This is a genomic window from Asanoa iriomotensis, assembly GCF_016862515.1.
Lineage (GTDB): Bacteria > Actinomycetota > Actinomycetes > Mycobacteriales > Micromonosporaceae > Asanoa > Asanoa iriomotensis.
Genome location: NZ_BONC01000051.1, coordinates 1 through 56,687, shown reverse-complemented (window position 1 = coordinate 56,687; position 56,687 = coordinate 1). Strand labels below are relative to the sequence as shown.

54 protein-coding genes and 1 pseudogene are annotated in these 56,687 nt (G+C 71.9%); 32 read left to right on the top strand and 23 right to left on the bottom strand.

The genetic code is table 11. The features are described from left to right. Positions 1–1,031: 1,031 nt before the first annotated feature. A pseudogene (locus Air01nite_RS28995) lies at positions 1,032–1,772 on the bottom strand (ABC transporter ATP-binding protein); the annotation flags it as partial. A 147-nt stretch (positions 1,773–1,919) separates the two neighbouring features. On the opposite strand from Air01nite_RS28995, the gene Air01nite_RS28990 reads away from it, so the two are divergent. Further along, positions 1,920–2,624, top strand: coding sequence for a response regulator (locus Air01nite_RS28990; protein ID WP_203706511.1), 705 nt, complete (start codon positions 1,920–1,922; stop codon positions 2,622–2,624). Between the two features lie 497 nt (positions 2,625–3,121). Here Air01nite_RS28990 and Air01nite_RS28985 read toward each other — a convergent pair whose 3' ends face one another. The 4 genes from Air01nite_RS28985 to Air01nite_RS28970 are packed head-to-tail and all read right to left on the bottom strand — an operon-like array spanning position 3,122 to position 6,230. Further along, positions 3,122–4,351, bottom strand: coding sequence for a hypothetical protein (locus Air01nite_RS28985; protein ID WP_203706506.1), 1,230 nt, complete (start codon positions 4,349–4,351; stop codon positions 3,122–3,124). A gap of 19 nt (positions 4,352–4,370) precedes the next feature. Continuing rightward, positions 4,371–4,694: a PadR family transcriptional regulator gene (locus Air01nite_RS28980; protein WP_203706505.1), complete on the bottom strand. Its 324-nt coding sequence runs from the start codon at positions 4,692–4,694 to the stop codon at positions 4,371–4,373. A gap of 25 nt (positions 4,695–4,719) precedes the next feature. Beyond that, on the bottom strand, positions 4,720–5,301 hold the full coding sequence (locus tag Air01nite_RS28975; RefSeq protein ID WP_203706504.1) for a helix-turn-helix domain-containing protein: 582 nt from the start codon (positions 5,299–5,301) through the stop codon (positions 4,720–4,722). Further along, positions 5,298–6,230: a RecB family exonuclease gene (locus Air01nite_RS28970; RefSeq protein ID WP_203706503.1), complete on the bottom strand. Its 933-nt coding sequence runs from the start codon at positions 6,228–6,230 to the stop codon at positions 5,298–5,300. The genes Air01nite_RS28975 and Air01nite_RS28970 overlap by 4 nt, the downstream gene beginning before the upstream one ends. Before the next feature lie 67 nt (positions 6,231–6,297). Here Air01nite_RS28970 and Air01nite_RS28965 point away from each other — a divergent pair, with 67 nt between their 5' ends. The 3 genes from Air01nite_RS28965 to Air01nite_RS28955 are packed head-to-tail and all read left to right on the top strand — an operon-like array spanning position 6,298 to position 9,028. Then, a complete protein-coding gene (locus Air01nite_RS28965; RefSeq protein WP_203706502.1) occupies positions 6,298–7,452 on the top strand; it encodes a M50 family metallopeptidase in 1,155 nt (384 codons plus the stop codon). Further along, positions 7,449–8,456: a tRNA (adenine-N1)-methyltransferase gene (locus Air01nite_RS28960; RefSeq protein ID WP_203706501.1), complete on the top strand. Its 1,008-nt coding sequence runs from the start codon at positions 7,449–7,451 to the stop codon at positions 8,454–8,456. Before Air01nite_RS28965 ends, Air01nite_RS28960 begins: the two co-directional genes overlap by 4 nt. Beyond that, complete coding sequence (locus tag Air01nite_RS28955) at positions 8,453–9,028, top strand: hypothetical protein (RefSeq protein ID WP_203706500.1); 576 nt, start codon at positions 8,453–8,455, stop codon at positions 9,026–9,028. Before Air01nite_RS28960 ends, Air01nite_RS28955 begins: the two co-directional genes overlap by 4 nt. Positions 9,029–9,053: 25 nt before the next feature. Here the strand turns inward: Air01nite_RS28955 and Air01nite_RS28950 are convergent, their stop codons facing one another. Further along, complete coding sequence (locus tag Air01nite_RS28950) at positions 9,054–9,353, bottom strand: ferredoxin (protein ID WP_203706499.1); 300 nt, start codon at positions 9,351–9,353, stop codon at positions 9,054–9,056. Positions 9,354–9,542: 189 nt separating this feature from the next. On the opposite strand from Air01nite_RS28950, the gene arc reads away from it, so the two are divergent. From arc to prcA, 5 genes are all read left to right on the top strand, one after another. Beyond that, the gene (arc, locus tag Air01nite_RS28945; protein WP_203706498.1) at positions 9,543–11,324 is read left to right on the top strand and encodes a proteasome ATPase; all 1,782 of its coding nucleotides are present in this window, start codon (positions 9,543–9,545) and stop codon (positions 11,322–11,324) included. A gap of 154 nt (positions 11,325–11,478) precedes the next feature. Further along, the gene (dop, locus tag Air01nite_RS28940; protein WP_344387928.1) at positions 11,479–12,996 is read left to right on the top strand and encodes a depupylase/deamidase Dop; all 1,518 of its coding nucleotides are present in this window, start codon (positions 11,479–11,481) and stop codon (positions 12,994–12,996) included. 153 nt (positions 12,997–13,149) lie between these two features. Beyond that, the gene (locus Air01nite_RS28935) at positions 13,150–13,365 is read left to right on the top strand and encodes a ubiquitin-like protein Pup (protein WP_203706497.1); all 216 of its coding nucleotides are present in this window, start codon (positions 13,150–13,152) and stop codon (positions 13,363–13,365) included. 157 nt (positions 13,366–13,522) lie between these two features. Beyond that, complete coding sequence (gene prcB, locus Air01nite_RS28930) at positions 13,523–14,365, top strand: proteasome subunit beta (protein WP_203706496.1); 843 nt, start codon at positions 13,523–13,525, stop codon at positions 14,363–14,365. Between the two features lie 43 nt (positions 14,366–14,408). Further along, on the top strand, positions 14,409–15,254 hold the full coding sequence (gene prcA / locus Air01nite_RS28925; RefSeq protein WP_203706495.1) for a proteasome subunit alpha: 846 nt from the start codon (positions 14,409–14,411) through the stop codon (positions 15,252–15,254). A 784-nt stretch (positions 15,255–16,038) separates the two neighbouring features. Here prcA and Air01nite_RS28920 read toward each other — a convergent pair. Next, positions 16,039–16,227 (bottom strand): bleomycin resistance protein, encoded by a 189-nt coding sequence (locus tag Air01nite_RS28920; protein ID WP_203706494.1) that lies wholly within the window; start codon positions 16,225–16,227, stop codon positions 16,039–16,041. A 150-nt stretch (positions 16,228–16,377) separates the two neighbouring features. Here Air01nite_RS28920 and Air01nite_RS28915 point away from each other — a divergent pair, with 150 nt between their 5' ends. Then, on the top strand, positions 16,378–16,971 hold the full coding sequence (locus tag Air01nite_RS28915) for a redoxin domain-containing protein (RefSeq protein WP_203706493.1): 594 nt from the start codon (positions 16,378–16,380) through the stop codon (positions 16,969–16,971). A 19-nt stretch (positions 16,972–16,990) separates the two neighbouring features. After that, a complete protein-coding gene (locus tag Air01nite_RS28910; RefSeq protein ID WP_203706492.1) occupies positions 16,991–17,617 on the top strand; it encodes a hypothetical protein in 627 nt (208 codons plus the stop codon). A 1-nt stretch (position 17,618) separates the two neighbouring features. On the opposite strand, the gene Air01nite_RS28905 is transcribed toward Air01nite_RS28910, so the two are convergent. The 3 genes from Air01nite_RS28905 to rfbB are packed head-to-tail and all read right to left on the bottom strand — an operon-like array spanning position 17,619 to position 20,090. Then, on the bottom strand, positions 17,619–18,263 hold the full coding sequence (locus Air01nite_RS28905) for a GNAT family N-acetyltransferase (protein WP_239091038.1): 645 nt from the start codon (positions 18,261–18,263) through the stop codon (positions 17,619–17,621). Continuing rightward, positions 18,253–19,107: a dTDP-4-dehydrorhamnose reductase gene (rfbD, locus tag Air01nite_RS28900; protein ID WP_203706490.1), complete on the bottom strand. Its 855-nt coding sequence runs from the start codon at positions 19,105–19,107 to the stop codon at positions 18,253–18,255. Before rfbD ends, Air01nite_RS28905 begins: the two co-directional genes overlap by 11 nt. Further along, positions 19,104–20,090: a dTDP-glucose 4,6-dehydratase gene (rfbB, locus tag Air01nite_RS28895; RefSeq protein ID WP_203706489.1), complete on the bottom strand. Its 987-nt coding sequence runs from the start codon at positions 20,088–20,090 to the stop codon at positions 19,104–19,106. The genes rfbD and rfbB overlap by 4 nt, the downstream gene beginning before the upstream one ends. A gap of 90 nt (positions 20,091–20,180) precedes the next feature. On the opposite strand from rfbB, the gene rfbA reads away from it, so the two are divergent. From rfbA to Air01nite_RS28875, 4 genes are all read left to right on the top strand, one after another. After that, on the top strand, positions 20,181–21,062 hold the full coding sequence (gene rfbA / locus Air01nite_RS28890) for a glucose-1-phosphate thymidylyltransferase RfbA (protein WP_203706488.1): 882 nt from the start codon (positions 20,181–20,183) through the stop codon (positions 21,060–21,062). Beyond that, complete coding sequence (gene rfbC, locus Air01nite_RS28885) at positions 21,059–21,682, top strand: dTDP-4-dehydrorhamnose 3,5-epimerase (protein ID WP_203706487.1); 624 nt, start codon at positions 21,059–21,061, stop codon at positions 21,680–21,682. The genes rfbA and rfbC overlap by 4 nt, the downstream gene beginning before the upstream one ends. Before the next feature lie 56 nt (positions 21,683–21,738). Beyond that, entirely contained in the window at positions 21,739–23,097 is a 1,359-nt protein-coding gene (gene pafA / locus Air01nite_RS28880; RefSeq protein WP_203706486.1) for a Pup--protein ligase, read from the top strand. 101 nt (positions 23,098–23,198) lie between these two features. Beyond that, entirely contained in the window at positions 23,199–23,378 is a 180-nt protein-coding gene (locus Air01nite_RS28875) for a hypothetical protein (RefSeq protein WP_203706509.1), read from the top strand. On the opposite strand, the gene Air01nite_RS28870 is transcribed toward Air01nite_RS28875, so the two are convergent. Both Air01nite_RS28870 and Air01nite_RS28865 read right to left on the bottom strand, forming a co-directional pair. Continuing rightward, positions 23,325–24,449, bottom strand: coding sequence for a DUF3866 family protein (locus Air01nite_RS28870; protein WP_203706485.1), 1,125 nt, complete (start codon positions 24,447–24,449; stop codon positions 23,325–23,327). The two genes, Air01nite_RS28875 and Air01nite_RS28870, sit on opposite strands and share 54 nt — an antisense overlap. 11 nt (positions 24,450–24,460) lie before the next feature. Next, positions 24,461–25,504 carry a cation diffusion facilitator family transporter gene (locus Air01nite_RS28865; RefSeq protein WP_239091037.1) on the bottom strand — a complete coding sequence of 348 codons (1,044 nt, stop codon included), beginning with the start codon at positions 25,502–25,504 and terminating at the stop codon, positions 24,461–24,463. A 65-nt stretch (positions 25,505–25,569) separates the two neighbouring features. On the opposite strand from Air01nite_RS28865, the gene Air01nite_RS28860 reads away from it, so the two are divergent. The 6 genes from Air01nite_RS28860 to Air01nite_RS28835 all read left to right on the top strand — a co-directional run bounded on the left by Air01nite_RS28860 (position 25,570) and on the right by Air01nite_RS28835 (position 30,126). Then, complete coding sequence (locus Air01nite_RS28860; RefSeq protein WP_203706484.1) at positions 25,570–26,559, top strand: helix-turn-helix transcriptional regulator; 990 nt, start codon at positions 25,570–25,572, stop codon at positions 26,557–26,559. Continuing rightward, on the top strand, positions 26,556–27,539 hold the full coding sequence (locus Air01nite_RS28855) for a helix-turn-helix transcriptional regulator (protein WP_203706483.1): 984 nt from the start codon (positions 26,556–26,558) through the stop codon (positions 27,537–27,539). Before Air01nite_RS28860 ends, Air01nite_RS28855 begins: the two co-directional genes overlap by 4 nt. A 10-nt stretch (positions 27,540–27,549) precedes the next feature. Then, on the top strand, positions 27,550–27,801 hold the full coding sequence (locus Air01nite_RS28850; protein ID WP_203706482.1) for a hypothetical protein: 252 nt from the start codon (positions 27,550–27,552) through the stop codon (positions 27,799–27,801). A 135-nt stretch (positions 27,802–27,936) separates the two neighbouring features. Beyond that, positions 27,937–28,221: a Sec-independent protein translocase subunit TatA gene (gene tatA / locus Air01nite_RS28845; RefSeq protein WP_203706481.1), complete on the top strand. Its 285-nt coding sequence runs from the start codon at positions 27,937–27,939 to the stop codon at positions 28,219–28,221. Between the two features lie 21 nt (positions 28,222–28,242). Continuing rightward, complete coding sequence (tatC, locus tag Air01nite_RS28840; protein WP_203706480.1) at positions 28,243–29,175, top strand: twin-arginine translocase subunit TatC; 933 nt, start codon at positions 28,243–28,245, stop codon at positions 29,173–29,175. A 39-nt stretch (positions 29,176–29,214) separates the two neighbouring features. Continuing rightward, entirely contained in the window at positions 29,215–30,126 is a 912-nt protein-coding gene (locus Air01nite_RS28835; RefSeq protein WP_203706479.1) for a diacylglycerol kinase, read from the top strand. Here the strand turns inward: Air01nite_RS28835 and Air01nite_RS28830 are convergent. Then, positions 30,113–30,853, bottom strand: a complete 741-nt coding sequence (locus Air01nite_RS28830) for an HAD family hydrolase (protein WP_239091039.1) — start codon at positions 30,851–30,853, stop codon at positions 30,113–30,115. The two genes, Air01nite_RS28835 and Air01nite_RS28830, sit on opposite strands and share 14 nt — an antisense overlap. 103 nt (positions 30,854–30,956) lie before the next feature. On the opposite strand from Air01nite_RS28830, the gene Air01nite_RS28825 reads away from it, so the two are divergent. After that, on the top strand, positions 30,957–33,728 hold the full coding sequence (locus Air01nite_RS28825) for a DEAD/DEAH box helicase (protein WP_203706477.1): 2,772 nt from the start codon (positions 30,957–30,959) through the stop codon (positions 33,726–33,728). Here Air01nite_RS28825 and Air01nite_RS28820 read toward each other — a convergent pair. Beyond that, positions 33,718–34,059: a hypothetical protein gene (locus Air01nite_RS28820; protein ID WP_203706476.1), complete on the bottom strand. Its 342-nt coding sequence runs from the start codon at positions 34,057–34,059 to the stop codon at positions 33,718–33,720. The genes Air01nite_RS28825 and Air01nite_RS28820 overlap by 11 nt on opposite strands. Positions 34,060–34,199: 140 nt before the next feature. On the opposite strand from Air01nite_RS28820, the gene Air01nite_RS28815 reads away from it, so the two are divergent. Next, complete coding sequence (locus Air01nite_RS28815) at positions 34,200–35,450, top strand: hypothetical protein (protein ID WP_203706475.1); 1,251 nt, start codon at positions 34,200–34,202, stop codon at positions 35,448–35,450. A gap of 239 nt (positions 35,451–35,689) precedes the next feature. Here the strand turns inward: Air01nite_RS28815 and Air01nite_RS28810 are convergent, their stop codons facing one another. Genes Air01nite_RS28810 through Air01nite_RS28790 form a run of 5 tightly spaced genes read right to left on the bottom strand, consistent with a single transcriptional unit; the run spans position 35,690 to position 40,778 of the window. Beyond that, positions 35,690–36,613, bottom strand: a complete 924-nt coding sequence (locus Air01nite_RS28810; RefSeq protein ID WP_203706474.1) for a 5'-3' exonuclease — start codon at positions 36,611–36,613, stop codon at positions 35,690–35,692. Between the two features lie 2 nt (positions 36,614–36,615). Continuing rightward, positions 36,616–37,842 (bottom strand): MFS transporter, encoded by a 1,227-nt coding sequence (locus tag Air01nite_RS28805; protein WP_203706473.1) that lies wholly within the window; start codon positions 37,840–37,842, stop codon positions 36,616–36,618. Positions 37,843–37,861: 19 nt separating this feature from the next. Continuing rightward, complete coding sequence (locus Air01nite_RS28800) at positions 37,862–38,548, bottom strand: phosphatase PAP2 family protein (protein ID WP_203706472.1); 687 nt, start codon at positions 38,546–38,548, stop codon at positions 37,862–37,864. Between the two features lie 11 nt (positions 38,549–38,559). Next, complete coding sequence (locus Air01nite_RS28795; protein WP_239091036.1) at positions 38,560–39,546, bottom strand: TolB family protein; 987 nt, start codon at positions 39,544–39,546, stop codon at positions 38,560–38,562. Beyond that, positions 39,543–40,778 carry an MFS transporter gene (locus tag Air01nite_RS28790; RefSeq protein WP_203706471.1) on the bottom strand — a complete coding sequence of 412 codons (1,236 nt, stop codon included), beginning with the start codon at positions 40,776–40,778 and terminating at the stop codon, positions 39,543–39,545. Before Air01nite_RS28790 ends, Air01nite_RS28795 begins: the two co-directional genes overlap by 4 nt. A gap of 119 nt (positions 40,779–40,897) precedes the next feature. Here Air01nite_RS28790 and Air01nite_RS28785 point away from each other — a divergent pair, with 119 nt between their 5' ends. The 5 genes from Air01nite_RS28785 to Air01nite_RS28765 all read left to right on the top strand — a co-directional run bounded on the left by Air01nite_RS28785 (position 40,898) and on the right by Air01nite_RS28765 (position 47,877). Continuing rightward, a complete protein-coding gene (locus Air01nite_RS28785; RefSeq protein ID WP_203706470.1) occupies positions 40,898–42,268 on the top strand; it encodes a CBM96 family carbohydrate-binding protein in 1,371 nt (456 codons plus the stop codon). A 56-nt stretch (positions 42,269–42,324) separates the two neighbouring features. Then, positions 42,325–42,843, top strand: a complete 519-nt coding sequence (locus Air01nite_RS28780; protein ID WP_203706469.1) for a 2Fe-2S iron-sulfur cluster-binding protein — start codon at positions 42,325–42,327, stop codon at positions 42,841–42,843. Positions 42,844–42,845: 2 nt separating this feature from the next. Then, the gene (locus Air01nite_RS28775; RefSeq protein WP_203706468.1) at positions 42,846–43,829 is read left to right on the top strand and encodes an FAD binding domain-containing protein; all 984 of its coding nucleotides are present in this window, start codon (positions 42,846–42,848) and stop codon (positions 43,827–43,829) included. After that, positions 43,826–45,922: a xanthine dehydrogenase family protein molybdopterin-binding subunit gene (locus Air01nite_RS28770; protein ID WP_203706467.1), complete on the top strand. Its 2,097-nt coding sequence runs from the start codon at positions 43,826–43,828 to the stop codon at positions 45,920–45,922. Before Air01nite_RS28775 ends, Air01nite_RS28770 begins: the two co-directional genes overlap by 4 nt. Positions 45,923–45,987: 65 nt before the next feature. Then, a complete protein-coding gene (locus Air01nite_RS28765) occupies positions 45,988–47,877 on the top strand; it encodes a primary-amine oxidase (protein WP_203706466.1) in 1,890 nt (629 codons plus the stop codon). Positions 47,878–47,931: 54 nt separating this feature from the next. Here the strand turns inward: Air01nite_RS28765 and Air01nite_RS28760 are convergent, their stop codons facing one another. Further along, positions 47,932–48,672: a GOLPH3/VPS74 family protein gene (locus Air01nite_RS28760; protein WP_239091035.1), complete on the bottom strand. Its 741-nt coding sequence runs from the start codon at positions 48,670–48,672 to the stop codon at positions 47,932–47,934. A gap of 116 nt (positions 48,673–48,788) precedes the next feature. Between Air01nite_RS28760 and Air01nite_RS28755 the strand changes: the two genes are divergently transcribed. Both Air01nite_RS28755 and Air01nite_RS28750 read left to right on the top strand, forming a co-directional pair. Further along, complete coding sequence (locus tag Air01nite_RS28755; RefSeq protein ID WP_239091034.1) at positions 48,789–50,279, top strand: APC family permease; 1,491 nt, start codon at positions 48,789–48,791, stop codon at positions 50,277–50,279. A 103-nt stretch (positions 50,280–50,382) separates the two neighbouring features. Further along, the gene (locus Air01nite_RS28750; RefSeq protein WP_203706463.1) at positions 50,383–51,360 is read left to right on the top strand and encodes an aldo/keto reductase; all 978 of its coding nucleotides are present in this window, start codon (positions 50,383–50,385) and stop codon (positions 51,358–51,360) included. On the opposite strand, the gene Air01nite_RS28745 is transcribed toward Air01nite_RS28750, so the two are convergent. Both Air01nite_RS28745 and Air01nite_RS28740 read right to left on the bottom strand, forming a co-directional pair. Beyond that, positions 51,357–52,562, bottom strand: coding sequence for an MFS transporter (locus Air01nite_RS28745; RefSeq protein ID WP_203706462.1), 1,206 nt, complete (start codon positions 52,560–52,562; stop codon positions 51,357–51,359). The genes Air01nite_RS28750 and Air01nite_RS28745 overlap by 4 nt on opposite strands. A 32-nt stretch (positions 52,563–52,594) precedes the next feature. Further along, positions 52,595–53,812, bottom strand: a complete 1,218-nt coding sequence (locus tag Air01nite_RS28740; protein ID WP_203706461.1) for an MFS transporter — start codon at positions 53,810–53,812, stop codon at positions 52,595–52,597. Positions 53,813–53,880: 68 nt separating this feature from the next. Here Air01nite_RS28740 and Air01nite_RS28735 point away from each other — a divergent pair, with 68 nt between their 5' ends. Together Air01nite_RS28735 and nhaA are read left to right on the top strand one after the other, a co-directional pair. Next, complete coding sequence (locus tag Air01nite_RS28735; protein ID WP_203706460.1) at positions 53,881–54,387, top strand: DsbA family protein; 507 nt, start codon at positions 53,881–53,883, stop codon at positions 54,385–54,387. 7 nt (positions 54,388–54,394) lie between these two features. After that, on the top strand, positions 54,395–55,786 hold the full coding sequence (gene nhaA, locus Air01nite_RS28730) for a Na+/H+ antiporter NhaA (protein WP_203706459.1): 1,392 nt from the start codon (positions 54,395–54,397) through the stop codon (positions 55,784–55,786). Here the strand turns inward: nhaA and Air01nite_RS28725 are convergent. Continuing rightward, a partial coding sequence (locus Air01nite_RS28725; RefSeq protein WP_203706458.1) for a PAS domain-containing protein occupies positions 55,783–56,687 on the bottom strand: 905 nt, incomplete at its 5' end. The genes nhaA and Air01nite_RS28725 overlap by 4 nt on opposite strands.

The window sequence follows — 56,687 nt, the reverse complement described above, 5'->3', positions numbered from 1 at the left end:
TGCGGCGTGGTCGGCTCGGTGGTGGTGGTGGTGGTGGTGTTCGTGTCAGTCCGGGCCGCGTCCGGTCGCACGGTCGGCTCGGCCGTGCCGGCGCTGGTCTCGTCAATCTGCGCCGCGTGCACCGGCATGGTCGCCTTGTGGGTGCTGCCGCCGTTCGCGTCGATTTGCGCCGCGTCCGTGGTGGAGGCCGCCGGCCCCCGGTCCGTTTGGGCGATGTTCGCGCTTGATTCGGCCGCGGTCGGCCGGGGTCGCACCGTGCCGGCGGTCCTGCCAGCCTTGCGTGGATCGGCGGCACTCGCCGAGGAGGTCGCGGCCTTGGGACGCGATCTGCCCGTGCCCTTAACCGGTTTCGCGGAACGCGATGCGGTGGAAGCGGTTCCCTCGTCCGTGCCGGGCCGCGCCGCGTTCGCGGCCGTCACGTCGCGCTGTGTCGCAGACGTGGCCGCACCGGTCGAGGTTGGCTCGGTCGGGGTCGTGCGGTTCGTCTCGGTCGTGCCTGGCGGCGTGGTGGGGGTGTCGTCACCGGCGGCGGTGCGGCCCGACTTCCTCCTCTTCACCGCCGCGTCAAGGGCCTCCGCCTTCCGGCGTTTCTGATCCGGGGTCGCCTTGGCGGCCTTTCGCACCGGGCGCGCGGTGTCGACGGATGCCTTGCGCGGCCGCGAACGCTGCGTCACCGTGCCCCTGACCGCGGCCGGGCCGGCAGGGGAGACCGACGTCGGCTCGGCGGCCGTCAGCGTCGCTGTGGTCGTCTGGGTCGCGCTGGCGGTTGGGGCTCTTTCAACCTTCGCCGCCCGCGACGCGTCGGTGGTCGGCGCGCCGGCGCGGGCCGTCGGGTCGTCCGGCTCGCGCGGTCCCGCCGACCCGCCGCCGGTGCCGGTGTCGGTGCCGGTCCGATGTGGACCACCAGGTGCGTCGCCGACGTCGGCGGCGCCCGGGTGTGGGGTGCGGCCCGTCGGGTCCGTCGTACCGCGGCTTTCCGGTGCCGGGCCCGTGACCGGCACCGTCGTCGGGCCCGGCACAGATTCGTCCAGGGCGTCGATGGTGCGCATGCGGTCCAGGACCGCGTCGGCGGTCGGGTCGAGGATCTCGTCGACCACCGCGCCGTCGGCCAGGAACAGGACCCGGTCCGCGTACGAGGCCGCCACCGGGTCGTGGGTGACCATCACGATGGTCTGGCCGTGGGTCTGCACCGAGTCACGCAGGAACGTCAGCACGTCCGCGCCCGAGCGGGAGTCCAGGTTGCCCGTCGGCTCGTCGGCGAAGATGACGTCCGGTCGGCCGACCAGGGCGCGGGCGCAGGCCACCCGTTGCTGCTGTCCGCCCGAGAGCTCGGTCGGGCGGTGGCCCAGGCGGTCGCCGAGGCGGACGGTCTCGATGACCGTGCGGTACCACTCCGGGTCCGGCTTGCGGCCCGCGATCGACAGCGGCAGCAGGATGTTCTCCTCGGCCGTCAGCGTCGGGAGCAGGTTGAACTGCTGGAAGACGAACCCGATCTTGTCTCGCCGCAGGCGGGTCAGGCCCGCGTCGCCCAGGCCCGTGACCTGGGTGTCGCCGACGTAGACCTCGCCCCGGCTCACCGAGTCGAGTCCGGCCAGGCAGTGCATCAGCGTCGACTTGCCCGACCCGGACGGGCCCATGATCGCGGTGAACTTCCCCCGTTCCAGGTCGACGCTCACGTCGCGGAGGGCGACGACCTCGGTCTCGCCGGCCCCGTACACCTTCCACACGTGGACGGCCCGCGCGGCCGGCCCCGTCACGGCAGTCGTGGTCATGTTGTCCGATCATTCCCCAGCAGCCCCAAATAACTGGACATTTGATGGCGAAACGCCCGGCCTCATTCGGGCCGGCCCGGCCGGGGACACGCGCCGCAACACAGGTGCGGAAAGATGACGCGGGTACGCGACGATTGTGGGGTGGCGATGACGGCGGAGGCCGCGGCCGACGGGACCAACGCACCCGGGCGGCCGGTCCGGGTGCTGCTCGCCGACGACCAGCCCCTGCTGCGCACCGGATTCCGCTTGGTCCTCGGCGCCCAGGGCGACCTCGACGTGGTCGGCGAGGCCGGCGACGGCGTCGAGGCGGTCGACCTGGCCAGGCGCCTGCTCCCCGACGTGGTGCTGATGGACGTCCGCATGCCCCGGATGGACGGCGTGGCCGCCACCCGCGCGATCGTCGAAACCCGCCTGCCCGTCCGGGTCCTGGTCCTGACAACCTTCGACCTCGACGAGTACGTGGTGGGCGCGCTCCGCGCGGGCGCCAGCGGCTTCCTGGCGAAGGACGTCCCCGCCGACGACCTGGTGACCGCGATCCGCACCGTAGCCGCCGGCGAGGCGGTGGTCGCCCCCCGAATCCTGAAGCGCCTGCTGGACCGCTTCGCCGCGTCGCTGCCGGACCCCCGCGAGACGACACCGCCGGCCCTGGCGACCCTGACCGAACGGGAGCGCGAGGTCCTGGTCCAGGTAGCCCGCGGCCTGTCCAACGCGGAGATCGCCCGCAAGCTCTCGGTCAGCGAAACCACGATCAAAACCCACGTGGGCCACGTCCTCACGAAACTCGGCCTCCGCGACCGCGTCCAGGCGGTAGTCCTGGCGTACGAGTCGGGCCTGGTCCGCCCAGGCGCCTAACCGCCAACGCCCACCACCGGCGGCGGTGGCGGATGGCGACCATCGGTTTCATCCGCGAATTGAACGCCCGGGCGAGCCTCCGCGAGGCGCTCCCGGCGCTGGACGGCCTTCGCACATCGTCTGGGCCACGCTCGCGGTCGCTCCGCCGCGACCTGGACCCGAGCAGGAGCCGCGCGGCGCCGGCTCGCGACTGAACCAATGTCCCTGAGCGGGTCCCCGCTCCTCAGCAGGTCGATCGGCCAGCCCCAGCCCGAGTCGGCCCCGGCCGTGATCGTGTGAACCTCATCGGATCGGGACAACCGCGCCTACCTGATCGGGTGTGCGGGATCAGCTGATCCGGCGGCGTGTCGCACAGACCAACCACACCGGATCGTTCGGTGCGCACCATCACCGGGCTGACCAGCCACACATGATCAGCTCAGGACAACCCCGGAAGCGGAACGGCCCGAGGCGCGGACGGTCAACCGGCCGCCGCGCCAGCGGCCCGGTGCGTCGAGTCAGTGAATGACCCTGGCGGCGGTGACCTCGTCGCTGGTGCGGGTGTGTAGTCGGGCCAGAGCCGCGCCGAGGGCCGCGCCGCCGGCGGTGGCGGTGGTCCAGAACAGGGCCATTCCGATCAGGAACTCCGGGCGCAGTGTGTCGCGGACCGCGGTCTGCCAGTCCGGTGGGACCGCGTCGCCGGTGCTCAGGAAGCCCGCTCGTTCGTTGGTCCACAGAATCGCCTCCGGAATGCCGACCGCGACCACCGCGACCAGCGCCCCCAAACCGGCCACGATCCCGCCGCGCAGGCCCGCACCGAATGAGCGTGACCGCCAGGCCGCCAGCAGGGCCACCACGAACAGCACGACGGTCGGTGCCTCCGCCCAGAAGCCGAGCACGCCGCCCCCGCCATGGGCCAGCGACCAGCGGGACGCAGCCAACGTACCCAACGCCACCACAACCGCGACCCCCGCTCCGACCAACCACGCGCCCCGCGGTGGACCGGTCCGCAGCGCCGCCCAGGCGCCGCCCCGGGCGAACCGTCGGCGCTCGGCCGGCGGGTCGATCGCCGCCAGTTCCGCCCGCAGCGCGGCACCCCACGCCGCACGGTTCGCCGGCAGGTCCGAGGTGGCCAGGTCGAGCACGAGCTGCGGCAGGTCGCGGACCGGGCGACGACGGCCGCGAGTGGCGAGCGCCGCGCCGATCACCGGCCACGGCAGGGCCCAGGCCAGCGTGATCAGGAAGGCGTCGAACGGGACCAGCAGGCCGCCCTCGCCGAGGTTCAGCGGGGGCGGGAAGCTACTCGGGTTCGCCAGGTAATAAGCCCGCAGCGGCAGGTGCGCGGCCGCCGCACCGGCGCCGACGGCGACCAGCGTGAGCACCCCCGCGACGGCCCCCGCGCCGAAACCGCGGGCACGGGCCACGGCGGCGGCGGCCACGGCGGCCAGCGCGGCGGACAGCACGACCGCGAACTGTCCGATGACGAGGGCCAACAGCCCGGTGTCGAAGCCCCGTTCGGGCCGGTTGGGCATGGCGGCGAGGTAGGCCTGTTCCAGGCCGGCGGTCAACGCTCCCGCAAAGACGACCGTCGCGACCAGGCCGATCCACACCGGCCGGGCGACGCCGCCCCGCAACCCAGGCCAGAGACGGGCGAGGGCGCCGCCGCGCCGCAGCCGGGCGACGAGCACCCCGAGCGCGAGCGCCGGCGCGGGCGCGACCACCACGAAAACGAGGAGGAACTCGAACATCGATGGCCTCCGAAACAGGTCAGGTGGTCCGCGGCGCGAGCCGGGTCGCGCCGGGAGCGGGTGCGCGGTCGGCGGCCTGCGCCGCGAGTGAGCGGGCCAGTTCCGCGCCCGCGGTGCTGAGCCGGTAGAGGTGTCGCGCCGGGCGCCCGCGCGGCGGGTCGGTCTCCCAGGTGGTCTCCACCTGCCCGCGCTCGGTGAGCCGGATGAGGATCGGATAGACCGTGCCCGCCTTCAGATCCAGGGCGCGGCACAGGTCGTAGCCGTGGCTCCACTCCGGACCCGCCTCCGCGAGGGCGGCGAGCACGGCCGAGGTCTGCGGCGAAGGGCGTCGTACGCGTGCCATGCCACTAATATCTACCTAGATAGAGTTAGCGCGCAACCCCTTCGAGCCCAGCAATCGCGAGCAGGTCCGCCGGCGTCACCTCCAGGGCCGCCGCAAGCCGCGCCACGATGACCGGATCGGGCGCCCAGCCACGGCGCAACGCGCGAACCGTCGCCCGCGAGATGCCGGCCCGCAGAGCCACCTCCCGATCAGGCAGACCACGCGCGTCGATGAGCTTCCCGATCACCACCCCGAACGGATCCGGCTCCGGCTCACCCGCGCCCGCAGCCGCCGGACCGATCACCACGTCGCCGACCTTCGCCTGGAACCGCACCAGCCGGTCGCCCTCGAAGCGAACCCGCGCCGAGAACGGCAGCGGAGACGCGCCGCCGACCTGACCCGGCACCGACACCTCGACGACCCGGGTGGAACCAACCGCGGTGAAGCACGGCCAAGCGTGCCGCACCTCGACCACCCGCCAGGCCGGATTCCACCACGGCAGCTCACCCAACAGCCCGTCGAAGAACGGCGGCAACACCGAGATGTCCACGCGCTGCCGAGGCACCGGCACGTAATCGGGCCAGTAGCTCAACGCCGCCACCACCGCGGCGCTCAGCACCCGGGTCACTCGTCGGCCCCCGGCGTCACCACCTCCACGGGAAGCTCGGCCCGCGGCCGAGGAGCCGGGAACGGCGGCGGCGTCCCGCCGAACGCCGGGCACACCGCCTGGTGCGCGCACCACCCGCATAGTCGGCTCGGCTGCGGCCGGAACTCCTTGGCCTCGGTGGCCCGCTCGATGGCCTTCCAGAGCGCCACCAGCGTGCGCTCGAACCGGGCCAGCTCCTCGGCGTCGGGGGAGTAGTCGCAGACCTCCTGGTCCTTGAGATAGAGCAGCCGCAGCACCCGCGGCACCACGCCCCGCGTGCGCCACAGCACCAGCGCGTAGAACTTGAGCTGGAACAACGCCCGCGCCTCGAACGCCTCGCGCGGCGCGCCGCCGGTCTTGTAGTCGACCACCCGCAGCGCCCCGTCGGGCGACACGTCGAGCCGGTCGATGTAGCCCCGGATCAGCAGCTGCTCGTCGACCACCGCGCTGATCAGGCTCTCCCGCTCGGCGGGCTCCAACCGACTCGGGTCCTCCACGGAGAAGTAACCGGACAGCAACGAGCGCGCCGAGGAGAGGAAGTCGTCGGTGGTCCACGGGCGCCGAACGTCGACCGCCGGGTCGTCCACCACAAGCAATGGCGCCGAGTCGGAGGCGAAGAGCTCAGCCAGCGAAGGCGCCTCCGAGACCATCCGCTCCCACTCGGGGGCAACGAGGTCAGCGGCCGCCGACGACGTGCGGGCGGCGGCCGGCAGGTCGAACAACCGCTCCAGCACCGCGTGCACCAGCGTGCCCCGGGCCTGGTCGGGGGTCGGCGTCTCGGGTAGCCGGTCGATCGTGCGGAACCGGTAGAGCAGCGGGCAGGTCTTGAAGTCGGCCGCGCGGGAGGGGGACAGCGAGGGATAAACCGGCGCCTCGTCACCCGGCTCGAGGGACACAGCCTGCGTCGTCATGCCCCAGACGCTAAACGAGGGGTACGACGAAACCGCGCGGGTGGGTCGTGTCGATAGCATCGATACGATGGCAGACAACGCGAGCGGTAAAGATCAGCCCGAGCGACGACCCGGGTTGGTGGTCGGCCGTGTCTGGGGTGTCCCGCTCTACCTCAATCCCTCGGTCCTCCTGCTCGCCGCCCTGATCACGCTGCTCTACGGCAACTTCGTCCGGCAGCAGCTCGACCTGCACGCCGCCGCCGGCTACCTGGTCGGCTTCGGCTTCGTGGTCTGCCTGCTCGTCTCCGTGCTCCTGCACGAGCTCGGCCACGCGATAACCGCGCGCCGGTTCGGCATCGGGGTGAAGGGCATCACCCTGGAGCTGCTCGGCGGCTACACCGAGATGGACCGCGACGCGCCCAACCCCAAGGTCGACCTGCTGGTCTCGCTGGCCGGCCCGGCGGTCTCCCTGGTGCTCGGCGGAGCCGCCGTCGGTGTGACGCTGGCGCTGCCCGACGGCACCCTCTGGAACGAGTTGAGCTTCCAGGTGGCGTTCAGCAACGTGGTCGTCGCGATCTTCAACGTGCTGCCCGGCCTGCCGCTCGACGGCGGGCGGGCGCTGCGCGCGGTCGTCTGGTGGGTCTCCAAGGACCGCCACATCGGCACCGAGGTGGCCGGCTGGGTCGGCCGGGTCCTCGCGGTCGCGGTGGCGATCGCCGTCGCCGCCCTGGCGTACTTCGACATCCTGTCGCTGTTCGGTCTGGTGTTCATGCTGCTGATCGCGCTGACCCTGTGGCAGGGCGCGGGCCAGAGCATCCGGTTCGCCCGCATCAGCAGGCGTTTCCCGCTGATCGACCTGGCCCGGCTCGCCAGGCCGGTATTCATGGTGCACAGCGGCACCCCGCTGGCCGAGGCGCAGCGGCTGGCCCTGGCCGCCGGCCGCCAGGACGCGGCGCTGGCCACGGTCGACTCGGCGGGCCGCCTGGTCGGCCTGGTCGAGAAGGCGGCGGTCGAGGCGGTCCCGCTGGAGCGCCGGCCCTGGGTCTCGGTCGACACGGTCGCCCGGGGCATCGACGGCGTGCCCACGATCCCGGTCGGCACCAGCGGCGATCAGGTGATCAGCACGGTGCAGCGCAACCCGGGTTCGCAATACCTCGTGACCTCGGGCCAAGATGTGGTCGGTGTGCTGCGCCTCTCAGACCTGGCGCAGCTGCTGGAGCCCAACGGAAAGACGAGGACGTGAACCCGACCACCACCACGCAGTCCGAGCCCGACACGACCCCGGCCAACCGGGGCCCGTTCCGCGTCGGCGACCGGGTCCAGCTCACCGACCCCAAGGGTCGCATGCACACCGTCGTCCTCGAGCCAGGCCGCGAGTTCCACACGCACCGCGGCGCGCTCGCCCACGACGCGATCATCGGCCTGCCCGACGGCTCGGTGGTCCGCTCCACCGGCGGCACGGAATATTTGGCCCTTAGGCCCCTTTTGTCCGACTACGTGCTGTCCATGCCCCGCGGCGCCCAGGTCATCTACCCCAAGGACGCCGCCCAGATCGTCGCGATGGGCGACATCTTCCCCGGCGCTCGCGTCCTGGAGGCCGGTGCCGGCTCCGGCGCCCTGGCCTGCTCGCTGCTCCGCGCGGTCGGCCCGTCCGGCGACCTGGTCAGCTACGAGCTGCGCGAGGACTTCGCCGCCATCGCCCGCAAGAACGTCGAGGCCTTCTTCGGCGGCCCGCACCCGGCCTGGACCCTGCGCACCGGCGACGTACTCGAAACAACAGAAAAAGGCTTCGACCGGATCATCCTCGACCTGCTCGCCCCGTGGGACGCGGTCGACCTGATCTCCGACGCGCTGGTGCCGGGCGGCGTCTTCATCGGCTACGTCGCCACCACCACGCAGCTCTCCGACCTGGTCGAGGCGCTGCGCGAGAAGGGCGGCTTCACCGAGCCCCGCGCCTGGGAGTCGCTGGTCCGCGACTGGCACGCCGAGGGCCTGGCCGTGCGCCCCGACCACCGCATGATCGCCCACACCGCCTTCCTGGTCTCCGCCCGCAAGCTCGCACCGGGCGTGATCGCCCCGCCGCGGCGGCGGAAACCTTCAAAGGGCGCAGAAGCCTATGCGATACGCAAGGCGGCGAACCGGGCGCCGGTGGACCCGCCGGTCAACGGGGCTGGGCCGACGCTGGACCAGGCCGCGCCGGACCCGGCCGGCGGTCACCCGGCGACAGGGGAGGGCGAGGCGAGATGAGCCGGCCCTCGTTCGGTGGCGGCAACGATCTGCCCGCCGTGTTCCCGGACTGGTCGCCCTACCCCGACCTGGACTCCGCCGCCCGGGCCTACCTGCGCGACCCCGACGTCGCGCTGGAGGCCCTCGGCGGCGTGCTCAACGGCGCCACGGTCGTCTGCTTCACGCTGGAGCGCTTCGTCAACGAGGTCAACGGCGTCTGGCAGGAGGTCGTGGTCTGCGACGGCAGCCGCCTCGTGCTCTGGCACGGCGAGGACGTGCCGCCCACCGACGGCCCGGCCGGCTCGATGACGTCCTCGTTGCGGGTGGTGCCGTTGTCAACGGTCACCGAGGTCGGCTGCCGGCGGCGGCTGTCGCGGTCGCCGAGCGGCCAGGCGCGCACCGACTCGATCGACGTCTACCTGCTGCTCAGCTCGATGGACGAGGCCGGCGGCGGCGAGGAGGGCACCCACCTGCCCCGGCACGACGCGCTGCGGTTCGGCAAGACGCTCGACGACGGGGGAGCGGGACAGATCGCCCGCCTGGAGGACTTCGCCCGGTTGGTCGCCTCGCTGGTCGGCCGTCCCACCCTCTGAGACGGTCCACCCATTCCGGGACGGATTATTCGACGGGCGCGTTGGGGCCGGCGACCTCTTCGTCGGAGTCGCCGCGCATCACGTGAATGCACTCGCCGGGGCAGTCCTTGGCCGAGTCCAGGACGTCCAACCGCAGGTGAGCGGGCACGTCAACCCGGACACCAGGTGACACCTGGAGCGATCCTGCCGCGTCCTTGACGTACGCCAGCCCGTCGATGTCGAACTCGAAGACGTCCGGCGCGTACTGGACGCAGAGCCCGTCACCCGTACACAGGTCCTGGTCGACCCAGACACGCAACTGATCAGTCTCGGTCTGAGTCGTCACTTCGCCTCCTGCGAGCTACGTTCGTACGTCCCGACCGTACCCGACGATGTTTTTGGCGCCGGTCGACAGTGACGAACGCCAACCGGACGAGATCAAGAGTCGGTGACGAGGGTGTTGCCTGGGTCTAAAACGTCGTCGGAGCGGTTAGTGTTATGACAGAACGTTTTTAGCCCCCCGGGGAGGTGGGACGTGGCACGCAGCGACGACGCGGATGCGCGCGCCGCACGGTGGGAGAAGGAGACCCACGATCTCTCCACCCAGGTCGCGTTCCTTCAAGAGGAACTCGCTCTGGTGCGGCGCAGGCTCACAGAGAGCCCCCGACACGTCCGTCAGCTCGAGGAGCGGCTCGCGGCAACGCAGGCGCAGCTGGCCCGAGTGTCCGAAAACAACGAGCGGCTCGTCACGACCCTCAAAGAGGCTCGGGCCCAGATCGTCACCCTCAAGGAAGAGATCGACCGCCTGGCGCAGCCGCCGAGCGGTTACGGCGTCTTCCTGACCCGCCACGACGACGGCACGGTGGACGTGTTCACCGGCGGTCGCAAGCTGCGCGTGGCCGTGTCTCCCTCGATCAACACCGAGGAGCTCAAGCGCGGCCAGGAGGTCCTGCTCAACGACGCGCTCAACGTGGTCGACGCGTTCGGCTACGAGCGGGTCGGCGAGGTCGTGATGCTCAAGGAGGTGCTCGACAACCCGTCCGGTGGGGCAGGTGACCGTGCCCTCGTCATCTCGCACGCCGACGAGGAGCGCATCGTCCACCTGGCCGAGTCGCTGATCGGAAGCGCCCTGCGCAGTGGCGACTCGCTCATGATCGAGCCCCGTTCGTCGTACGCCTACGAGCGGATCCCGAAGAGCGAGGTCGAGGAGCTCGTCCTCGAGGAGGTCCCCGACGTCGGCTACGAGGACATCGGTGGTCTGCACACCCAGATCGAGGCGATCCGGGACGCGGTGGAGCTGCCGTTCCTGCACGCCGACCTGTTCCGCGAGCACCAGCTGCGGCCGCCGAAGGGCATCCTGCTCTACGGTCCGCCCGGCTGCGGCAAGACCCTGATCGCCAAGGCGGTCGCCAACTCGCTGGCGAAGAAGATCGCCGAGCGGCGCGGTGAGGAGAAGCACACCAGCTACTTCCTCAACATCAAGGGTCCCGAGCTGCTCAACAAATACGTCGGCGAGACCGAGCGGCACATCCGCCTGGTGTTCCAGCGGGCCCGTGAGAAGGCCAGCGAGGGCACGCCGGTCATCGTGTTCTTCGACGAGATGGACTCCGTGTTCCGCACCCGCGGCTCCGGTGTCTCCTCCGATGTGGAGAACACGATCGTCCCGCAGCTGCTGTCGGAGATCGACGGCGTCGAGGGGCTCGAGAACGTCATCGTGATCGGCGCGTCCAACCGCGAGGACATGATCGACCCCGCGATCCTGCGGCCGGGCCGGCTCGACGTGAAGATCAAGATCGAGCGTCCGGACGCCGAGGCGGCGAAGGACATCTTCAGCAAGTACATCCTGGCCGGCCTGCCGTTGCACCAGGACGACCTGGCCGAGCACGGCAGCGACACCCAGGCCACGGTCGAAGCGATGATCGAGGCCGTCGTGCTCCGGATGTACTCCGAGTCCGAAGAGAACAGGTTCCTCGAGGTCACCTACGCCAACGGTGACAAGGAGGTCCTCTACTTCAAGGACTTCAACTCCGGCGCGATGATCCAGAACATCGTCGACCGGGGCAAGAAGATGGCGATCAAGGAGTTCCTCGCCTCGGGCCGCAAGGGCATGCGCCTGCAGCACCTGCTCGACGCCTGCGTCGACGAGTTCCGGGAGAACGAGGACCTGCCCAACACCACCAACCCCGACGACTGGGCCCGCATCTCCGGCAAGAAGGGCGAGCGGATCGTCTACATCCGCACGCTCGTCTCCGGCGGCAAGGGCACGGAGGCCGGCCGCTCCATCGAGACGGCCAGCAACACCGGTCAGTACCTGTAAGAACAGGCTCAACGGCGGGGCGGCACCTTCGGGCGCCGCCCCGTTGGCCTGTTCCGGGCCGACCGCACCGGAGATTCGCAGGCGGCCCGGGGGCGGTGGAGGGTCCGGTCGGACTACGCTTTGACGTCATGGGGCAGCGGAACGAGGTGGCGACGTGACGGTACGGCGAATCATGGGCACCGAAGTCGAATACGGGATCTCGGTGCCGGGCCAGGCCGGAGCCAACCCGATGGTGACATCGTCGCAGGTCGTCAATGCCTACGGCGCCCGACCCGAGTTGACCCGGGGCGGTCGCGCGCGCTGGGACTACGAGGAGGAGTCTCCCCTGCGGGACGCGCGGGGCTTCACCTACTCGGGTGCCGCTTACGACCCGGCCGAGGCGCTCGCCGACGAGGATCTGGGGCTCGCCAACGTCATCCTTACGAATGGCGCACGGTTGTACGTCGACCACGCCCACCCCGAATACTCGACGCCCGAGGTGACCAACCCGATGGACGTCGTCCGTTGGGACAAGGCCGGCGAGCGGGTGATGGCGGAGGCGTCCCGGCGGGCGGCCACGATTCCCGGCACGCACCCCATCCACCTCTACAAGCACAACACCGACAACAAGGGTGCCAGCTACGGCGCGCACGAGAACTACCTGATGCGCCGGCAGACCCCGTTCGCCGACATCGTCGCCTACCTGACCCCGTTCTTCGTGACCCGCCAGGTGTTCACCGGCGCCGGCCGCGTCGGCATCGGGCAGGACGGTTCGCAGCCCGGCTACCAGCTCACCCAGCGCGCCGACTTCTTCGAGGTCGAGGTCGGGCTGGAGACCACGCTGAAGCGGCCGATCATCAACACGCGTGACGAGCCGCACTCCGACGCCGACAAATACCGCCGGCTGCACGTCATCATCGGCGACGCCAACCTGTCGGAGATCTCGACCTTCCTCAAGGTGGGCACGACGTCGCTCGTACTCACGATGATCGAGGAAAAGGTCCTCACGCCCGATCTCGGCATCGCGGACCCGGTGGCCGAGCTCAAGGCGGTCAGCCACGACACCACGCTCACGCACCGCATGCGGCTGCGCGACGGGCGGCGGCTGACCGCGCTCGACCTGCAGTGGGCCTACTTCGAGCGGGCCAAGGCGTTCGTCGACGACCGGTTCGGCGCTGACGCCGACACCGACACCGTCGAGGTGCTCGACCGCTGGGAGGGCATCCTCGACAAGCTCAGCCGCGACCCGATGTCGGCGCAGGACGAGCTCGACTGGGTGGCCAAGCTGCGGCTGCTGGAGGGCTACCGCGACCGGGAGAACCTCGGCTGGGCGTCACCCAAGCTGCAGCTGATCGACCTGCAGTACAGCGACGTGCGGCCGGAGAAGGGCCTCTACCACCGGCTGGTCGCGCGCGGGTCGATGAAGACGCTGTTGACCGACGAGCAGACCCGCACGGCCATGGTGGAGCCGCCGGAGGACACGCGGGCCTACTTCCGTGGCCGTTGCCTCGCGCAGTATCCGTCCGAGGTGGTCGCCGCGTCCTGGGATTCGGTGATCTTCGACGTCGGGCGCGAGTCGCTGGTCCGGGTGCCCATGATGGAGCCCGAGCGCGGCACCAAGAAGCACGTGGGTGCCCTGTTCGACCGCTGCCCGAGCGCCAAGGACCTCCTCGAGGCCATCACCGGCGGCTGATGCCGCGCGTCGCCGTGCGTACCCCGTCAGGGTCTGGCATTGTCCCTGAACCGTCCGCCGTGCGCGAAACATCGCGTTCGGCGGGACGGATTGTCGTATCGGCGAGGTAGGTTTTTCGCAGGCACATTTGAGGCCTGTTGAGGGAGGGCACGCATGGCAACTCGGGACAGCGGCGGCCAGTCGCAGTCGGGCAAGGCCCGCCGCGACGAAGAGGTTGAGGACGTCACCACCGAGGCCAACCCCGAGGTGGCCGAACGGCAGCAAGAGATCACCGAAGACGTTGACGACCTGCTCGACGAGATCGACTCGGTTCTCGAAGAGAACGCGGAGGAGTTCGTGAGGGGGTACGTCCAAAAGGGCGGCCAGTAGGCTCCAGTCCGGTTTGGTGCGGCGCGGCGGGTTTGTCCTGCGGCGCCGCAACCATTGCCGTCCGGGGTCTCTGGGCGCGGATCGTCGCGTCCGTGCCGGACGGGGGATAGTCTGCTCCAGCGCCGGATCATCGGCGCCTACATCTGAAAGGGACCACGTGGCAGCGGGATTCGATCCTTCCGGGCGCCTTCCCGGCGCGTTCACGAGCGCGGGCACCTCGTCGTTCACGCAGTTCCTGAGCCAGGTGGCTCCCGAGCTCCTGCCCGGCCGCCGGCCCCTGCCGCCCGGCGTCAGCGGCGACGTCGCACCCCACGCGACCACGATCGTCGCGATCACCGCCGCCGGCGGCGTGGTCATGGCCGGCGACCGACGGGCGACGATGGGCAACCTCATCGCCAGCCGCGACATCGAGAAGGTCCACCCGGCCGACGAATACTCGCTGGTCGGCATCGCCGGCACCGCCGGCGTCGGCATCGAGCTGATGCGGCTGTTCCAGGTCGAGCTGGAGCACTACGAGAAGATCGAGGGCGCGATGCTCTCGCTCGACGGCAAGGCCAACCGGCTGGCCGCGATGATCCGCGGCAACCTTGGCGCGGCCCTGCAGGGTCTCGCGGTCGTGCCGCTGTTCGCCGGCTACGACCTGTCGGCGAGCGACCCGGCCCGCGCCGGCCGCATCTTCAGCTACGACGTGACGGGCGGCCCCTACGAGGAGCGCGCGGGTTACGACGCGATCGGCTCCGGCTCGCTCTTCGCGAACGCGGCCCTCAAGAAGCGGTTCCGGGCCGGCCTCTCGATCGAGGACGCCAGCCGGCTCGCCGTCGAGGCCCTCTACGACGCGGCCGACGACGACACCGCCACCGGCGGCCCCGATATGGCCCGGCGGATCTTCCCGGTCGTGATGACCGCGACGGCCGAGGGCACCCACCGGCTGACCGACGAGGAGACCGCGGCGATCGCCAACGCCGTGGTGTCGGGCCGCCTGGAGAACCCGGGCGGCTGAGTTCCTTGTCCAACGTTCACGACCACCGCTAGGAGCCGCCGCCGTGGCGATGCAGTTCTACACCAACATCGACCAGATCATGCGGGACCGCTCGGAGCTGGCCCGCAAGGGCATCTCCCGCGGCCGGAGCGCGGTGACGTTGACCTACGCCGGCGGCATCCTCTTCGTCGCCGAAAACCTGTCGAGCTCGCTGCACAAGATCAGCGAGATCTACGACCGCATCGGCTTCGCCGCGGTGGGCCGCTACAACGAGTTCGAAAACCTGCGGCGTGCGGGGGTGCGCAAGGCAGATCTTGACGGCCTCTCGTACGACCGCCGCGACGTCACGGGCCTGGCCCTGGCCAACGCGTATGCCCAGACCCTTGGTGCGATCTTCAGCGATCAGCAGAAGCCGTTCGAGGTCGAGATCTGCGTGGCTGAGGTCGGCCCGACGCCGGCCGAGGACCAGATCTACCGCCTGGCCTACGACGGCTCGGTCAACGACGAGCCGGGCTACATGGCGATGGGCGGCTCGGCCGAGGCGATCGCCAACGTCCTCAAGGGCGCGCACAAGAGCGACATGTCGCTTACCGACGCGGTCAAACTGGCGGTCAAGGCCCTGAGCAGCGTGGGCGGTGACGGTGGAGCGTCCCGCACGATCGCCGCGAACCAGCTCGAGGTGGCCATCCTCGACCGCGCCCGCCGCGGCCGCACGTTCCGGCGCCTGATCGGCCCGGTCCTGACGAACATCCTGGACGGCAACGGCGGCGCCGCGGCAGCGGCGGCACCGAAGAACGGCAAGGAGCCGACGGACGACAAGGCGGCGGAGGGCACCGAGGGCGCGGCCAAGCCGCCGGCCCCGGGCCCGGACAAGCCGACGTCGTCGGCCGGCTCCGCCGACCTGGAGTAACGCTCCCGAACGCCCTGGATCCCTGCTCCGCATACTGCGGAGCGGGGATCGGCCGTATCTGGCGACGGCAGCTCGCCGCTAGGGCGTGTGCGGCGCTGTTCAGGCGTGGCGCTGGCGTCGTCGTCGCACCGCGGGCCGGGACTGGCGTTGTCCTGAGGTCGAGGCGCAACCAGCTTCATCCTAGGATGCCTTAGGGGGTGTGCGCGGCGACCCTCCGATCCGTTGGCCCGGTGGGCGAACCGGGTTGGTCGTTGGGAGCTGCCCTCGGGGCGATGACGCCTCTTGAAGGACCGCGCGGCCGACGCGACCCCGGACGGCCTAGCGCCGCGCTGGGCGGCGGCACAGAGCGGCGGCACGGCGCGGCAGCACAGAGCGGCGGCACGGCGCGGGGCCGCGACACGGCGCGGCGGAGCGGAGCGGCGGCACGGCGCGGCGGAGCGGAGCGGCGGCACGGCGCGGCGGGGCGGAGCGGAGCGGCGGCACGGCGCGGGGGGCGGAGCGGGGCGGGGCGGCGCGGGGGGCGGAGCGGGGCGGGGCGGCGGAGCGGGGCGGGGCGGCGCGGCGGGGCGGAGCGGCGGCACGGAGCGGCGGGGCGGAGCGGGGCGGGGTGGCGCGGCGGGGGCGGCGCTGTGCGGCGCGGCGGGGCGGCACGCCAGGGCAGAGCGCGGCAGGCAGAGCGCGGCAGGGCAGAGCCAGGCGGGATGGCCGCGTCAGCGGCGGCGCGCCGCGCGCTGCGTCGGTTGACTTCGGTGGTTGCCCCGTGGGGGTGCCGCGCGGGCCGTTGTCAGCCGAGGACGTCGGCCATGTGGCGGCCTGCGGCCTCGGCCGAGTCTGCGGGGGAGCTGCCGTTCTGGCGGGCGACGATGTAGGCGGCGTAGTAGTCGGACCACTGGTGTTTCGGCGCCGTCGCCTCGAAAGCGGCGTGGTGTTCCTCGGCTTCGCGGAGTAGGGCGGTCAGAGTAGGGACCTCCATCCGGTCACCGTCCTGGTAGGCGCGTCGTGATGACGAGCCAATTGTCGCCTTCCGCGTCGGGGATTGCGGGCCCAAAAGGTCACCAGGTGAGCCCGGCGGGCATCGCTGTTTGGCACTGGGGCGCGCCCTGGTCGTGCTTACCGTTGGGGTATGCGCAGTGACATTGTTCCGGGCGGGACCTTTCCGGATTACGCCCTGCCTGACCACACCAGCACCGTCCGTCGGCTAAGCGAGCTCCAAGGCGACGATCCGATGATTCTCACGCTGGCCCGTGGTCACTACTGCCCCAAGGAACACCAGCAGCATCTCGAGTTGGCGGCGGCGCAGCCGAAGATCGCGGTCGCGTACACGCAGATCGTCACCATCGCCACCGACGATCACCATACGTTGCAGGAGTTTCGGGCCTCGGTGGGTGCGCAGTGGACGTTTCTCTCCGACGTGGAGCGGACGGTGCAGCAGGACCTCGACATCGAGGAGTACACCGACCCGGAGAACAACCCGATGATCCCGCACACGCTGGTACTCAAGCCGGGGCTGGTCGTGCACAGCGTCTACAACGGCTACTGGTTCTGGGGGCGACCGTCCATCGCCGACCTCTGGCGCGATCTGCGAGCCGCGACCGCCGAGGTCCGGCCCGACTGGGACCTGAGCGCGCCCGGGCTCCGCGAGGCCTGGGACGCGGGCGACTGGTCCAAGTTCCACGGCTACGACCGCAAGGCCGCGAGCGGCGCGCCGGCCTCCTGACAAAGGGGATACTCGCGGGGTGATCGCCGATCGGTGGCTCAGCGCCGACCACGACTTCCAGCCCGGGGCGGAGCTCTTCCGCAGCGACCGCGCCTTCCACGTGGAGGCCTACACGGTCTCGCACGGCCAACTCCTGCTCACCTCGCCGCCCGCCGCGGCCGGCGGAACCACCGTCAACCTGCTCTTCAAGCGGGTCGCGGCGATGCGGCTCGAGGAGCGCTACGACGGCCTGGTCGTCAGCGCCGCCGCCACCGAGGGACGCGGGCGAGTGCTGACGCTTCCCGGCGACGGCTACGTCGTCTGCGGGGCCTTCGGCTGGCGGGAGGGCGTGCTGGACCGCCTCCAGCGGAGCCTGTTCAACCCGGTCTCCGAAGCCGACCGGGTCTGGCCGACCCAGCCCGTCTGGGGCCTGGACGGCGGGCTGGGCCAGGCGTCCCGGGCCGAGGTCGAGAGCGCGGTCACCGACGGGCTCGACGAGGACGCGCGCCGGGACCGGCAGCACCCCGCACACGTGGTCGTCATCGAGGCCGACGACGGCCGCCGCCGCGTCGTCGGCGTGTTCCTGACGGAGGCCGACGCGCGGGAAGCGGTGCGCCTGCTGCGGCCCCGACAGGCCAGCGCCGAGGTCGTGCCGCTGGTGCTCTGAGTCAGGCAGCGCCGAAGAGTGGCAGGCAGGGCTCCAGGCCGACGACCGAGACCTCGGGGCGGGCCAGGGAAGCCCAGCGGGCGCGGGTCAGGCGCAGCCGTTGGGAGACGACCACTTCGTTGTGGAGGAGGTCTCGGGTGATGCCGTCGTTCTCGTAGCCCAGTTTGTGCGACACCGCCAGCGGTGCTGGATTGTCCACGAAGGACGCTGTGGCCGCCTGTTCCGCGCCCAGGCCTTCGAAGGCCAGGTGCAGCACCGCCTGCCGCATCAGGGTTCCCGTGCCGCGACCCTGATGGGACAGGCCCAGCCACGACCAGGTGCCCACCTCGCGTAGCTGCCCGAACGACGACGCCCGCAGGGCCTGCATGCCCACGACCACGCCGTCGCGGAGGGCTGCGAGGCCCAGCGACCAGGAAGCCGGCGTCCAATCGCCGAAGTCCGACCAGGTGGACTGCACCACCCACCGCGCCCGTTCGGCCGGCGGCAGGTCCGTCCATGGCGTCAGGAACGTGCGCGTGCCCGGCTTCTGGACCCCGTCGAACGCCAGCGCCGCCAGTGCGGCCAGGTCCGCCTCGGACGGCGGGCGCAGTTCGACCGGGCCGACCCGGACACGCAATGCGAGCAGGGGCCAATATTCAGCCAGCACGGACCGCTCCCGCCGCCACCGCGGCCGCCAGCGACGTGCGCCAGTCTGGCAACGCCGGCAAACCCGCCAAAGACCAACGATCATGACCGAGCACGCTGTACGCGGGCCGCACGGCCGGCCGTACGAACGCGGCACTGGTCGTCGGCCGCACCCGGTCAGGGTCCAGCCCGTTCAGCTCGAAGACGGAGCGCGCGAAGCCGTACCAGGTCGTCGCACCCGACGCCGTCCCGTGGTAGACACCTGCCGGCGCCGAGGGGGACGAAGCCAGCGCGACCAGTTGCCGGGCGAGCGCCCGCGACCACGTCGGCTGCCCCCACTGGTCGTCCACCACCTCGACCGTCGGACGGGACCCGGCGAGCCGCAGCATCGTCGCCGCGAAGTTCCGTCCGTGCTCCCCGTAGAGCCAGGCGGTCCGCACGACGTACCCGGACGCCGCGAGCACCGCCCGCTCACCGACCAGCTTGCTGCGGCCGTAGGCGTTGACCGGCGCGGGCACCGCGGACTCCGGATACGGGGACGACCCCCCGGACAGCACGTAGTCGGTGGACACGTGCAAGAGCCGCGCACCGGCCAGCGCGCACGCCGACGCCAGCGACGCCACCGCGGTCCCGTTCAGGGCCGTCGCCGCGGGCTCGGCCGTCTCCGCGCCGTCCACGTCCGTCCAGGCCGCCGCGTTGATCACCACGTCGTGCCCGGGCACGGCAGCGGCAACCGCGGCCGGATCGAGCAGGTCAAGATCAGTGCGCCGCGCCGCGGTCACCGTGAAGGCCGGCAGGTCGGACAGCACGGCGACCAGGTCGGACCCCAGCATCCCGCCGGCGCCGGTCACCAGAACCTTGGTCATCGGGCCGGGGCAGCCTTCAGCGGCTCCCACCACGCCCGGTTGGCGCGGTACCAGTCCACCGTCGCCGCGAGCCCCGACGCGAGGTCGATGCTCGGCGCGTACCCGAGCTCGTTCTGGATCTTCGCGATCGACAGTGAGTAGCGCCGGTCGTGCCCCTTGCGGTCCGCCACCGGCACGACCCGGTCCCACGACGCGTCACACGCGGACAGCAGCAGCCCGGTCAGCTCCTTGTTGGTCAGCTCCGTGCCGCCGCCGATGTGGTAGACCTCGCCGGCCCGCCCCTTGTCCTGCACCAGCGCGATGCCGACGCAGTGGTCGTGCACGTGCAGCCAGTCGCGGATGTTGCCGCCGTCGCCGTAGAGGGGCACGGTGCCACCGTCGAGCAGGTTGGTCACGAACAGCGGGATGACCTTCTCCGGGTACTGGTAGTGCCCGTAGTTGTTGGAGCACCGGGTGACCACCACGTCCATGCCGTGCGTGCGGTGGTAGGCCAGCGCCAGCAGGTCGGAGCCGGCCTTCGAGGCCGAGTACGGCGAGTTCGGCGCGAGCGCCCACTCCTCGGTCCACGACCCGGCGGCGATCGACCCGTAGACCTCGTCGGTGGAGACGTGCACGAACCGGCCCGTCCCGTGCCGCAGGGCCGCGTCCAGCAGCGTCTGTGTGCCGACCACGTTGGTGGTCACGAACGGCGTCGCACCGGCGATCGACCGGTCGACGTGTGACTCGGCGGCGAAGTGGACGATCACGTCGTGGCCGGGGACCACCGAGTCGACCAGCGCCGGGTCGCAGATGTCGCCGTGCACGAAGCGCAGCCGGGGGTCGTCGGCGACCGGAGCCAGATTGGCGCGATTGCCCGAATAGGTCAGTTTGTCGAGCACGGTCACCGCGCTCGGGGCCAGGTCAGGGCCCGCGCCCGGGGTCAACAGCATCCGGACGTACTCCGAACCGATGAACCCGGCACCGCCGGTCACGAGGATCCTCACGGCTTCGGGAGTCTACGCGACGTCGCGGCCCGAACACGCCCGCGCGACGGACGATCCAAACGCGGGCACAGGGGCTATAGGCTGCCGCCCGTGCGAGGGATTCTTCTGGCCGGCGGCACGGGCTCCCGGTTGTGGCCGATCACGATGGCCGTCTCCAAGCAACTCATGCCGGTGTTTGACAAGCCGATGATCTACTACCCGCTGTCAACGCTCGTGATGGCCGGCGTCGACGAGATCCTGATCATCACCACCCCCGATGACCAGGCACAATTCCGCCGGCTGCTCGGCGACGGCAGCCGGTTCGGCCTCCGGCTCGACTACGTCGCGCAACCCCGCCCCGAGGGCATCGCGCAGGCGTTCCTGCTCGGCGAGGAGTTCATCGGCGACGAGTCGGTGGCGCTGATCCTGGGCGACAACATCTTCCACGGCGTCGGCCTGGGCCGTCAGCTATCCGACACCAACGGGATCGTCGGCGGGCGCGTCTTCGCCTACCCGGTGGCCAATCCCCGGGAGTACGGCGTCGTCGACTTCGACGCCGACGGCAAGGTGCTCTCGATCGAGGAGAAGCCCGCCGTTCCTAAGTCCCGGTACGCCGTGCCCGGCCTCTACTTCTACGACAACCGCGTCGTGGAGATCGCCAAGGCGCTCAAGCCGAGCGACCGGGGCGAGCTGGAGATCACCGCGGTCAACGAGGCCTACCGGGAGTGGGGCGAGCTGACCGTCACCGTCCTCGACCGGGGCACCGCCTGGCTCGACACGGGCACGTTCACGTCGATGATGCAGGCCGCCGACTACGTACGCGTGATCGAGGAACGCCAGGGTCTCAAGATCGGCTGTGTCGAGGAGGTCGCCTGGCGGGCGGGCCTGATAGACGACGCCGCCCTGCGCGACCTGGCGACCCCGCTGACCAAGAGCGGCTACGGCACCTACCTGTTGAGCCTCCTCGCGGAGAAGGGCAAGACCCTGGCATGAAGATCCGTGAGCTGGGCATCGAGGGTGCCCTGGAGGTCACGCCGCAGCAGCACGGCGACCCGCGCGGGCTGTTCCTGGAGTGGTTCAAGGCCGAGACGTTCGCGGCGGCGACCGGCCACCCGTTCACCCTCGCCCAGGCCAACATGTCGGTCTCGGCCCGGGGTGTGGTGCGCGGCGTCCACTTCGCCGACGTGCCGCCGGGTCAGGCCAAATGGGTCACCTGTGTACGCGGCGCGGTGGTCGACGTGGTCGTCGACGTGCGGGTCGGCTCGCCGACGTTCGGCCGCTGGGAGGCCGTCCGGCTCGACGACGTCGACCGGCGGGCCGTCTACATCCCGGAGGGGCTCGGGCACGGCTTCTGCGCCCTGACCGACGACGCGACGCTGGCCTATCTCTGCTCGACCGGCTACCACCCGGCGGGGGAGCACACCGTGCACCCGCTCGACCCGGACCTGGCCATCGACTGGCCCGCCGACGCGCCGATCCTCTCGGCCCGCGACGAGGCCGCTCCGTCACTGGCGGCGGCACGGGAGGCCGGGCTGCTGCCCGACTATGACGCGTGTCGCGGCTACGTGTCAGGGCTCAAAGGCGACGAATCGGGCGGCAAGAATACCCGGTGAATGACGGCGCGTCGCGGCACTGACCACCGACCGGGTTTCCCGGCTAATGTCTTGCTATGGAGCGGCGAATCTTCGGGCTCGAAACCGAATACGGGGTCACCTGCACCTACCGGGGGCAGCGTCGGTTGTCGCCGGACGAGGTGGCCCGCTACCTGTTCCGCCGAGTCGTGTCCTGGGGTCGGTCGAGCAACGTCTTCCTGCGCAACGGCGCGCGTCTCTACCTCGACGTCGGCTCCCACCCGGAATACGCGACCCCCGAGTGCGACAACGTCGCCGACCTGGTGGCGCACGACCGGGCCGGTGAGCGGATCCTCGAGGGGCTGCTCGTCGATGCCGAGAAGCGGCTGCACGACGAGGGCATCGCGGGCGAGATCTATCTCTTCAAGAACAACACCGACTCCGCCGGCAACTCGTACGGCTGCCACGAGAACTACCTGGTGTCCCGGCACGGCGAGTTCGGCCGCCTGGCCGACGTGCTGATCCCGTTCCTGGTCACCCGCCAGTTGATCTGCGGCGCCGGCAAGGTGCTGCAGACCCCGCGCGGCGCCGTCTACTGCCTCTCCCAGCGCGCCGAGCACATCTGGGAGGGCGTCTCCTCGGCGACCACCCGGTCCCGGCCGATCATCAACACCCGCGACGAGCCGCACGCCGACGCCGAGCGCTACCGCCGCCTCCACGTGATCGTCGGCGACAGCAACATGAACGAGGTCACCACGCTGCTCAAGGTCGGCAGCGCCGACATCGTGCTGCGGATGATCGAGGCCGGCGTGGTCATGCGCGACCTGTCGCTGGAGAACCCGATCCGGGCGATCCGCGAGGTCTCGCACGACGTGACCGGTCGCCGCAAGGTCCGCCTCGCCAACAACAAGGAGATCAGCGGCCTCGAGATCCAGCAGGAATACCTGGCCAAGGCCACCGAGTTCGTCGAGCGCCGGGGCGGCGACCAGACCGCCAAGCGGGTCGTCGAGCTGTGGGGCCGCGTGCTCAAGGCGATCGAGACCGGCGACCTGGAGCCGGTGTCCCGCGAGATCGACTGGGTGACCAAGCTCCGGCTGATCGAGCGCTACCAGGACAAGTTCGACCTCCCCCTGTCGCACCCCCGGATCGCGCAGATGGACCTCGCCTACCACGACCTCCGGCGCGGGCGCGGCCTCTACGGGCTCATGGAAAAGCGCGGCCAGGTCGACCGGGTCGCCACCGACCTGGAGATCTTCGAGGCCAAGGAGACCCCGCCGCAGACCACGCGGGCGCGGCTGCGGGGCGAGTTCATCCGGCACGCGCAGGAGAAGCGGCGCGACTTCACCGTCGACTGGGTGCACCTCAAGCTCAACGACCAGGCGCAGCGCACCGTCCTCTGCAAGGACCCCTTCCGCGCGTACGACGAACGGGTGGAACGGCTGATCGCCAGCATGTGAGACACGCGGGTACGCTGTGGGGCACCATGACGCTCCCCGAGCAACGCGACAGCGCCCCGCAGGAGGGGTGGCCCGATGCCACCCGCACGTCCGGCGTGTCCATGCCCGAGACCCGGCCCGAGCTCATGCGCGAGGGCTGGCTGCAGAAGCGCCAGCAGAAGGTGCGCGACGAGATCGAGCGCAACCGCCGCGGCGACTACAGGGTGCCCACCTGGGTGCTGGCGGCCCTACTGGTCGCGGTGCTGGCCGGCTGGCTGCTCATCGTCTTCCTGAACGGCTAGCCCCACCGCGTGCCGGCCCGCGGCGGCCGCCGTCAGGAAATAGCCGTGGTCGGCGTCCAGCGCCCGGCCCATCGTCGACAGCGGCACGGGCGAGGCCCGCAGCGCCGCGTCCAGGCCGTCGGTGGCCACGCGGACGATCCGGTGCCGCACCGACAGGTCCGCGATCTGCTCCTCCACCTTCGCCGCCAGCGGCTCGGCCAGCCCGTCCGGCAGCGGCAGGTCGCAGGGTGCGAGCGCGACCCGCCCGTACGCGGTCAGGCTGTGATGTGAGATCCCCTGGTGCCGTGCCCGCGGGTCGGCGTCGGAGATCCGCAGCGCGCCGACGGCCCGCCCGCCGAGCGCGGCGGCCGCGTTGACCGCCTCGCCGACCGCGACACCGGAGAACGCCCAGGGCAGCCCCGCGCCCAGGTTGCCGGGGCCCTGCGTGACCACCGCGACGTCGGCGCCCAGCGCGTAGCGGGCGGCCAGCAGCCCGCTGTGCGTGGTGACGGCCTCCAGGTCGCCGCCGAACGCCTGCCCGACCGTGACGGTGCCCGCCAGCCGGTCGCGCAGCCCGTCCACCGTGCGGGAGAACCAGGCCGGCAGGGCGCCGCCGTCGGTCATCACGTACGCGATCCGCGCCTGCGGATGGTCGGCGTGGATGCCGGCGACGATGGCCGGCAGCGCCGAGTGCAGGTCGGCGGTGACCACCGGCATCCCGGCCAGCGTGTCGGCGGCCGCGATCGCGGCGTGGTGCGGCGACGTGGGCTCCTCGACGCCGCGGACGATCGCCTGCAGCGGCGTGTAGCGGGCCTTGACCACGTGGCCGCCGGCCCGGTCGGTGCCCGTGCCCGGCGGGTCCGGCGGCAGCCGGTCGGGCAGCGCCACGACCAGCGCGTATCCGCCGGTGCCGAGGCCCATGAGCTGGGCGTTGACGTTGAGCAGCACCCGGTCGCCGGGCTCGGGCTCGCCGACCAGCTCGGGATAGGCAAGGGCCCGGGTCGGCGCGCCGTCGACGGTCACCGTCAGCTCGACCGCGCCGCGCCAGCGGCGCCGCACCTCCGCGACCACACCGCTGCGCCACCTGACCATGGCAGGAAAGGTTACCGGTCCGGGCCGCCGCGTCCCGCGCGGCCGCGGGTGGGATCCAGGAACACGTACCGGATCGACGGGTAGATGCTGATCAGCCGCCGCTCGGCGGCGTCGGCAGCCGCCTCGATGTCGGCGCCGGTGGCCTCGTCGTCGAAGTCGACCTTGGCGGCCACCAGCACGTCCTCGGGGCCGAGTTGCATGGTCAGCAACTGGTCGACGCGCTCGACGGTGGGCACGGCCGACAGCTCCGCGCGCAGCCGCTGGTGCAGCCGCCGCGGGACCGCCCGGCCGACCAGCAGCGACACGTTGGCCACCGACAGCGTGGCGGCCACGAACAGCAGCAGGACACCGATGCCGATCGACGCGATGCCGTCCCAGACGGGGTCGCCGGTCGCCTCGGTCAGGCCCAGGCCGCCGGCGGCCAGCGCGAGGCCGATCAGGGCGGCGCTGTCCTCCAGGAAGACCGCCTTGACCGCGGTGTCCGGTGTGGCCCGCAGGAAGCGGAACGGCGAGGTGCGCCAGCGGGTGGCCTCGCCGCGGACCTGGCGCAGCGCGCGGTAGAACGAGATGGCCTCGAGGACCGCCGAGACGATCAGCACGATGTACGCGACGAGGAAGTCGCCGGCGTCCTCGCCGTGCAGGATCGTCTCGACGCCGCGTTCGATGGAGAAGCCCGCGCCGGCGACGAACGTGAACAACGCGGCGATGAACGCCCAGACGTAGCTCTCCTTGCCGTACCCGAACGGGTGACGGTCGTCGGGCTCCTTCGCGCCGCGCCGCAACGCCGTGAACAGCAGCACCTCGGTGGTCGTGTCGGCCAGCGAGTGCGCGGCCTCGGCGAGGATCGCGGCCGAGCCGGTCAGCAGGCCGGCCACGAACTTGGCCGCCGCGATCGCCAGGTTGGCCAGGCCGGCGACGATGACCGTGAGGACCGACTCCGACGGGGCGTCGTCCTGGTCCGGAATCGCCGCGTGCCGTACCTCGGGTTCACCTTCCAGATCGATGTCGTCCATGTCCGATGGCCGCTCCGGGCCGCCCGGGTGTTCCGAGGTCACGATGGCAAGGCTATGCCCCGCCGGGGTGTGCGCACATGCGTACCAACACTGCTAGCGTCTTGGGAGTGTCGCGGACCCGCACCGAGCGCCTGGTCAACCTGGTGATCTGCCTGCTCTCGACGCGACGGTTCCTCACCGCCGCGCAGATCGCCGCGACCGTGCCGGGCTACGAGCACGACCCCGAGGATCCCAAGGACCACGAGGCGTTCCAGCGCAAGTTCGAACGCGACAAGTCGGAGCTGCGTGAGCTGGGCGTCCCGCTGGAGACCGGCGCCGCGAGCGCGTTCGACACCGAGCCCGGCTACCGCATCGCCCGCCGCGACTACGCCCTGCCCGACATCCCGCTCGCGCCCGACGAGGCCGCCGCCGTGGGCATCGCCGGGCGGCTCTGGCAGCACGCCGGCCTGGCCGCCGCGGCGTCGTCCGGGCTGGCCAAGCTGCGCGCCGCGGGCGTCGACGTCGACCCGCAGGCGACCCTGGGCGTCGAGCCGATCGTCCGCGTCGACCCGACCTTCGCGCCGCTGACGGCGGCCGCCCGCGACCGGCGCACGGTCGCCTTCGACTACCGGGTGCCTGAGCAGGACGCCGCGACCAGCCGCCGGCTCCAGCCGTGGGGCGTGGTGTGCTGGCGGGGCCGGTGGTACGTGGTGGGCCACGACCTCGACCGCGCCGCGCCGCGGTGCTTCCGGCTCTCCCGGGTCGTCGGCGGGGTCCGGGTGACCGGGCGGCCCGGCGCCTACGAGCCGCCCCGCGACCTCGACCTGATCAGCTACGTCGCCCGGTTCAGCGGGCCGATCGAGCGCACCGGGCGCACCACGGTGCTCGTCCGCAGGGGCCGCGCCGCCGGTCTGCGCCGGTGGGCGCAGGAGACCACGCCGGGCGCCGAGTTCGACCGGGTGGTCCTGCGGTACGCGGACGTCGACTTCATCGCCACCCAACTCGTCGGCTACGGACCCGAGGTGCGGGTGCTGGAGCCGCCCGAGGTGCGCGAAGCGGTGATCCAGCGACTCAAGGAGACCGCCTCCCGGCACGACGTCACCCCGGTGCCGGCATGACTTCGGCATTTGGCCGTGGGGGCCGGCCGAGCGCTGACCGACTGGGCCGACTACTCAACCTGGTGCCCTACCTGCTGGCCAGGCCGGGCATCGAGGTGGCGGAGGCGGCCGCCGCCCTGGGCGTGACCCAGCGGCAGCTGCGCGAGGACCTGGAGCTGCTCTGGGTCTGCGGCCTGCCCGGCTACGGCCCGGGCGACCTGATCGACATGGCCTTCGACGGCGACCGGGTGACGATCACCTACGACGCCGGCATCGACCGGCCGCTGCGGCTCACCCCCGACGAGGCGCTCGCGCTGGTGGTCGCGCTGCGGATGCTCGCCGAGACGCCGGGCATGGCCAACCGGGACGCGATCGAGCGGGCGCTCGCCAAGATCGAGCACGCGGCCGGCGACCTCGCCGACGCGCCGGTGGCGGTGCGCATGCCCGGCAGTGACGACCGGCTCGGCACCCTGCGCGGCGCGGTCGAGCGGGGCCGCGCGCTGCGGATCACCTACTACGCACAGACCCGCGACGAGACCACCGAACGGGTGATCGACCCGATCCGGCTGCTGATGGTCGAGGGCCGGGCGTACGTCGAGGCGTGGTGCCGCCGGGCCGAGGCGGTCCGGCTGTTCCGCGCGGACCGGATCGACGCGCTGGTCGAGCTCGACGAGCCGGCCGTGCCGCCGCCGACCGCCGAGCTGCACGACGTCAGCGACGGCGTGTTCAGCCCGGGTGCCGAGCTGCCGCTGATCACCCTCAAGGTGGGTCGCGGCGGCCGGTGGATCACCGAGTACTACCCGTGCGAGGAGGTGCGGCCCGACCGGCGCGACTCCGACGAGTGGGTCGTCTCGCTGCGGGTCACCGACCTGGCCTGGGCACAGCGGTTCGTGCTCGGCCTCGGGCCGGACGCGACCGCCGTGTCGCCGCCGGAACTGGTCGAGCGGGTCCGGGACGCCGCGACGGCCGCACTCGACGCGTACGCGTCGCCGGCGCACTAAGCTGTCCGCCGTGGTGCTCTGGATCGTGATCGGCGCGGCGGTGCTCGGCCTGCTCATCCTGGCCCTGGCCGCGCGACCGGTGCTGGCCCGACTGCCCGAGCTCGCCCGCGCGCTGCGCCGCCTCGAGGACCGGCAGGCCCGAGCCGAGGAGCTCGGCGCCAAACTGGCGGTCCTCCAGGAGCAGGCCGAGGCGGTCCAGCAACGGGCCGTGGTCGCGCAGGAACGGATCACGGTCATCAAGGCCGGTCGCGGTCGCGCCTGAAGCCCGAAATGTCGAGCTGACGCCGCCCGTCCATCAGACTTCACCAGGTATTGGGGTCCACCGGCGGGTGGCGTGGCCAAAAGTCACCCGTAGGATGGGCACGTCACCCCGACACTCATCGACTTTGGAGTTCCCATGGGCGCCCTCAAGCCGTGGCACATAGCCGTACTCGTCGTCGTGCTGGTTCTGCTCTTCGGCGCGAAGCGGCTCCCTGACGCGGCCCGCTCCCTCGGCCGCTCCCTGCGCATCATCAAGGCGGAGACCAAGGGGCTGGTCGACGACGACAAGGGCGACCTGGCCGAGAAGGCCGACGCCCAGGCCGCGCGGCAGCCGCTGCCCCCGCAGCAGGTGCAGCAGCAGCCGGCGGCACAGAACCCGCCGGTGGTCGACCCGGTGCAGCGCACCCGCGACGTGATCTGACGACCGAGACGTCGTCCGGTCATGGCCATCACCCTGCGTCGTAAGGGCCCGACCGAGTTCCAGCGGGCCGCCGACGGCTCGATGACGCTGATCGAGCACATCCGCGAGCTGCGCAACCGGCTGTTCAAGGCGTCGCTGGCACTGCTCGTCGGCATCATCGTCGGCTACTTCCTGGCGCAGCCGGTCTTCGAGATCCTCAAGCAGCCCTACTGTGCGCAGTTCCCGGGCAAGCCGTGCGCCGAGGTGGAGTTCCTCCAGCTCGGCGTCGGCGACGGCTTCCTGCTCAAGCTCAAGCTGGCGCTCTGGATCGGCCTGATCGTCGCGTCACCGGTCTGGCTCTACCAGCTCTGGGCGTTCATCGCGCCCGGCCTGCACCGCAACGAGCGCAAGTACGCCTACTTCTTCGTCGCGCTCGCGGCGCCGCTGTTCATCGGCGGGGCCGTGCTGGCCTTCTTCGTCGTCTCAAAGGGCATGCACTTCCTGCTCGAGGCCGGCGTGACGGGCGTCGAGCAACAGCTCGAGGTCACCCGCTACATCTCGTTCGTCACCAACATGCTGCTCATCTTCGGCGTGGCGTTCGAGTTCCCGCTCATCGTGCTGATGCTCAACTTCGTGGGCATCGCGAGCGCGAAGCGGCTGCTCGGCTGGTGGCGGGTCGCGGTCTTCGTGTTCTTCCTGTTCTCCGCGGTGGTCACCCCGACACCCGACCCGTTCGGCATGACGGCGCTCGGCGCCTGTCTCAGCGCGCTCTACTTCGGCGCCGTCGGCATCGCCTTCGTCAACGACAAGCGGCGGGGGCGCGGCAAGGAGATCTACGCCGGGGTCGACGACGACGAGATGTCGCAGCTCGAGGACGAGCGTGAGCCGGTCGCGGCCGGTGCACCGATCGAGTCGATCGCCCCGGTGGCGGCGCCGCGGCCGCTCGACCGGCGCTTCGACGACGACATCACCTGATCTCTATCGCGGCACCCGGCCCGCGGGTAGGGTGCCGCCGTGAAGATCGACGGACCGCTGGCGGTGCTGGCCAACCCCGGAGCGGGGCGTGGCCGGCACCGCGGCGTCCTGCCGTTCGTGCTGGCCCACCTCCGCGCACACGGTCACGCCGTCGAGCCCCTGTCCGCGACGACGGCGGCGGAGGCCCTGCGCGCCGCCCAGGAGGCCGTGGCCGGCGGCGCGGGCGCCCTGGTGGTGGTCGGCGGCGACGGCACCGTCCACCTGGCCCTGCAGGCCCTCGCCGGGACGGGCGTGCCGTTGGCGATCGTGCCGGCCGGCACCGGCAACGACTTCTCCGCCGCGGTCGGTTTCACCACCGACCCGCACACCGCGCTGGCCCGCATCGACGCCGCCCTCGCCGGCGGTGGCGGGACGCGCACGCTCGACCTGGCCCGGCTCACCGCCGGCGACGGCACGCTCCGCTGGTTCGGCGGTGTGCTGGCCGCCGGCTTCGACGCGATCGTCAACGAGCGCGGCAACCGCATGCGCTGGCCGCGCGGCCCGATCCGGTACGACCTGGCGATCCTCGTCGAGCTCGCCCGGCTGCGGGCCCGCCGCTACCGCCTGGTGCTCGACGGGGTCGTCCACGAGCTGGACGCCGTCCTCGTGGCCGTGGCCAACGCCGGCAGCTACGGCGGCGGCATGCGGATCTGCCCGGACGCCGACCCGGCCGACGGCACGCTCGACCTGACCGTGGTGCGGCCGATCAGCCGCACGACCCTGGTCCGGGTCAAACCGCGGATCTACGCCGGCACCCACGTGAGCCACCCGGCCGTCGACACCTACCGGGCGACCCGGGTCGAGCTGGCCGCCGACGGCATCGTGGGCTACGCCGACGGCGAGCGGGTCGCGCCGCTGCCGGTGACCGTGGAGTGCGTGCCGGGAGCGCTGAGCGTGCTTACGGCCGGGTGAGCGCCACCGCGGCGGCCAGGCCGTTGACCGCACCAGGGTCACCCGCGGGGAGGACGAGCGCGGACAGCCCCGCCCGCACCGCACCCGCGTCGGCCGGCGTGTCGCCGACCATCAGCGCCCGCTCCGGGTCGACGCCGAGCATGCCGCACGCGCGCAGGAAGATCGCCGGGTCCGGCTTGACCCGACCCACCTCGTACGAGAGCACGAACGCGTCGACCAGCTCGGTGAGCCCCCACTCGGCGAAGTGCGGCCGGAGGTCGAAGCCGATGTTGCTGACGACCGCCACCGGCACCCCGGCCGCGCGCAGGGCCTTGAGCGTCTCCGCGGTGTCCGCGTAGGGCTGCCAGCCGTCCGCGCCCAGCAGCCGCTCGTAGAGGGCGTCGGCCAGCCCCTCGATGTCGGTGTTGACGGTCGCGGCGAGGCCCACGTACGCGGCCCGGTGAGCGTGCGGGTAGAGATCGCGGTCCGCCCACACCTCGGCCAGGTGCACCGGCACCCGCACGGGCAGCGGCCCGCCGGCGCGCCCGGCGGTGACCAGCCGGTCGGCGAGCACCGTCGCCCTGCCCCGGTCGAGCTGCGCACCACAGGCCAGCGCGGCGGCGACCACCCACGCGACCGGGTCCTCCACCTGGGCGAGGGTGCCGTGGAAGTCGAACAGCACGGCCTCGACCGGGTGCCGGGCCGGTTGGTCCGGTCGCTCCGGCACACGTGGATCGGGCGGGTCCACATGTTCTGGGTTGGGCACGCCGTGGACCTTACCCAGGACCTACCGGGCGGGTCCCGCACGGCCTACCGCGTCGGCGCGGCGCGCACGCCGTAATCTTGGATGCATGTCGAGCCCAGCCGAGCGCTATGCGGCGGCGCGCCGCCGGGCCGCCCGGGCAAGCGCGTTCCCGGCCCTGGAAGATTTCGCCCTCGGTCTTGGCTTCGACCTGGACGAGTTCCAGCGCGAGGCGTGCCAGGCCCTGGAGCGGGGGAGCGGCGTGCTGGTCTGCGCGCCCACGGGCGCCGGGAAGACCGTGGTGGGCGAGTTCGCGGTGCACCTGGCGCTGGCCAAGGACGCCCCGGATTCGGACACCCCGCCCAAGAAGTGCTTCTACACGACACCGATCAAGGCGCTGTCCAACCAGAAGTACCACGACCTGGTCGAGCGGCACGGCACCGCCAACGTCGGCCTGCTGACCGGCGACAACGCGATCAACGGCGACGCGCCCGTGGTGGTCATGACCACCGAGGTGCTGCGCAACATGTTGTACGCGGGCTCGCCCGCGCTGCAGGGCCTGGCGTACGTCGTGATGGACGAGGTCCACTACCTGGCCGACCGCTTCCGCGGCGCGGTCTGGGAAGAAGTGATCATCCACCTGCCGGCGTCAGTGACATTGGTCTCACTGTCGGCCACCGTCTCCAACGCCGAGGAGTTCGCCGACTGGCTGGTCACGGTCCGCGGCCACACCGACGTGGTGGTCAGCGAGCACCGGCCGGTGCCGCTCTGGCAGCACATGCTGGTCGGCCGGCGGATGTTCGACCTGTTCCACGACGCCGCCGCGGCCCGCAAGCACGACGTGCACCCCGAGTTGCTGCGCTACTCCCGCGAGATGCTGCGCCGGCTGGAGATGGGCCGCGACGGCTGGTCCGGCGGCGCCGCCCGCGGCGGCCGCGGCCCGCGCTGGAAGGGCCCGCTGCGTGCCGAGATCGTCGAGCGCCTCGACCGCGAAAACCTGCTCCCGGCGATCCTGTTCATCTTCAGCCGCGCCGGCTGCGACGCGGCCGTGCAGCAGTGCCTGGCCGCCGGGCTGCGACTGACCACGCCCGACGAGCGGGCCGAGATCCGCCGCGTCGTCGAGGACCGGATCACCGCGATCCCCGGCGAGGACCTCTCGGTGCTCGGCTACTGGGAGTGGCTCGACGGCCTCGAGCGGGGCCTGGCCGCGCACCACGCCGGCATGCTGCCCGCGTTCAAGGAGGTCGTCGAGGAGCTGTTCGTACGCGGCCTGGTCAAGGCGGTCTTCGCCACCGAGACGCTGGCGCTGGGCATCAACATGCCGGCCCGGTGCGTGGTGCTGGAGCGGCTGGTCAAGTTCAACGGCGAGGCGCACGTCGACCTGACGCCGGGCGAATACACGCAGCTCACCGGTCGCGCCGGGCGCCGGGGCATCGACATCGAGGGCCACGCCGTGGTCGTCTGGTCGCCCGAGGTCGACCCGCGGCACGTGGCCGGCCTCGCGTCGACGCGCACGTTCCCGCTGCGGTCGAGCTTCCGGCCCTCGTACAACATGGCCGTGAACCTGGTCGGGACGGTCGGCGCCGAGCGCTCCCGCGCGCTGCTGGAGGCGTCGTTCGCGCAGTTCCAGGCCGACCGGTCGGTGGTCGGGCTGGCCAAGCAGGTGCAGCGCAACGAGGAGACGATCGCGCAGTACGCCGACGAGGTCACGTGCAGCCACGGCGACTTCGACGAGTACTTCGACCTGCGGATGCAGATCGGCGAGCGCGAGCGGGCGCTGGCCCGGCAGGGCCAGACCCAGCGCCGCGCCCAGGCGGTGTCGTCGCTGGAGCGCCTGCGGATCGGCGACGTGATCCGGGTGCCGTCGGGCCGGCGCGCCGGTCTCGCGGTCGTCCTGGACCCGGGCACGGGCGGCTTCGGCGACCCGCGGCCGCTGGTGCTCACCCAGGACCGGTGGGCGGGCCGGGTGACGTCGGCCGACTTCACGTCGCCGGCCGAGGTGCTGGCCCGGATCCGGGTGCCCAAGCACTTCAACCACCGCAACCCGTCGGCCCGGCGCGACCTGGCCGCCGAGGTCACCGGCACCGGCCTCGACCGGCACAGCCGGCGCGGCCGGCGCGCGCGGGGCACCGGCGAGGACAAGCACCTGACCGACCTGCGGGAGAAGCTGCGCAAGCACCCGTGCCACGCGTGCCCGGACCGCGAGGAGCACGCCCGCTGGGCCGAGCGGCGCCGGCGGCTGCTGCTCGACACCGACGAGCTGCGCAAGCGGGTCGCGAGCCGGACCGGTTCGCTGGCCCGGACCTTCGACCGCGTGTGCGCGCTGCTGGCGGCCCGCGGCTACCTGTCCGAGTCCGGTGAGGTCACCGACCACGGCCGGATGCTGGCCCGGATCTGGTCCGAAGCGGACCTGCTGGTCGCCGAGTGCCTGCGCCGCGGCGTGTGGGACGCGCTGACGCCCGACGAGCTCGCCGGCGCCGTCTCGGTGGTCCTCTACGAGGCGCGCCGCGAGGGCGACGAGCGGGCGTCGGTCCCGCGCGGCCCGATCACGGACGCGATCGACGAGACCATGAAAATCTGGTCGGAACTGGAAGCGGACGAGGCGGCCCGCGGCGTCGACCGCACCCGGGAGCCGGACCTCGGCTTCGTGTGGCCGATGGTGCGCTGGGCCCGCGGCGAGGCACTGGCCAAGGTGCTGGCCAGCGGCCACAACCTGGACGGCGACATGCCGGCGGGCGACTTCGTCCGCTGGGCCCGCCAGGTGGTCGACCTGCTGGGCCAGATCGCCGACGCCGGCGGCGCCTCGCAAACGGTCCGCACGACGGCCCGCCAGGCCATCGGCACCATCAACCGCGGCGTCCTGGCGTACGTCAACGCTTAGGATCCTGGGCGCCAACATCGGTCGGTGGAATGGATGGCCTTTGCCGCCGCGCGACGCGGACGAAATCGAGCAGGCGCCGCCGGTCCGCCTGTTTCAGCGCCCAGGCGGCTATGTCCTGGCGCCGAACGCCGATGATTCGCAGAACCGCCGCCATCAGGAGCAGATAGCAGGGATATGCGAACGCCGCCATCACCGGCGTCAACGGGTTGGACAGCCAATCAACCATCACGAGCCGTAGCGCGACTGCGACCGGCGTGGAGGTATAGGTATGCCCTTTTCGCGACCATGCGAAGCACCCCTCCACAGCGGAGCAGCCATTTCGACGCGCCATGTCCCCACCACTACGGTATGCCGTTCAGCCAGCTAGACAGTGTTGCGGAGGCCAGTGATCCGGCTTGGACGGCCATCCTTTGGGCGCAGGCCACCGTGAGCTATCGTTAGGCATCGTTTTTCGTCGTCAGGGTTTCCGCGATGCCTGAAGTCGATCAATCAGTGGGTGCGGACCCCGCACCTGGGCCACAACGGTCCGAGATCGAAGCCGCGCTGCGCTATTTGGGCACGAGAACTCATGAGCTGCCGGTCGATCTCCTGCAACACGCCGTCGAGCGGCCCGGCAGCCCGATCGGCACCAGGCTCTCCGCGCTCACCTCGCCCACGAAGCACCTCGATGGCTGGACGGCCGCGCAACTGGCGCACGCCCTGTGGCAGGTCATCAGGGAAGGCATCCGCGACCCAGACGTCAGTCCCGCCCATCTGTCGCGGCGGCGTCGTGTGCTGCAGGCAGCGTTCCGGCTACCGGACTCGGACATCCACGAGCCTTGGGGCTCGTCCTTGACCGAGCGTTTCACCCAGTTGGTGCCACTCGTGCATGTCTTCGGACGCCCGACGACGACGCAGCCCATGGAGGCGGCCTGGAAGCGTGCTGTGCACCTGCTGGCCGCGCACCTGGAAGGCCGATTCGCGGCTCTGGCGCAGCCCACCGACTGGGACGAATATCGGCGCGTCGCGTACCCGTCCGGCGTCGAACGGGAGGGGCGACTCGACGAGATTCAGGCCCAGGTGGACTCATTCGGCTACAACGAGGCGCTGTTGCGTGAACCGTCGTCCGGAGCGCAGCCGATTTTCATCAACCTTTTCATCACGACCGTGTTCATGAAGCGACGGGCCGTCTACCGCCGGATCACCGAGCGACTCATAACGGCCCGCACCGACGACGTCGCCTACTACACGGCGCGTGGATTCGCGGGAAAACCGCCACGCCTGACGTACGTCCCGGTGAAAGCACTGTGGGGGTGCGACGCGGAGTTCGTCGAGTCGAGCCGGCCGGGCCGGCCGGCGGTCACGCGGCTGTGGTTCCCGAAACCGTTGCGGGCCGGCGAGCAGGCACATTTCGCTTCGGAGATCGTCGACGAGAACATCACCGAGGAACGGCAGTGGATCGACGTGGACGTCGACCACCATGGGATTGCCAAAGGCGCGCTGGTGCATGGTGGCCGGCTGCCGATCAGCGGGCTGACGATTCGCGTCCGGTTCGACGACAACGACCTTCCGGAAGCGGTGTGGTGGTATGCGGAGCTCAACGAGAGCGAGCGCTACGACCGTCCACCGCCCGGGCACCGCCGTCTCCTGTCGCTCGCCGGAAACGACGTGAGTCACACGTTCACCGACCGGTACGGCCAACCCCGGGAGAGTTACGGCATCGCCTTCTCCTGGCCCACGTAGGGCCCAAAAAACCGCGACGGCGTCGGCCGAGCGCGGTCAATTGGTAGAACAGGAACAACTCGGACGGCTCAGTTGCCGCCGCTGCCACCTTCGCCCGACATGCCAGGCCCCTTTCCCTGCTGGGATCTAGATCCGCGTTTGTCCGATGTGCCTACTTTAGGACATCGAAATTTCCCGCTCCGTCCCGCCCCAGGAGAGACTGCCACACCAGCGCGAGTGACTGGGGGACGACGCTCTGTTTATTTGAGACTGATCGCGTCCACGAGGCGGCGGCACGGGCCCGCGAGGTTCCATTTCTCGGCCAGGGCAAGCAGGGTGTCACCGTCGGCCGGGGCGGTCGGCAGGGTCGGGTCCAGGTCGGGGAGGGCGACGTCGCGGGCCACCTTGACCACCGTCGGTGCGACCGCGAGGTAGTCCCGGGCCGCGTCCAGCTTGCCGCGCAAGCCCGGTGCGAAGCCCGCCTTCGGGTCGTCGAGGGCCGCCAGCATCGCGTCGAGGGTGCCGTAGCGCGTCACCAGGCGGGCCGCGGTCTTCTCGCCCACGCCGGGCACGCCGGGCAGGCCGTCGCTCGGGTCGCCGCGCAGCGCCGCGAAGTCCGCGTAACCCGCCGCCGGGACGCCGTATTTCGCCTGGACCGCGGCGTCGTCGCTGTCCTCCAGCTTGGCCACGCCGCGTCCGCAGTAGAGCAACCGCACCGGCTTCGCGTCGTCGATGAGCTGGTAGAGGTCGCGGTCGCCGGAGGCCACCTCGACCGGGCCCGGCTGCGTGGTGGCCAGCGTGCCCAGCACGTCGTCGGCCTCGTAGCCGTTGGCGCCGATCGCGGGAATGCCGACCGCGGCTAGGACCTCGAGGATCAACGGCACCTGCGCCTCGAGATTTTCGGGTACGACCTCCGTGGACGGCCCGCCGCCAGGCGCGAGCCGGTGCGCCTTGTAGGACGGGATCAGCTTGACCCGCCACGCCGGTCGCCAGTCGTAGTCGAGCGCGCAGACCAAGCGGTCCGGGCGGCGCGTGCGGATCAGCTGGGCGACCATGTCGAGGAAACCGCGGACCGCGTTGACCGGGCTGCCGTCGGGGGCGCGGGCCGCCGACTCCGGGATGCCGAAGTAGGCCCGGAAATAGAGGCTCGGCGCGTCCACGAGCAGCAGTGGTCGGTTGGTCATCGTCACACTCTGCCACGCCCTAGATCGTCATGAGCAAGGGCCCCAGCGGGGCGCGGCGCGGGCACGGGCGCCGGAACCGGCCGACGGGCGTCGTGCACAGCCACCGCGAGGGCCGCCAGCATCAGCAGGCCGCCGACGAGGGGGAGCGGCCGCAGGCCGGTCGTGGGCAGCAGCGCGCCGCCCAGCAGGGAGCCGCCCGCGATGCCGACGTTGAAGGCCGAACCCGACGCCGCCGAGGCCAGGTCCGTGTTGCCGGGCGCGAGTTGCAGCGTGCGGCCCTGCACGGTGGCCGCGAACGCGCTGAACGCGAACCCGAACAGCGCGAGCAGCACCACGGTGGCGGCCTGGACGGTGCCGAGGGCGTACAACAGCAAGAGGCAGGCGCTGACCACCGTGAGCGGGACGATCTGCGCGAGCGCCGGCCGGGAGTCGATGAACCGTCCGATCACGATCGTGCCGCACACCCCGGCCACGCCGGAGACCAGCAGCAGCAGCGACAGCGCGGCGTCCGGGAAGCCGCTGACGTCGAGCAGGAACGGCGTGATGTAGGTGGCCGCGACGAAGTAGCCGGTGATGCCGACGGCGGTGACCACCAGCAGCATGCGGAACCGGGACCGGTCCGGCATCGTGCCGCGGGCGGCGCCGCCGTCGGCCGGCGGGAACGACGGCAGCAAGGTGGTGACGACCGCGCCGGCGACCAGACCGAGGCCGGCCAGCACGGCGAACGCGGTGCGCCAGCCGGCCTGTTGGCCGATCCAGGTGGTCAGCGGCACCCCGAGCACCGGCGCGAGCGCGGGGCCGACGGCGAACCGCGCCACGATGCGGCCGCGGACGCCGACCGGGAACAACCCGGTCACCGTGGGCCCGACGACCGTCCAGAACAGCGCCTGGGTGGCGGCGGTGGCCAGCCGCGCACCGGCGAGCACCCAGTAGCCGCCGGCGAGCGCGGAGACCACGGTGGCCGCGGCGAACACGCCGAACGTCCCGGCGAGCAGCCACCGCCGCGGTATCCGCCTGGTGACGTGCGCCAGCGGCAGGGAGGCCAGCACGACGACGAACGCGTAGCCGGTGACCAGCAGCCCGATCTCGGACTCCGACCGGTCGAGGTCGGGCGCCATCACGGTGAGCAGGCCGACGGGCAGCAACTCGGTGGTCACATAGGCGAACGCCGCCAGGGAGAGTGCGACCAGGGCGGCCGTCGCGCGGCCGGAGGAGATCTGTGGCGGCATGGGACCATGGTGGCGACCCTCAGCGGGAACGCGCCAGCGACATTCGCTTCCGTTCCTCGGCCGGCCGCGGTGGGGGAGCACCGCGCCAGCGCAGCACGCCGAAATACATGATGGTCAGACAGAGCCCGGCGTTGACGAACGAGCCGATCACGTCGCTGGGGTGGTGCATCCCGCGGTAGAGCCGGGTCAGCGCCACGCCGATCGGGATCAGGACGAACACCGTCCAGACCACCGTCTCCCATTTCCAGTTCGTCGACCGCAGGGCGAACAGCACCGCCAGGCCGCAGTAGAGGGCGGTCGCCGCCGACGTGTGGCCCGACGGGAAGCTCGACGTCGGCGGTGAGACGTCCATGTGCTCGACCGCCGGGCGTTCGCGGTCGATCGCGAGCGTCGTGCACAGGAAGATCAGCGCCTGCGCGGCGACCGCGCCCGCGAGGAACAGCGGCTCGCGCCACGGGCGGTGGGTGACCAGCAGGATCACCACCGCGAACGCGCACACCGCGATCACCGACCAGGTGTCGGCGATCGTGCTGAACACCAGCGACGCGGCCGTCAGGGTGCCCGACCGGGCCTCCTCCAACGACACGTTGACCTGGTCCTCGGCCTGGCGGGGCCACCAGTCGGCGGTGACGACGTGGCCGAGCAGGACCATCAGCCCGTAGAGGGCGGCGAGCGGCAGCAACAGCCGGAGCAGGACGTGGCGCATGGCGAGAGTGCTTACCCGTTCGTCCCGGTCGCTACGCCCAGCGCCGCCGGCGACTCCGCGCCCGGCACCAGCAGCCGCGGCTCGCCACCGCCGGAGGCCGGCACCGACCACACGTCCGGCCGGCCGTCGGCCTGCCGCAGCGTGTAGCCGACCGTGGCGGAGTCGAGCCAGGCCGGCTGGTCGTCGACGCTCGCGGTCTCGGCCAACGGCGTCACGGCCAGCGTGCTCAGGTCGAGCACCGACAGCCGCCACCCCTTCGTGGGGTCGCCGGAGATCGCCTGCTTGAAGGCGATCCGCGTGCCGTCCGGCGACAGTGACGGGCACTCGACGTTCTCGGCGACCGTCTTCAGCGTGCGCGCCGCGAGGTCGCCCTTCACCAGGTAGCGGTGGCCGCCGGTCGACATCGTCGCGTAGAGCGTGTTGTCGTCGGCCGCGAAGGTCACGCCCCAGAAGTTGCGGTCCGCGGCCCGGACCGGTGCGTCGAACTCTTCCAGCGACGCCACCAGCGTCCCGCTGACGGTGTCGAGGATGCCGGTGCGGGTGGAGAAACCACCGCTGTTGTAGGAGTCGCCGCCCACGAACGTCGTCCAAGCCACCAGCCGCCCGGACGCCGACACCCGGGCGCGGTTCGGCAGCCCCGGGATGTCCACGGAGCGCACCGGCGCCAACCGACGGTCCAGGACCACCATCTTGTACGTCCACGGTGTCGCCGGCTGCAGGCACACACCGGTGCCCCCGGCCGCGTACGCCCGCACGCACTCAACGGCCGAGACCGTGCGCGGCCCGGCCGGGTCCGACGTGGACACCGTCGCGATGTGCCGGTCGGTCACGGTCAGCAGCACCGGCCCGGCGTCGAGCGTCACCGGCTTCGCCGCCACCGCAACGGGTTCCGCCACCCGCGCGGCCGCGCCCCGGATGTAGAACGTGGCCACCCCGGCCAGCACCATCGCCACGCCCAGCACCGCGAGCACCCGCGCCCGCACGCTCCAGCCGTTCACGCCGTCCGTCCTTTGTAGAAGAGCAACCCGGCGGTGGTCCCACCGGCGACGACCGCGACCACCGCCGCCGCCAGCACGGCCGCGGTCGGCCCCCACGCCGACCAGGCCAGCCCGAACAGCACCGAGGAGGCCACGTAGGCCAGCGCCTGCCCGGTCTGCACGAGCGCCAGCCCGGTCGCCCGCAACGCGTCCGGCAGCACCGGCCCGGCCAACGCCATCAGCACGCCGTCGGTCGCGGCGTAGTAGAGCCCGTACGCGCCCAGCGCCGCCACCAGCAGCGCCCACCCGCCGACCGGCGCGACCAGCAGCAGGTAGGTGACCGCGAGGGCCGCGTACCCGGCGAGCAGCACCGGCCGCCGCCCGATCCGGTCGGCCAGCACGCCCAGCGGCGCGGCCAGCAGCAGGTAGCCGAGGCTCGTGCCCACCGCCAGCAGCGGGAACCAGAGCAGCCCGATCTCGGTGCGCCGCTGCAGCATCAGGTAGACGAACCCGTCGCCGATCGTCGCGACCCCGAGCAGCGCCGCGGCCAGCACCAGCCGCCGCACGTCACCGGAGCGCAGCAGCGCGGCGGCGTCCCGCACGGCCGGCCGAGCGACGGAAGGCGAAGGCTGACCGTGCTCCCGGACGAACAGCACCAGCACCGCGACACCGAGCACCGCGACACAGAAACTCGTGACGAACACCGCGTCGTAGGACTGCCCGGACCCGGCCAGCACCGCGAGCGCGACCAGCGGCCCGAGGAACGCGCCGACCGCGTCCATCGTCCGGTGCACCCCGAACGCCCGCCCGAGCGCCGACGGCGGCGTGGACAGCGTGATGAGCGCGTCCCGCGGCGCGGTCCGCAGCCCCTTGCCCATCCGGTCGACCGCGACCACGAACCCGATCCCGGCCAGCGAGCGCCCGGCGGCCAGCAGCCCGAGTTTCGCGACGGCGGACAGGGCGTACCCGAAGCCCGCGAGCGCCTTGCGGGCCCGCACCCGGTCGGCGACGAACCCGCCGACGATCCGCAGCAGGGCGGTCGCTCCGGTGTAGACACCGTCGACGACGCCGTAGGCCACCGGGCTCAGGTGCAGGCCCAGCACCAGATAGAGCGGGAGCACCGCGGTGACCATCTCCGCGGAGACGTCGGTCACCAGGCTGACGGTGCCGAGCGCCAGGACGTTGCCGCCGACGACCGCCACGCCGCGCCCCCGGCCCTTGGCGCCGGGCCGGTCGATCGTCGACAGGTACACGCGGATCACCTTCTACGCCGGACGAAACCCGGACAACACCCGCCAGGTGAACAGATCGGTGTCCGTCGTTCACCCGTACGACCGGATCAAGTTCATCCAAGCCCGTAGATTTCAAGGTCATGCGCACCCGTATCCTGGCCGGCGCCACCACGGCGACCGTCCTGGCCGGCGGCATCATCGCCGCCGTACTCAGCTCGTCCACACCGGCGGCCGCCGCGACCGCCACGTTCCGGCCGACCGCCGACACCTACGTGCAGCAGGACACGGCCTCGACCAACTACGGCACGTCGACCCAGATCACGGTCGACAACAGCCCCGTCCGCCGGATGTTCCTGCGCTTCACGGTGAGCGGCGTCAGCGGCACGGTCACCAACGCCACGCTGCGCCTGCGGACGATCTCCGGCAACGACGGCAGCAACAACGGCGGCGCGTTCCGGGCCATGTCCAACACGACCTGGTCCGAGACCGGCACGACGTGGAACAACCAGCCGTCGATCGACGGCGCGTCGGTCGGCTCGATCGGCACGGTCACCGCCAACGGCTGGTACGAGCTCAACGTCACCGGCATCGTCAACGGCAACGGCACGTTCAGCTTCGGTGCCACGTCCAGCAGCACCGACGGCGCCTACTACGACTCGCGGGAGAGCGGCACCGACGCGCCGCAACTCGTCGTCACCACCGGCACCAGCACGCCGCCGCCCAGCGGCGACCCGGTGCTCGTCGGTGCCGGCGACATCGCCACCTCGGGCTCCGGCGACAGCACGACCGCGGCGCTGATCAACGGCATCTCGGGCACGGTGTTCACCACCGGCGACAACGTCTACAACAACGGCACGGCCAGCGAGTTCAACAGCTACTACCAGCCGACCTGGGGCGCCTTCAAGTCGCGGACCCGGCCGTCGCCGGGCAACCACGACTACAACACCTCGGGCGCCACCGGCTACTACAACTACTTCGGCGCGCAGGCCGGCCCGTCGGGGCAGGGTTACTACTCCTACAACCTCGGCAACTGGCACATCGTCTCGCTCAACTCCAACATCAGCATGTCGGCGACCTCGGCCCAGGTGACCTGGCTCAAGAACGACCTGGCCGCCAACACGCGTCCGTGCACCCTGGCCTACTGGCACCACCCGCTGTTCACCTCGGGTGCCAACCACGCGCCGTCGACCTCGACCCGCCCGCTCTACCAGGCGCTCTACGACGGCAACGCGGACGTGGTCGTCTGGGGTCACAACCACCAGTACGAGCGGTTCGCGCCGATGAACCCCAGCGGCGGCCTGGACAACTCCCGCGGCCTGCGCTCGTTCGTCGCCGGCATGGGCGGCGCCGACCACTACGGCTTCGGCACGATCCAGCCCAACAGCCAGGCCCGCAACAGCGACACGTTCGGCGTCCTCAAGTTCACGCTGCACGACAACTCGTACGACTGGCAGTTCGTGCCGCAGTCCGGCAAGACCTACAACGACAGCGGGACCGGTAGCTGCCACTGACTCCGCTGCCCGTTGCCCGCCGCGCAACCAGCGCGGCGGGTAACGTCGGTTTTGTCATGACCGTCCCGGAGCTCGACAGCACCGTGCGCCTCATGCTCAACGGGGCGCCGCGGGAGGTCGTGGTCGACAACCGCACCACCCTGCTCGACCTGCTCCGGGACCGGCTCGACCACACGGGCACCAAGAAGGGCTGCGACCACGGTCAGTGCGGTGCCTGCACGGTCCTGGTCGACGGCCGCCGGGCCAACTCCTGCCTGCTGCTGGCGGTCGCGGTCGACGGCCGCGAGGTGACCACGGTCGAAGGGCTCGCGGACGACGAACCCCACCCGCTGCAGGCCGCGTTCGTGGCGCACGACGCGTTCCAGTGCGGCTACTGCACACCGGGCCAGATCTGCTCGGCGATCGGGATGCTCGACGAGCTGGCCGAGGGTTGGCCGAGCGCGGTCACCGCCGACGGGCGGCCGCCGAGCCTCGACGACGCCGAGATCCGCGAGCGGATGGCCGGCAACATCTGCCGCTGCGGCGCGTACCCGAACATCGTCGCGGCGATCCGCGAGGTCGCCGGGGGCGACTGACGGTGCGCGAGTTCGCCTACGCCCGGGCCCGCAGCGTCGACGCCGCGGTCGCGCTGGTCGCCGACAATCCCGGCGCCCGCTACCTGGGCGGCGGCACCAACCTCGTCGACCTGATGAAGCTCGGCGTCGAGCGGCCCGACCTGCTGGTGGACGTGACCGGCCTGCCCATGCACGAGGTCACCGAGGACGGCGACACCCTGCACGTCGGCGCGCTGGTCCGCAACAGCGACCTGGCCGCGCACCCGCTGGTCCGCGAGCGCTACCCGGTGCTCAGCCAGGCGGTGCTGGCCGGCGCCTCGGGCCAGCTCCGCAACGTGGCCACCACCGGCGGCAACCTGGTGCAGCGCACCCGGTGCGGCTACTTCACCGACGCGACGAAGCCGTGCAACAAGCGGATGCCCGGCTCGGGCTGCCCGGCGATCGAGGGCGAGCACCACAACCTGGCCATCCTCGGCGCGTCCGACCACTGTGTCGCGACCCACCCGTCGGACCTCGCGGTCGCGCTGGCCGCACTGGACGCCCGGGTCGGCGTGCAGGACCTGGCCGGGCCGCAGGAGATCCCGCTCGCCGACTTCTACCGCCCGGTCGGCGACCGGCCCGACCTCGAGCTGACCGTCCGCGACGGCGCACTGGTCACCGGCGTCGCCCTGCCACCCCTGCCCGCCGGCGCGCGGTCCGCCTACCGCAAGGTGCGCGAGCGGGCGTCGTACGCGTTCGCGATCGGCTCCGTCGCCGCGGTGCTGAAGGTCGACGACGGCCGGGTACGCGACGTCCGGATCGCCCTCGGCGCGGTGGCCTCGCACCCGTGGCGGGCCCGGGTCGCCGAGCGCGCGCTGGTCGACGCCCCCGCCACACCGCCGGCGTTCGAGGCGGCCGCCGAGGCGGAGCTGGCCGCGGCCCGGCCGCTGCGCGACAACGCGTACAAGGTGCCGCTGATCCGCAACCTCGTCGTCGCGGTGCTGTCGGAGCTGGTGGGTGACCGATGACCCGCACCTGGCAGGCCGCGCCGTCCGTCGGCCACCCGATGGCCCGGGTCGAGGGCTTCGACAAGGTGACCGGGCGGGCCCGCTACGCCGGCGACGTCGCCCTGCCGGGCCTCGCGTACGGCTGGGTGGTGCCGGCCACCATCCCGCGCGGCCGGGTGCTCCACCTCGACGTCGAGGCCGCGCTGGCGATGCCGGGCGTGCTGGCGGTGCTGCACCAGGAGAACGCGCCCCGGCTCACCGACATCGGCGAGGGCACGCTGTTCCTGTTCCAGGGCGACCGGGTGCCGCACTGGGGAGCGCCCGTCGCCCTGGTCATCGCGGACACGCCGGAGCGGGCCCGCGAGGCGGCCGAGCGGATGCGGGTCGACTACCTGCCGGAGCCGCCGGACTGCGTGTTCCGCGCCGACCATCCCGCCCTCTACGAGCCCCGGTTCGTCAACCCGCACAACGAGACGGTGACCGAGAAGGGCGACATCGACGGCGCGTTGGCCGCCGCGGCCGTGGTCGTCGACGCCGAGTACCGGACGCCGGCCCAGCACAACAACGCGATGGAGCCGCACTCGACCACCGCCGTCTGGGCCGACGGCCGCCTCACGCTGCGCACCTCCACGCAGTACGCGTACGCCTGGTCCCAGAGCCTGACCAGGCTCTTCGGGTTCGCTCCCGGGACGGTGCGGGTGCTCTCGGAGCACGTCGGCGGCGGTTTCGGCAACAAGGGCAACCCGCCGCGCCCCGATTCGGCGCTCGCGGTGATGGCCGCGACGCTGGTCGGCCGCCCGGTGCGGGTCACCCTGACCCGGCCGCAGCTCTGGCCGCTCACCGGCTATCGCACGCCGACCGCGCAGCGGCTGCGGCTCGGCGCCGACCGGGACGGCCGGCTCGTCGCGGTGGAGCATCTCGCCGCGGTGCAGACCTCGCGGCTCGTCGAGTTCACCGAGCAGGTCACGATGTACTCCCGCCCGATGTACGCCGCGCCCCACCTGCGCACCGGGCACCAGGTGGTGGCCCTGGACGTGCCGACGCCGCGCTGGATGCGGGCGCCGGGGGAGGCACCGGGGTCGTTCGGGCTGGAGTCCGCGATGGACGAGCTGGCCGAGGCGTGCGGCGTCGACCCCGTCGAGCTGCGGCTGCGCAACGACACCGCCGACGACCCCACGACCGGCCTGCCGTTCAGCAGCCGCCGGCTGGCCGACTGCCTGCGGGTCGGCGCGGACCGGTTCGGCTGGGCCGGCCGGGACCCGCGCCCGGCGGTGGGCCGCGACGGCCGCTGGTGGCGGGGGACCGGCGTGGCCGGCGCCCACTACCCGGCCCGGACCGTGCCGAGCACCGCGCACGCCACCGCGCTGCCGTCCGGTGAGTTCGTGGTGCGGGTCGCGGCCACGGACATCGGGACGGGCGCGCGGACCGCGCTGACCCAGCTCGCCGCGGACGCGCTCGAGGTGCCGGCGACCGTGGTGCGGGTGCTGATCGGCGACAGTGACTTCGGTCCGGCGCAGGGTGCCGGCGGCTCGACGGGCACCGCGTCGTGGAGCTGGCCGGTGGTCACCGCGTGCCGCGACCTGGCCCACCGGCTGGCCTCCGGCGAGGCCGTGCCGCCGCACGGGCTGACCAGCACGTTCGACTCCACCGACGCGGTCCGTGCGCGGCACGAGCTCGCCCGGTACGCGTGGGGCGCGCACTTCGCCGAGGTCGCCGTCGACGTGACCACGGGCGAGGTGCGGGTGCCCCGGCTCACCGGCGTCTACGCGGTCGGCCGCGTGGTCAACCCGCTCACCGCCCGGTCGCAGCTGCTCGGCGGCATGACGATGGGCCTGTCCACGGCGCTGCTCGAAGAGTCCATCATGGACGGCCGGTTCGGCGACTACGTCAACCACAACCTGGCCGACTACCACGTGGCGACCAATCCCGACGTCGGCGAGCTGGACGTGGCGGTCGTCGACGACCCGGACGACGAGCTGAACCCCTCCGGCGTGAAGGGTCTCGGCGAGATCGGCATCGTCGGCGTGCCGGCCGCCATCGCCAACGCGGTCTGGCACGCGACCGGCGTGCGCCAGCGCGAGCTGCCGATCACCCCGGCCCGCGCTGCACTGTAGACGCCGCTCACGTTCGCGCACTAGCTTGACGATCGTCGCAACCCCCCTTTCGACGAGGTGATCCGATGACGGCCGGTCATCCCCTCGAGCGGCTGAGCGCCGCCGAGATCGATGCCGCACGCACGCTCTTCCAGAAGAACGACCTGCTCACACCGACCACCCGGTTCGCGGTGCTCGGCCTCGAGGAGCCGCCGAAGGACGCGGTGCTCGCCTGGCGGCCGGGCGACCCCCTCGACCGCCGGGTGAACGCCACCCTGCTCGACGTGGCCACCGGCCAGGTCCGCCGGGTGATCGCGTCGGTGACCCGCGAGGAGGTCGACGAGGCGGTCGAGGTCGACCCGGCGGTCGACGGCCAGCCGCCGGTCCTGCTCGACGAGTTCATCGCGGTCGACGAGATCGTCAAGGCCGACCCCGAGTGGCGCGCCGCCATCGAGCGCCGCGGCATCACCGAGTTCGACCTGGTCCGGCCCTGCCCGCTCTCGGCGGGCAACTACGACATCCCCGGCGAGCGCGGCCGCCGCCTCCTGCGGGTGCTGTCGTTCGTGGCCAACCGGCCCGAGGACCACTGCTGGGCACACCCGATCGACGGCGTCGTCGCGTACGTCGACCTGATCGAGAAGAAGGTCGTCCAGCTCGTCGACAGCGCGCTGCTGCCGGTGCCGACCGAGGAGGGCAACTACGACGACCCGGCGTTCACCGGACCGCCCCGCGCGACGCTCAAGCCGCTGGAGATCACCCAGCCGGACGGCCCGAGCTTCCAGGTCGACGGCGACGAGGTGACCTGGGAGGGCTGGCGGTTCCGGATCGGCTTCGACCCCCGCGAAGGCCTGGTCCTGCACCAGCTCTCCATCGCGGACCGCCCGCTGATCTACCGCGCGTCGATCGCCGAGATGGTGGTCCCGTACGCCGACCCGAGCCCGGCCCGGTTCTGGCAGAACTACTTCGACGCGGGCGAATACCTACTCGGCCAGCAGGCCAACTCCCTCGTGCTCGGCTGCGACTGCCTCGGTGAGATCCGCTATTTCGACGCGGTGCTGGCCGACGGCGACGGCAACCCGCGCACGGTGGCCAATGCCATCTGCCTGCACGAAGAGGATTTCGGTGTGCTGTGGAAGCACAGCGACCTGTTCACCGAGGCGGCCGAGACCCGCCGGCAGCGCCGCCTGGTCATCTCGTACTGGGCCACGGTCGGCAACTACGACTACGGCTTCTTCTGGTACCTCTACCTCGACGGCGCGGTCGAGATGGAGGTCAAGACGAGTGGCGTCGTGTTCACCTCGTCGTACGTCGAGGGCAGCGAGTTCGCCGTCGAGGTCGCGCCGGGTCTGGGTGCGCCGTACCACCAGCACCTCTTCAACGCCCGGCTGGACATGACGGTGGACGGTGTCGGCAACGCGGTCGACGAACTCGACGTGCGGCGGCTGCCGGTCAGCGAGGCGAACCCGCACGGCAACGCCTTCACCCGCACCGCGACCCGCCTGGCCACCGAGTCGCAGGGGGCCCGCAGCGCCGACAACAGCGTCGGCCGGGTGTGGCGGATCTCGAACCCGACGAAGACCAACCGGTTCGGGCAGCCCGTCGCCTACGTGCTGCGTCCCGAGGGCCAGCCGGCGTTGCTGGCCGACGAGAGCTCGTCGATCGCGCGGCGTGCCGCGTTCGCCCGCAAGCACCTGTGGGTCACCCGTTACGCGGCCGACGAGCGTTACCCCGCCGGCGAGTACGTCAACCAGCACCCGGGCGGCGCCGGCCTGCCCGCGTTCGTCGCCGACGACGAGTCGATCGACGGCGAAGATATTGTTGTCTGGCACACCTTCGGCAGCACACATTTCCCGCGGGTCGAGGACTGGCCCGTGATGCCTGTCGACCGCGCCGGATTCACGCTGCGACCCGTGGGATTCTTCGACCGGAACCCCACGTTGGACGTTCCGGCCAGCACGGCAAAACACTGCCATTAATACCGATTCTGGGGTACGTCCGACGGACGTACCCCAGAATGTATTTTGTGAATATTAACGGCGAGTAATGACGGCCATGGCCGCGACCGCGCCTTCGACGCCCTGGATGCAATCACGCAGCGGAGCGGGAAGGCGCGCGACGATCGCCCCGATGCTGTCGGTCACCTCTTGCCGGGTCCACTCCAGCATGATGCGTTGTTCGAGGCCAGTGGCCTTGATCAGGGCGGCGAGCGTGGCTGTCTGCGCATCGATCTGCGCCGGTCGCTGTAGGTAGTAGGACAGTCGCACGAGCGGCCGGGTCGCCGTCAGCGCGTTGACCGCCGGGTAACGCACAGTGATCTTCCTGGACAGCCCAGAACGCTGCTCGTCGCGACGGACCATCCCCGCGGCGACGGCCCGCTGTGCCACGACCTCGCCGACGTTGCCGCGGAGGTGTTCCACCCAGGCGCGGGGGACGAACTCGTTGCCTCTGCTGTGGATCTCGCGCAGGACCACGTCGGTGACCGGGTCACCCCAGGGGCGCGGATCGTCGACGGCCACCTTGGTGGCCATGACGGTCACGCGTCTCTGCAGGATCAGCTCGCATAGCGCGGCGCCGGCCAGGCCGGCATCCAGCATCTCCTGGTTGATGACCGTCTTGCCGGTGTATTCGTTGTGGCCGGCAAGGAAAAGTTCGTCGGCAAGCCCTAAGTCGCTCATAACCTCAGGCGGAGTCGGAGTCGATGAGATCACCGGCGGTGGGATGGGGGCGCCGATTTTGTGCGGGGCAAACTGTACGCCGATCTTGGCCCGCATTCAACCGTTGTGATCCTTCGATAAGGACCCTCCACAGTCTTGAGTGGTGGAGATCGTGGTCGTACGATCGGGCGTCGCGAAACCGATCAAACACCTCTGAATCGAGGAACCCCCCAGTGTCCGAACAGCTCGCAGGAACTCTCGCCAGGCGACGCCTCGGCGTAGTACACCTGTTCTTCTTCGTCGTGGCGGCGTCGGCGCCGCTGACCGTGCTCGGTGGCGGCGTCACCACGACCTTCGCCGTCACCGGCTCGAAGGGCGTTCCGCTGTCCTTCCTGGTGCTCGCCGTGATCCTGGGCATCTTCGCGGTCGGCTACGCGGCAATGAGCCGCCACGTCGCCAACGCGGGCGCCTTTTACTCGTACATCGCCCAAGGCATCGGCCGCCCCGCCGGCGTCGGCGGCTCGTTCGTCGCGCTGACCGCGTACAACGCGATCCAGATCGGCCTCTACGGCCTCTTCGGCTTCATCTTCGCCGACTTCATGAACACCAAGTTCAGCGTCGACATGCAGTGGTGGGTCTGGTCCATCGCGGCGTGGGTGCTGATCGGCATCCTGGGCATGCTCCGCGTCGACCTCAACGCCACCGTCCTCGCGGTGCTGCTGATCCTCGAGATCCTGGCGACCGCCCTGTTCGACATCATCGGCCTGACCAACCCGGCCGGCGGCAGCGTCTCGATGGCCGGCTGGGACTTCGGCAACCTGTTCGCCAGCGGGGTCGGCGCGGTGTTCGCACTAGGCATCGCGGCCTTCACCGGCTTCGAGTCCGGCGCCATCTACAGCGAGGAGGTCAAGGACCCCCGCCACACGGTCGCCCGGGCCACCTTCTTCGCCGTGCTGTTCACCGGCCTCTTCTACGCCGTCTCGGCGTGGGCGATGACCGTCGTGGTCGGCCCCGACAACGTGCAGCAGGCCGCGACCGAGGCCGGCCCCGGTGTCGTGTTCGGCACCCTGGCCGAGCACACCAACGCCACGATCGCCGACATCGCGGTCGTGCTGTTCTTCACCAGCGTGTTCGCCGCTCTGCTCTCGTTCCACAATGGAGTGGCGCGCTACCTGTTCGCGCTCGGTCGTGAGCGGGTGCTGCCGCAGTTCCTCGGCCGCACCAGCCGCCGGACGATGGCGCCGATCGCCGGCTCGCTGTCGCAGTCCGTCATCGCGATCGTCGTGCTGGTCGGCTTCATCGCCGCCGGCAAGGACCCGGTGCTCGACCTGTTCACCTGGCTGTCCGGTGTGTCCGCGGTCGGCGTCGTGCTGCTGATGGCGGCCACCTCGGCGGCGGTCGTCGGCTACTTCCGGGTCCGCCGGGCCGACGAGTCGACCTGGCAGGGTCAGGTCGCCCCGGCCCTGGCGACGATCCTGCTGACCGCGCTGCTGATCACGCTGGTCGGCAACTTCAACAGCCTGCTGGCGCCGACCAACCCGTCCTACCTGCGCTGGCTGCTGCCCGGCCTGATCGGTGCGGCGGCGCTCATCGGCATCATCTGGGGCGCGATCCTGAAGTCGTCGCGGCCCGACGTCTACGAGGGCATCGGGCGCACGGTCGGCCAGCCGCTGACCGCCGACGAGTCCGGCAACAACAGCTCCGACTACGTGCCGGTGCACTGAGTCGGCTCTGACGGAAGCCCGCGCGGCCTCATGCGCCGCGCGGGCATCCGCGTGCCCGGCGTAGCCTCCAGTGGCGAACCCCCTCGCTGAACGGAGCGCCCCCATGGAATACACGCGCCTGGGCTCGTCCGGCCTCGTCATCTCGAAAGTCGTCGTCGGATGCATGGGCTTCGGCGACCCGAGCCGCGGCCACCACGCGTGGAGCTTGCGGCTCGACGCGTCCCGGCCGCTCATCCGAGCGGCCCTCGAGGCGGGCGTGACCACGTTCGACACCGCCAACGTGTACGCCCTCGGCTCGAGCGAGGAGATCGTCGGCCAGGTGATCGGCGAGCTGGCCCGCCGCGACGAGGTCGTCATCGCCACCAAGGTGCACGGCCGGATGGGCGACGGCCCCAACGGCTCGGGCCTGTCCCGCGGCGCCATCATGACGCAGGTCGAGGCCAGCCTGCGCCGGCTGCGCACCGACTACATCGACCTCTATCAGATCCACCGCTTCGACCCGAACACCCCGGTCGAGGAGACGATGGAGGCGCTGCACGACCTGGTCCGCGCGGGCAAGGTCCGCTACCTGGGCGCCTCGTCGATGTGGACCTGGCAGTTCGCGCAGCTGCAGCACGCGGCCGACCTGGGCGGCTGGACCCGCTTCGTGTCCATGCAGAACCACTACAACCTGCTGATGCGCGAGGAGGAGCGGGAGATGCTCCCGTACTGCCTCGACCAGGGCGTGGGCGTGATCCCGTGGAGCCCGCTGGCCCGCGGCAAGCTGACCCGCGACTGGGCCACCACCACGGACCGCAGCGGCACGGACCGCTTCGGCGCGACCCTCTACCAGCAGTCGCGGGACGCGGACCGCCGGATCGTCGAGGCGGTCGGCACGCTAGCCGACAAGCGCGGCGTGTCCCGCGCCGCGGTGGCGCTGGCGTGGGTGCTTGCCAAGGACACGGTCACCGCACCGATCGTCGGCGTGACCAAGGAACACCACCTCACCGACGCGATCGCCGCGCTGGACCTGGACCTCACCGAAGACGAGATCGCGCTTCTGGAAGAGCACTACACCCCGCGTGACTCGGAAGGGTTCTAAGCCGTCCGCGTGTCGGGGCGGGAGGCGGACCACCAAGCCGCCGTGGCCAGGACGGCCACGGCGGCGCTGAACAGGAACGGCGCGTGGGCGCCCAGCGAGCCGGCGAGCGCGCCGCCGAGGAGCGCGCCCAGGGCCGCGCAGCCGTAGGTGAGCGTGCGGGAGGCGGCGACCACCCGGCCCAGCAGGTCCGCCGGGACCGTGCGCTGGCGGATGGCCAGAGCGGTCACGTTGAGGACCGCGAACGACGCGCTGGTCACGACGACCACCGTGGCCGCCGCCCAGCGGTCAGGAGCGATCACCAGCAGCGCCGGCGTGCCCGCCGTGAGGGCCAGCGACCAGGTCAGCACCGTGCGGTGGCGGAAGCGGGCGATCAGCCGGTCCGCGGCGAACGAGCCGAGCAGGCCGCCGCCGGCGCCGGTGGCGAGCAGCAGGCCGAAGCCGACGGCGCCCAGGCCCAGGCTGTCGCGGGCGTAGAGCACGAAGATGGCGAACCAGGCGCTGTCGGCCGCGCCCACCGCGGCGCTGACCAGGACCAGCGTGCGCAGCATGGGGTGGCGCAGCAGCCAGCGCATTCCGGCCAGGTCGCCCGGTCGCTCGGATGTGGCCGCCGCCGGGGCCGGGCGGCGGGTCAGGCTCAGTGGCAGCGACAGCACGAGCATCACGGCCAGGGCCAGCGTCGCGCCGTTGACCGCGAACGGCAGCGCGGCGCCCGCGACGAACAGCAGGGCGCCGACCGGCGGGCCGACGAACTCGTTGCCCACGATCTCGCCTGCCACCAGGCGGCCGTTGGCCCGCTCCAACTGGCTGTCGTGGACCAGGCGGGGGATCGCGGTCTGTGCCGCGGTGTCGCGGACCGTCTCCCCGACGCCGAGCAGGAACGCGGCCGCGACCACGAGCGCGACCGTCGCCCAGCCGGTCGCGACCGCCACGACGAGGGTCAGCAGCACGGCGACCCGGGCGAGGTCGGCCGCGACGATGAGCTGGCGGGCGCCGCGCCGGTCGGCCAGCGCGCCGGCCCAGAGGCCGGTCACCAGCCAGGGCAGCACCTGGGCCGCCGCGACCGCGGCCACGCCGACCGGTGACGCGGTCAGTGCCGCGGCGAGCAGGGGGAAGGCGGCGACGCGGATGCCGTCGCCGAGGTTGGCGAGCGCCGACGCGCCCCAGAACCGCCAGAACGCCGTGCCCAGTGACCGGTCGACCATCGGGTGACCGTACCCGTGCGATGTCGATGGTTCTAGGCCGGCCGCGCCTCCGGGTGCGAGGCCGTCCACCACGCCACTGTGGCCAGAGCGGCCACGACCGCGCTGAACAGGAACGGGGCGTCGGCACCCAGGGTGCTCGCCAGCGCGCCGCCCAGGAGCGCGCCCAGGGCCGCGCAGCCACAGCTGAGGGTGCGGACGGCCGCGACCACGCGGCCCATCAGCTCCGGCGGCACGGACCGCTGGCGCACGGCCCGCGCCGTCACGTTGAGCACGGCGAACGAGGCGCTGGTCGTGACCACGACGGTGGCCGCGGCCCACCGATCGGGCGCGACCACCAGCAGGGCCGGTGTGCCTGCGGTGAGCGGCAGCGACCACGCGAGCACCGCGCGGTGCCCGTGCCGGGCGATCAGCCGGTCGGCGGCGAACGCGCCCAGCAGGCCGCCACCGGCGCCGGTGGCGAGCAGCAGGCCGAAGCCGACGGCACCGAGGCCGAGGCTGTCGCGGGCGTAGAGGACGAACGTGGCGAGCCAGGCGCTGTCCGCGGCGCCCACGGCCCCGGCGACCGCGATCAGCGTGCGCAGCATCGGGTTGCGCAGGAGCCAGCGCAGGCCCGCGAGCACGCCGGGTCGCTGTCCTGCCGCCGCCGCCGTCGCCGCCGTGACGGCCGCCGCCCGTGCCAGGGTCAGTGGCAGCGACAGCATCAGCATCACCGCCAGGGCCAGGGTGGCGCCGTTGACCGCGAACGGCAGCGCGGCGCCGGCGACGAACAGCAGCGCGCCGACCGGCGGGCCGACGAAGTCGTTGCCGACGATCTCGCCGGCCAGCAGCCGGCCGTTGGCCCGCTCCAACTGGCTGTCGTGGACCAGGCGGGGGATCGCGGTCTGTGCCGCCGTGTCGCGGACCGTCTCGCCCACGCCGAGCAGGAACGCGGCCACGGCCACCACCGCGACCGTCGCCCGGCCGGCCGCGACCGCGACGACCAGGGCGAGCAGCACGGCCACCCGGGCGAGGTCGGCGGCGACGATGAGCTGGCGGGCGCCGCGCCGGTCGGCCAGCGCGCCGGCCCACAGGCCGGTCACCAGCCACGGGAGGAATTGCGCGGAGGCCACCGCGGCCACGCCGACCGGCGAGGTGGTCAACGCCGCCGCGAGCAGCGGGAAGGCCGCGACGCGGATGCCGTCGCCGAGGTTGGCGAGCGCGGACGCGCCCCAGAACCGCCAGAACGCCGGACCCAGCGACCGGTCGACCACCGGCTGACGGTAACCGAGGATCTTCGATCTTCGCACCGGGCGCCCGTCCGGATGGCACGATCGAACGGGTGAGTGACGCCATCGACCCCGACCGGCACGTGTACGGCGATCCCGGCGCGGCGATCACCATCGTGGAGTACGGCGACTTCGAGTGCCCCTACTGCGGCGCGGCGTTCCCCGTGCTGCGCAAGCTGATCGACGGTGCGGACGGCCGGGTCAGGCTCGTCTACCGGCATTTCCCGGTGTTCACCAAGCACCCGTACGCGCTGACCGCGGCGCTGGCCGCCGAAGCGTCGGGCGAGCACTTCTGGGCCATGCACGACCAGCTCTTCAAGCACCAGGCCCGGCTGACCGACCCGGACCTGGTCGCCTACGCCGCCGAGGCCGGTGTGCCCGACCCGGAGTCCGTGATCGGCGACGCGGCACAGGCCTCCCGGCCGGCGGTGGAACGCGACTACACGACCGGGGTGTCCGACGGCGTGCGCGGCACGCCCACCCTGTTCGTCGACGGCCGCCTCTACTCGGGCCGGGTCGAGCTCGGTCCGTTGCGCAGCACCCTCGGGCTCGGTCGCTAGGCGCCGGGTGAGCACCGCGTCGTTGCCGCCGCGGCCCGGGCCGCGGACCCGGCTGGCGAGCGCGTTGCCGCTGGTGCCGCAGCCGGTCACCCGGTTCCTCGTCACCGAGGCCGGCAGCGGCTTCCTCCTGCTGGCCGCCGCCATCGCGGCGCTGATCTGGGCCAACGTGCCGGGCGACAGCTACGAGACGGTCTGGGAGACGACCGCGTCGATCCGGCTCGGCGAGTGGGGGATAACGCTCGACCTGCGCCACTGGGTCAACGACGCGGCCATGGCGATCTTCTTCCTCACCGTGGGTCTGGAGATCAACCGGGAGATCACGGTCGGGGAGCTGCGCCGCGGCCGGTACGTGCTGACGCCCATCTTCGGCGCCGCCGGCGGGGTCATCGTGCCGGCGCTGATCTACTACGCGTTCAACGCGGGCACGCCGGCCGAGCACGGCTGGGGCATCCCGATCTCCACCGACACCGCGTTCCTGCTCGGCATCCTGGCCCTCTTCGGCCCGCGCTGCCCCGACCAGCTCCGGCTGTTCTTCCTCACGCTCGCGATCGTCGACGACATCGTCGCGATCGTGGTGATGGCCATCTTCTACACGCCGGCACTCTCGATGGTGCCGCTGATCGTCGCCGTGGCGCTGACGGGTGTGCTGATCCTGCTGCGCTGGGCCGGGGTCTGGCAGCTCCGGTGGTACGCGCTCGTCGGCATCGTGCTGTGGTTCGCGGTCTACGAGTCCGGCATCCACCCGACGCTGGCGGGTGTCGTGATCGGCCTGATCGTGCCGGCCACGCCGGTCGACCCGCGGTTTCTCGAGTTCCTGCGCTTCTACGGCCGCGGGCTGATCGAGCGGGCGGACGCCGCGCGGGCCCGGCTGACGGTGCTGGCCGCCCGCGCGACCGTGCCGGCCAACGACCGGATGCAGGACGCCCTGCACCCCTTCAGCGCGTACGTCATCGTGCCGATCTTCGCCCTCGCCAACGCGGGCGTGGTGATCAACCAGGAGAGCCTGTCCCGGGCCGTACAGTCGTCGGTCACGATCGGCGTGTTCGTCGGCCTGGTGGTCGGCAAGACCGTCGGCATCTCGCTCGGCACGGCCGTCGCGCTCTGGACCAAGCTCGGCGAGCTGCCCGGCCGGGTGCGCTACGGCCACCTGATCGGCGGCGCCGCGCTCGCCGGGATCGGGTTCACGATCAGCCTGTTCATCACGGACCTGGCGTTCGACGACCCGGTGGTGATCGCCGACGCCAAGCTGGGCGTGCTGGTCGGCTCGGCGGTGGCGGCGGTGATCGGCTCGCTGTTCCTGCGCTACCTCGGCGAACGGCTGCCGTTGTGCATGGTCGAGGACGACGAGGGAGTCCCAGCCCTACCTACTGGTCCTTGGCGCGACCCCACGAGGCCTTAGCCGAACCGGCGCCAGACGCTGCGGCGGTTGCGGCCCGGTGCGGAGCGGTCGAGGCGGCGCAGCGTCGACGGTAGGTCGACCCGGCGGTCCGGTGTGACGTCGTGCAGGGTCAGCACCAGGCCCTGCACGGCCGGGTGGTTGCGCAGGTCGCGGCAGTTGACCTCGACCTGGATCCAGGAGCCGTCGGCGCGGCGCAGCGTCCACTCGGTGTTGACGCCGCTGCCGTCCATGGCCGACCGGGCGCGGTCGAGCGTGTTCTCGACCTGGCCGTGGTCGTCGCGGTGGATGATGTCGCGCCAGGTCGACAGGATCGGCACGGAGACCTTGAGCATGTCGGCCATCGACGGGCTCGCGTAGCGGATCCACTCGTCGGCGTCGAGCAGGATCACCACGTCGGCCGTGCGCTCGCTGACCGCGCTCAGGTAGGCGTCGCGCTCCCGCCGGCTCGTCTCGACCGTGTGGCCGACCCGGCGCAGGGCCAGCGCCGCCTGGCTGGCCAGCACCTCGAGGGTGTCCTGCAGGCCCGCCAGCACCGCGTGGTCGGCGGCGATCGCGATCGCGCTGACCGGCGAGGGGCGCCGGCCCGGCTGGTCACTGGCCAGCGACGCGACCAGCGTGGCCGGCAGGCCGGCCAGCGGCGCCCGCAGGTCCGGGTGCAGCAGGCGGGTGGCGCTCAACCGGCTGCGGCGCCCGCCGGCGGTCGCGGGCGGCTGGTGCCCGAGCAGCACGAGCGGCCGCCAGGCCACCGCGTCGGCGACCTCGACCCGGCCGAACACCGGGCCCGCGTCGGGTGCCGGAACGGTCGCCTTCCCGCTGGCCCGCCCCGCCAGGCGTCGCTCGACGGCCGGCCGCAGGTCCGCGGTCTCCTCGCGCGCCCGCACCCGGTCGGCCTTGGTGTCGG

What these genes read in the sequence shown, in the direction of transcription:
- Air01nite_RS28990 (WP_203706511.1), top strand. Translation starts at nt 1,920, where the DNA reads ATGACGGCGGAGGCCGCGGCCGACGGGACCAACGCACCCGGGCGGCCG.
- Air01nite_RS28985 (WP_203706506.1), bottom strand. Translation starts at nt 4,351, where the DNA reads ATGTTCGAGTTCCTCCTCGTTTTCGTGGTGGTCGCGCCCGCGCCGGCG.
- Air01nite_RS28980 (WP_203706505.1), bottom strand. Translation starts at nt 4,694, where the DNA reads ATGGCACGCGTACGACGCCCTTCGCCGCAGACCTCGGCCGTGCTCGCC.
- Air01nite_RS28970 (WP_203706503.1), bottom strand. Translation starts at nt 6,230, where the DNA reads ATGACGACGCAGGCTGTGTCCCTCGAGCCGGGTGACGAGGCGCCGGTT.
- Air01nite_RS28965 (WP_203706502.1), top strand. Translation starts at nt 6,298, where the DNA reads ATGGCAGACAACGCGAGCGGTAAAGATCAGCCCGAGCGACGACCCGGG.
- Air01nite_RS28955 (WP_203706500.1), top strand. Translation starts at nt 8,453, where the DNA reads ATGAGCCGGCCCTCGTTCGGTGGCGGCAACGATCTGCCCGCCGTGTTC.
- Air01nite_RS28935 (WP_203706497.1), top strand. Translation starts at nt 13,150, where the DNA reads ATGGCAACTCGGGACAGCGGCGGCCAGTCGCAGTCGGGCAAGGCCCGC.
- Air01nite_RS28920 (WP_203706494.1), bottom strand. Translation starts at nt 16,227, where the DNA reads ATGGAGGTCCCTACTCTGACCGCCCTACTCCGCGAAGCCGAGGAACAC.
- Air01nite_RS28915 (WP_203706493.1), top strand. Translation starts at nt 16,378, where the DNA reads ATGCGCAGTGACATTGTTCCGGGCGGGACCTTTCCGGATTACGCCCTG.
- rfbD (WP_203706490.1), bottom strand. Translation starts at nt 19,107, where the DNA reads ATGACCAAGGTTCTGGTGACCGGCGCCGGCGGGATGCTGGGGTCCGAC.
- rfbC (WP_203706487.1), top strand. Translation starts at nt 21,059, where the DNA reads ATGAAGATCCGTGAGCTGGGCATCGAGGGTGCCCTGGAGGTCACGCCG.
- pafA (WP_203706486.1), top strand. Translation starts at nt 21,739, where the DNA reads ATGGAGCGGCGAATCTTCGGGCTCGAAACCGAATACGGGGTCACCTGC.
- Air01nite_RS28875 (WP_203706509.1), top strand. Translation starts at nt 23,199, where the DNA reads ATGCCCGAGACCCGGCCCGAGCTCATGCGCGAGGGCTGGCTGCAGAAG.
- Air01nite_RS28870 (WP_203706485.1), bottom strand. Translation starts at nt 24,449, where the DNA reads ATGGTCAGGTGGCGCAGCGGTGTGGTCGCGGAGGTGCGGCGCCGCTGG.
- Air01nite_RS28855 (WP_203706483.1), top strand. Translation starts at nt 26,556, where the DNA reads ATGACTTCGGCATTTGGCCGTGGGGGCCGGCCGAGCGCTGACCGACTG.
- tatA (WP_203706481.1), top strand. Translation starts at nt 27,937, where the DNA reads ATGGGCGCCCTCAAGCCGTGGCACATAGCCGTACTCGTCGTCGTGCTG.
- tatC (WP_203706480.1), top strand. Translation starts at nt 28,243, where the DNA reads ATGGCCATCACCCTGCGTCGTAAGGGCCCGACCGAGTTCCAGCGGGCC.
- Air01nite_RS28825 (WP_203706477.1), top strand. Translation starts at nt 30,957, where the DNA reads ATGTCGAGCCCAGCCGAGCGCTATGCGGCGGCGCGCCGCCGGGCCGCC.
- Air01nite_RS28820 (WP_203706476.1), bottom strand. Translation starts at nt 34,059, where the DNA reads ATGGCGCGTCGAAATGGCTGCTCCGCTGTGGAGGGGTGCTTCGCATGG.
- Air01nite_RS28815 (WP_203706475.1), top strand. Translation starts at nt 34,200, where the DNA reads ATGCCTGAAGTCGATCAATCAGTGGGTGCGGACCCCGCACCTGGGCCA.
- Air01nite_RS28810 (WP_203706474.1), bottom strand. Translation starts at nt 36,613, where the DNA reads ATGACCAACCGACCACTGCTGCTCGTGGACGCGCCGAGCCTCTATTTC.
- Air01nite_RS28805 (WP_203706473.1), bottom strand. Translation starts at nt 37,842, where the DNA reads ATGCCGCCACAGATCTCCTCCGGCCGCGCGACGGCCGCCCTGGTCGCA.
- Air01nite_RS28800 (WP_203706472.1), bottom strand. Translation starts at nt 38,548, where the DNA reads ATGCGCCACGTCCTGCTCCGGCTGTTGCTGCCGCTCGCCGCCCTCTAC.
- Air01nite_RS28785 (WP_203706470.1), top strand. Translation starts at nt 40,898, where the DNA reads ATGCGCACCCGTATCCTGGCCGGCGCCACCACGGCGACCGTCCTGGCC.
- Air01nite_RS28780 (WP_203706469.1), top strand. Translation starts at nt 42,325, where the DNA reads ATGACCGTCCCGGAGCTCGACAGCACCGTGCGCCTCATGCTCAACGGG.
- Air01nite_RS28770 (WP_203706467.1), top strand. Translation starts at nt 43,826, where the DNA reads ATGACCCGCACCTGGCAGGCCGCGCCGTCCGTCGGCCACCCGATGGCC.
- Air01nite_RS28765 (WP_203706466.1), top strand. Translation starts at nt 45,988, where the DNA reads ATGACGGCCGGTCATCCCCTCGAGCGGCTGAGCGCCGCCGAGATCGAT.
- Air01nite_RS28760 (WP_239091035.1), bottom strand. Translation starts at nt 48,672, where the DNA reads ATGCGGGCCAAGATCGGCGTACAGTTTGCCCCGCACAAAATCGGCGCC.
- Air01nite_RS28750 (WP_203706463.1), top strand. Translation starts at nt 50,383, where the DNA reads ATGGAATACACGCGCCTGGGCTCGTCCGGCCTCGTCATCTCGAAAGTC.
- Air01nite_RS28745 (WP_203706462.1), bottom strand. Translation starts at nt 52,562, where the DNA reads ATGGTCGACCGGTCACTGGGCACGGCGTTCTGGCGGTTCTGGGGCGCG.